The 41,684-nt window shown below is 45.1% G+C and carries 39 protein-coding genes; 22 read left to right on the plus strand and 17 right to left on the minus strand.

The window, feature by feature from the left end; translation table 11 throughout:
* The 7 genes from ACX0G9_RS27845 to ACX0G9_RS27875 form a co-directional block, all read left to right on the plus strand.
* Positions 1-503: type III pantothenate kinase (locus ACX0G9_RS27845; RefSeq protein WP_459068259.1), on the plus strand; the 503-nt coding region annotated here is incomplete at its 5' end.
* Positions 496-1,071 (plus strand): LPS export ABC transporter periplasmic protein LptC, encoded by a 576-nt coding sequence (gene lptC / locus ACX0G9_RS27850; protein WP_459068260.1) that lies wholly within the window; start codon positions 496-498, stop codon positions 1,069-1,071. The genes ACX0G9_RS27845 and lptC, both read left to right, overlap by 8 nt.
* Positions 1,072-1,178: 107 nt before the next feature.
* Positions 1,179-1,829 (plus strand): TetR/AcrR family transcriptional regulator, encoded by a 651-nt coding sequence (locus tag ACX0G9_RS27855; RefSeq protein ID WP_459068261.1) that lies wholly within the window; start codon positions 1,179-1,181, stop codon positions 1,827-1,829.
* 58 nt (positions 1,830-1,887) lie between these two features.
* Positions 1,888-3,261: a TolC family protein gene (locus ACX0G9_RS27860; RefSeq protein WP_459068262.1), complete on the plus strand. Its 1,374-nt coding sequence runs from the start codon at positions 1,888-1,890 to the stop codon at positions 3,259-3,261.
* Positions 3,262-3,299: 38 nt separating this feature from the next.
* Positions 3,300-4,343, plus strand: a complete 1,044-nt coding sequence (locus tag ACX0G9_RS27865; RefSeq protein WP_459068263.1) for an HlyD family secretion protein — start codon at positions 3,300-3,302, stop codon at positions 4,341-4,343.
* A 48-nt stretch (positions 4,344-4,391) separates the two neighbouring features.
* A complete protein-coding gene (locus tag ACX0G9_RS27870) occupies positions 4,392-5,942 on the plus strand; it encodes an MDR family MFS transporter (protein ID WP_459068264.1) in 1,551 nt (516 codons plus the stop codon).
* Between the two features lie 695 nt (positions 5,943-6,637).
* Positions 6,638-7,459 (plus strand): SDR family oxidoreductase, encoded by an 822-nt coding sequence (locus ACX0G9_RS27875; RefSeq protein WP_459068265.1) that lies wholly within the window; start codon positions 6,638-6,640, stop codon positions 7,457-7,459.
* A gap of 460 nt (positions 7,460-7,919) precedes the next feature.
* Here ACX0G9_RS27875 and ACX0G9_RS27880 read toward each other — a convergent pair whose 3' ends face one another.
* The 4 genes from ACX0G9_RS27880 to ACX0G9_RS27895 all read right to left on the minus strand — a co-directional run bounded on the left by ACX0G9_RS27880 (position 7,920) and on the right by ACX0G9_RS27895 (position 11,961).
* The gene (locus ACX0G9_RS27880; RefSeq protein ID WP_459068266.1) at positions 7,920-8,294 is read right to left on the minus strand and encodes a DoxX family protein; all 375 of its coding nucleotides are present in this window, start codon (positions 8,292-8,294) and stop codon (positions 7,920-7,922) included.
* Between the two features lie 168 nt (positions 8,295-8,462).
* Positions 8,463-10,004: a lysine--tRNA ligase gene (lysS, locus tag ACX0G9_RS27885; protein ID WP_459068267.1), complete on the minus strand. Its 1,542-nt coding sequence runs from the start codon at positions 10,002-10,004 to the stop codon at positions 8,463-8,465.
* Positions 10,005-10,066: 62 nt separating this feature from the next.
* Complete coding sequence (locus ACX0G9_RS27890) at positions 10,067-10,948, minus strand: flavin reductase family protein (RefSeq protein ID WP_459068268.1); 882 nt, start codon at positions 10,946-10,948, stop codon at positions 10,067-10,069.
* Complete coding sequence (locus ACX0G9_RS27895; RefSeq protein ID WP_459068269.1) at positions 10,945-11,961, minus strand: fumarylacetoacetate hydrolase family protein; 1,017 nt, start codon at positions 11,959-11,961, stop codon at positions 10,945-10,947. Before ACX0G9_RS27895 ends, ACX0G9_RS27890 begins: the two co-directional genes overlap by 4 nt.
* A 129-nt stretch (positions 11,962-12,090) precedes the next feature.
* On the opposite strand from ACX0G9_RS27895, the gene ACX0G9_RS27900 reads away from it, so the two are divergent.
* Positions 12,091-13,401 (plus strand): serine hydrolase, encoded by a 1,311-nt coding sequence (locus ACX0G9_RS27900; protein ID WP_459068270.1) that lies wholly within the window; start codon positions 12,091-12,093, stop codon positions 13,399-13,401.
* A gap of 54 nt (positions 13,402-13,455) precedes the next feature.
* A complete protein-coding gene (locus tag ACX0G9_RS27905) occupies positions 13,456-14,121 on the plus strand; it encodes a sterol desaturase family protein (protein ID WP_459068271.1) in 666 nt (221 codons plus the stop codon).
* Between the two features lie 26 nt (positions 14,122-14,147).
* Here the strand turns inward: ACX0G9_RS27905 and ACX0G9_RS27910 are convergent, their stop codons facing one another.
* The 3 genes from ACX0G9_RS27910 to ACX0G9_RS27920 form a co-directional block, all read right to left on the minus strand.
* Positions 14,148-14,498, minus strand: coding sequence for a hypothetical protein (locus ACX0G9_RS27910; protein WP_459068272.1), 351 nt, complete (start codon positions 14,496-14,498; stop codon positions 14,148-14,150).
* Positions 14,499-14,575: 77 nt separating this feature from the next.
* Positions 14,576-15,361, minus strand: coding sequence for a TIGR02757 family protein (locus ACX0G9_RS27915; protein WP_459068273.1), 786 nt, complete (start codon positions 15,359-15,361; stop codon positions 14,576-14,578).
* Between the two features lie 207 nt (positions 15,362-15,568).
* Positions 15,569-16,714 (minus strand): cystathionine gamma-synthase, encoded by a 1,146-nt coding sequence (locus tag ACX0G9_RS27920; protein ID WP_459068274.1) that lies wholly within the window; start codon positions 16,712-16,714, stop codon positions 15,569-15,571.
* A 356-nt stretch (positions 16,715-17,070) separates the two neighbouring features.
* Here ACX0G9_RS27920 and ACX0G9_RS27925 point away from each other — a divergent pair, with 356 nt between their 5' ends.
* Positions 17,071-17,535 (plus strand): hypothetical protein, encoded by a 465-nt coding sequence (locus ACX0G9_RS27925; protein ID WP_459068275.1) that lies wholly within the window; start codon positions 17,071-17,073, stop codon positions 17,533-17,535.
* A 37-nt stretch (positions 17,536-17,572) separates the two neighbouring features.
* Here ACX0G9_RS27925 and asnB read toward each other — a convergent pair whose 3' ends face one another.
* The 3 genes from asnB to ACX0G9_RS27940 form a co-directional block, all read right to left on the minus strand.
* Positions 17,573-19,420: an asparagine synthase (glutamine-hydrolyzing) gene (gene asnB / locus ACX0G9_RS27930; protein WP_459068276.1), complete on the minus strand. Its 1,848-nt coding sequence runs from the start codon at positions 19,418-19,420 to the stop codon at positions 17,573-17,575.
* An 86-nt stretch (positions 19,421-19,506) separates the two neighbouring features.
* The gene (locus ACX0G9_RS27935) at positions 19,507-20,067 is read right to left on the minus strand and encodes a DUF2911 domain-containing protein (RefSeq protein ID WP_459068277.1); all 561 of its coding nucleotides are present in this window, start codon (positions 20,065-20,067) and stop codon (positions 19,507-19,509) included.
* Between the two features lie 93 nt (positions 20,068-20,160).
* Positions 20,161-20,766, minus strand: a complete 606-nt coding sequence (locus ACX0G9_RS27940) for an acyl carrier protein phosphodiesterase (RefSeq protein WP_459068278.1) — start codon at positions 20,764-20,766, stop codon at positions 20,161-20,163.
* Positions 20,767-21,534: 768 nt separating this feature from the next.
* On the opposite strand from ACX0G9_RS27940, the gene ACX0G9_RS27945 reads away from it, so the two are divergent.
* Together ACX0G9_RS27945 and ACX0G9_RS27950 are read left to right on the plus strand one after the other, a co-directional pair.
* A complete protein-coding gene (locus ACX0G9_RS27945; RefSeq protein ID WP_459068279.1) occupies positions 21,535-21,987 on the plus strand; it encodes a hypothetical protein in 453 nt (150 codons plus the stop codon).
* Positions 21,988-22,133: 146 nt separating this feature from the next.
* Entirely contained in the window at positions 22,134-22,514 is a 381-nt protein-coding gene (locus ACX0G9_RS27950; protein ID WP_459068280.1) for a hypothetical protein, read from the plus strand.
* A gap of 24 nt (positions 22,515-22,538) precedes the next feature.
* Here ACX0G9_RS27950 and ACX0G9_RS27955 read toward each other — a convergent pair whose 3' ends face one another.
* Entirely contained in the window at positions 22,539-25,475 is a 2,937-nt protein-coding gene (locus ACX0G9_RS27955) for a NosD domain-containing protein (protein WP_459068281.1), read from the minus strand.
* A gap of 481 nt (positions 25,476-25,956) precedes the next feature.
* Between ACX0G9_RS27955 and ACX0G9_RS27960 the strand changes: the two genes are divergently transcribed.
* Complete coding sequence (locus tag ACX0G9_RS27960; RefSeq protein ID WP_459068282.1) at positions 25,957-26,931, plus strand: deoxyhypusine synthase family protein; 975 nt, start codon at positions 25,957-25,959, stop codon at positions 26,929-26,931.
* A 27-nt stretch (positions 26,932-26,958) separates the two neighbouring features.
* Positions 26,959-27,480, plus strand: a complete 522-nt coding sequence (locus tag ACX0G9_RS27965) for a tetratricopeptide repeat protein (protein ID WP_459068283.1) — start codon at positions 26,959-26,961, stop codon at positions 27,478-27,480.
* A gap of 151 nt (positions 27,481-27,631) precedes the next feature.
* Here the strand turns inward: ACX0G9_RS27965 and tatC are convergent, their stop codons facing one another.
* The 6 genes from tatC to ACX0G9_RS27995 all read right to left on the minus strand — a co-directional run bounded on the left by tatC (position 27,632) and on the right by ACX0G9_RS27995 (position 34,449).
* Positions 27,632-28,489, minus strand: coding sequence for a twin-arginine translocase subunit TatC (gene tatC, locus ACX0G9_RS27970; protein WP_459068284.1), 858 nt, complete (start codon positions 28,487-28,489; stop codon positions 27,632-27,634).
* Between the two features lie 448 nt (positions 28,490-28,937).
* On the minus strand, positions 28,938-30,215 hold the full coding sequence (locus ACX0G9_RS27975; protein WP_459068285.1) for a hemolysin family protein: 1,278 nt from the start codon (positions 30,213-30,215) through the stop codon (positions 28,938-28,940).
* Between the two features lie 38 nt (positions 30,216-30,253).
* Positions 30,254-30,838: a guanylate kinase gene (gmk, locus tag ACX0G9_RS27980; protein ID WP_459068286.1), complete on the minus strand. Its 585-nt coding sequence runs from the start codon at positions 30,836-30,838 to the stop codon at positions 30,254-30,256.
* 55 nt (positions 30,839-30,893) lie between these two features.
* Positions 30,894-32,198 (minus strand): UDP-N-acetylglucosamine 1-carboxyvinyltransferase, encoded by a 1,305-nt coding sequence (murA, locus tag ACX0G9_RS27985; protein ID WP_459068287.1) that lies wholly within the window; start codon positions 32,196-32,198, stop codon positions 30,894-30,896.
* An 89-nt stretch (positions 32,199-32,287) separates the two neighbouring features.
* A complete protein-coding gene (locus ACX0G9_RS27990; protein WP_459068288.1) occupies positions 32,288-33,001 on the minus strand; it encodes a DUF4290 domain-containing protein in 714 nt (237 codons plus the stop codon).
* A gap of 212 nt (positions 33,002-33,213) precedes the next feature.
* Complete coding sequence (locus ACX0G9_RS27995) at positions 33,214-34,449, minus strand: T9SS type A sorting domain-containing protein (RefSeq protein ID WP_459068289.1); 1,236 nt, start codon at positions 34,447-34,449, stop codon at positions 33,214-33,216.
* Between the two features lie 237 nt (positions 34,450-34,686).
* Between ACX0G9_RS27995 and ACX0G9_RS28000 the strand changes: the two genes are divergently transcribed.
* The 8 genes from ACX0G9_RS28000 (at position 34,687) to ACX0G9_RS28035 (ending at position 41,599) form a co-directional block, all read left to right on the plus strand.
* Positions 34,687-35,886: a glycosyltransferase gene (locus tag ACX0G9_RS28000; RefSeq protein WP_459068290.1), complete on the plus strand. Its 1,200-nt coding sequence runs from the start codon at positions 34,687-34,689 to the stop codon at positions 35,884-35,886.
* A gap of 109 nt (positions 35,887-35,995) precedes the next feature.
* Positions 35,996-36,343, plus strand: coding sequence for a gliding motility protein GldC (gene gldC, locus ACX0G9_RS28005; protein WP_459068291.1), 348 nt, complete (start codon positions 35,996-35,998; stop codon positions 36,341-36,343).
* 13 nt (positions 36,344-36,356) lie between these two features.
* A complete protein-coding gene (locus tag ACX0G9_RS28010) occupies positions 36,357-36,809 on the plus strand; it encodes a GatB/YqeY domain-containing protein (RefSeq protein WP_459068292.1) in 453 nt (150 codons plus the stop codon).
* Entirely contained in the window at positions 36,809-37,342 is a 534-nt protein-coding gene (locus ACX0G9_RS28015; protein WP_459068293.1) for a CvpA family protein, read from the plus strand. Before ACX0G9_RS28010 ends, ACX0G9_RS28015 begins: the two co-directional genes overlap by 1 nt.
* Before the next feature lie 249 nt (positions 37,343-37,591).
* Positions 37,592-38,368, plus strand: coding sequence for an alpha/beta fold hydrolase (locus ACX0G9_RS28020; RefSeq protein WP_459068294.1), 777 nt, complete (start codon positions 37,592-37,594; stop codon positions 38,366-38,368).
* Positions 38,369-38,438: 70 nt separating this feature from the next.
* Positions 38,439-39,101 (plus strand): CBS domain-containing protein, encoded by a 663-nt coding sequence (locus tag ACX0G9_RS28025; protein WP_459068295.1) that lies wholly within the window; start codon positions 38,439-38,441, stop codon positions 39,099-39,101.
* Between the two features lie 99 nt (positions 39,102-39,200).
* Positions 39,201-40,718 (plus strand): POTRA domain-containing protein, encoded by a 1,518-nt coding sequence (locus ACX0G9_RS28030; RefSeq protein WP_459068296.1) that lies wholly within the window; start codon positions 39,201-39,203, stop codon positions 40,716-40,718.
* 2 nt (positions 40,719-40,720) lie between these two features.
* Positions 40,721-41,599 carry an NAD kinase gene (locus ACX0G9_RS28035; protein WP_459068297.1) on the plus strand — a complete coding sequence of 293 codons (879 nt, stop codon included), beginning with the start codon at positions 40,721-40,723 and terminating at the stop codon, positions 41,597-41,599.
* Positions 41,600-41,684: the final 85 nt, after the last annotated feature.

Below are 41,684 nucleotides of genomic sequence, written 5' to 3' on the forward strand. Positions count from 1 at the left end.
TGGACCATTTATCGAAAATTCCTTTCACCACTCCTGTTGGGAAGCCGGAAACGATCGGAGCAGACAGGCTGGCCCTGGTAACGGCAGCCGTTGATCTTTTCCCGGGCAGGAACAACCTGGTCGTAGGGCTTGGCACTGCAATCACCTATAACTTTGTCAATAAATACAGCGAGTTTATCGGAGGGGGGATTTCTCCCGGTATGGAAATGCGGTTTAAATCCCTTCAGACCTTTACCGCTAAATTACCGCTGGTAAAGGCTGACTGGAATTTTCCCCTGGCAGGTTACGATACCCGGACGAATATACTCAGCGGGGTCATCCTGGGCATTGCCAAAGAAATTGATGGGATAATCGAAGCTTATGAGGAGAAGTATGCTAACTTTAACGTGCTTTTAAGCGGCGGCGACACATCCTATTTTACCCGTCTCCTTAAAAAGAAGATATTTGCAGACCCCTATCTAATTTATAAAGGGTTATATGCCATCAGCCAGTTCAATGCGTAAACAAAAATACTATCGTTTTTTTCTACTCCTTCCTTTACTGTCGGCGCTTACCTTTTTACAGGGGTGCGAGAATAAGCTAAAGGATCTTCCAGGTTCAGGCAAGAAATTGCAGATTCCGGAGGAAGGAATAGACATCGAGAGCTACATGAGCGAAGGCTCCAAAATAAAAGGTAAGCTGACTGCACCTTTTATGTTGCGTTATCAGCGGGCGGATACTCCTTATGCAGAGTTTCCCAGAAGCCTGCATGTTGATTTTTACAATGCCACCATGGCGGTGGAAAGCCAGTTGGACGCCTTATATGGAAAATATCTCCAGAACCAGAATAAGGTATTCCTCCGGGATAGCGTGATCGTAAAAAATATCCTGAAAGGAGATACCGTACACTGCCAGGAACTTTGGTGGGATAATCATACCGAAAAATTTTACACCGATAAACCTGTACGAATCTACACCAAGGATAAGATCCTTTTCGGTACCGGAATGGAAGCGGATCAAAACTTCCGCTGGTATACGATAAAAAAACTTACAGGATCCCTGCTCACTTCAGAAAAAGCAATGCCGAAGTAGAAGTTGTACTTGATTATCAATTAATTACAGGTAGATGAAAAATAACATCAATTAAACGTTTGTTTAATTCAAACGTTTGTTTAATTTTGTGTTTTCAATTCATCACCATGTCAGATAAAAGAGAACAAATCCTTCTGGTCGCCGAAGAACTCTTCGGAGAAAAGGGGTTCGAAGGTACCTCGGTTAGGGATATCGCGCAAAAAGCAGGAGTCAACCTGGCCATGATCTCTTATTATTTCGGCTCGAAAGAGAAATTGCTGGAATCCATGATCGAATTCCGGGCAGGTTATGCCTATGGCATCCTGGAAGAATTAAATAAAGATATGTATCTGAGTCCCTGGGATAAGATAGACCGGCTGGTCGAGTTTTATGTAGACAGGATCCTGGGCAATCTCCGCTTTCATAACATCATGTACCAGGAAACGACCAGTGTACGCTCCGAAGAAATAAAAAATCTGATCATCGGTATCAAGCTGCGCAATCTGGAACAGATAAAAAAGATCATTACGGACGGTCAGCAGAAGAAACTTTTCCGTCAGGTAGATATTTCCATGACGGTTGGTACGATCATGGGAACCATATCGTCCTATACCCAGTCAAAATTATACGGTTGCCATATACTCGCTATTGAAGCGGATACAGACGAAGACCGGTACCGCTCCAAACTTTCTCCCCGTCTGAAAGCTCATCTCAAACAAGTATTGAGAGCTCACCTGGATATTAAGAACGAAGACGATAACAGGGATATAGTTAAATAAAAGCACGATCTGAAAAAAGACCAGCATAAATAACAGAAGTAAAAATAAATACCAAGACATGAATCGCGAAGCATTTATTGAGGCAGGTTTTAATGGCCATAAGAAACGAAGTAAAAAAATAGCGGGGATCCTAAGCCTCTTCCTCTTCTTTGCATTTACCACATTTGCACAAAACAGGACCATCACGCTGGATGAAGCCTTGCAACTGGGTTTACAGAACAGCAAACAATTGAAGAGATCACAGTATAAGATAGACGAGGCGCTTGCCCGTGTGGCTCAGGCAAAAGACGGCCATCTGCCTACCGCCAAAGTAAATTTTCAATACATGCACGCGCTTATGCTGGCACGTACCGTAAATATTCCCGGGATTACAGAAGCAGGCAAGCCTCTTCAACTTCCTTTCGACCTTCCCGCTTATCTGGGGACACTGTCGGTTTCCGAGCCCATTTTTGCAGGCAATCAATTGAAATATGCCGACCAGTCCGCTAAACTGTTGGTAGAAATGAACCGCCTGGATGCTGACAAGGATAAGGACGATGTTACCTATATCGTTATCAATTCCTATATCAATTTCAACAAGATCCTGCAAAGTATGCTGATCGTGGCGCAGAATATGCAGGATGTCGAAACCAAGCTGACGGAGATCACTAAATACGAAGGACAGGGCCTCGCCACCAAAAACGATGTATTGCGTTTTCAGCTTCAACGCTCACAGCTTCAACTGACCCAGATCGAACTGGAGAACAACCGGAAAATCGCAAACTACAATATGAATATCGTGCTCGGACTGCCCGACTCGACGGAGCTCATCCTCCAGCCTGCCGATTTTAAGTTGGCAGAACAACCCGTCTTTGCCGATCTGCTACAGATTGCCGAAGCCAACCGCCGCGAATTGCAGGACAATTCCTATCAGAGCAAGATCGCTGATATCAATATAAAAAAGATAAAGGATCAGCGCCTGCCAACGGTAGCAGCCTCGCTCGGCGCTTATTATATCAATCCGACCGGCAAACCGATTCCTACCGGCAATACCGTGATCGCTCCCTTAACCCTTGGTGTAGGCGCTTCCTGGGATATCGGAAGTCTGTATACCAATAAAAACAAAGTGAAGGAAGCGGCCATCCAACGCCAGGAATTGAACACCGGCAGGGAACAGGCCATCGATGAAATCCGCAAAGAAGTTCACCAGGATTTTACGTTGTATCAGCAATCCCTGGAAAAGATCAAGGTTTTACAGGAAGCTGTTACCCAGGCCGTGGAAAATGAGCGGATCACCGAATCCAAATTCCGCAATAACCTGGTTAATACAACGGACCGAATTGAAGCTCAGACCCTGCTCTATGCTTCCCGGGTCAACCTGGAACTGGCAAAATCGGATGCTACGATTGCCTGGTATGATATGCTCAGATCGACCGGAAAAATACACCTCTAATAACATCATTAATATAAGTATTCAAAACTGCATTTTATATGGAACAGAATAACACAAAAAAGCCTCGCAAAAAACTCATCTTCCCAATCATTCTGGGGCTTGTCCTCATCGGCGCCGTAGGGTTCACCATTAAAGAATACCTGTTCCTTCAGGGGCATGAGCAGACGGATGACGCCCAGGTCGATGGGGATATCAGCCCGGTGATCGCGAGGGTCCAGGGTTACGTGACCGATATCCGTTTTAAGGATAATCAGTATGTACACGCTGGCGATACCCTTGTCATCCTGGACGACCGGGATTATAAGATAAAAGTGAACCAGGCAAAAGCCGTTCTGTTCGCTGCAGAGAAAAATGTTCAGGCCTCCAACGCAATGATTTCGGAGACCCAATCCAACTACGCCGTACAAAAAGCGAATATCGAAGAAGCTGATGTGAAGCTCTGGAAAGCGACCCAGGATTACGAACGTTTTAAGAACCTCTATGAGGATCACGCCATAACCAAAGCTCAGTTCGATCAGGCTGTTGCCGATAAAGGCGCTGCCCAGGCAAATCTGGACGCGGCTAAAAGCCAGGTGCCGGTATTGAACAGAAGGGTAAATACGAGTAAAGAACAGACGAGCGCCACCGCTTCCGTTATCGATAGCCGGAAGGCAGATGTTGATTTTGCTCAATTGCAATTGACCTATACCGTGATCACAGCTCCCGCCAGCGGGATCATTTCCAAACGGAATATCCAGATCGGCCAGCTCGTGCAGGCAGGATCTCCTCTTTTTTCCATCGTTCACGATGATCTGTATATCACCGCTAATTTTAAAGAAACACAGGTTGGCGATCTGCAGTTGAATCAGAAAGTAGATGTGGAAGTGGATGCGTTCTCCAAAGAACCGCTTCAGGGAACGATCGAGTCATTCTCCGGCGCAACGGGTGCTAAGTTCTCCCTGCTGCCTCCGGATAATGCTACCGGAAACTTCGTCAAAGTAGTTCAGCGGGTTCCGGTAAGGATCCATCTGTTGGCAGATAGCGTAGTGAAACAGCGTTTGCGTCCCGGTATGAGTGTAAAAGTGACGGTTCACACAAAATAAGCTGGTTGCTGAGTGTAAGTAGTGTTTAACATTTAATCGCCTTTTTTTATGGCAGAATATGGCTTTAGACGATGGATCATCACCTTTACGGTGATCACCGCAGCGCTGCTGGAATTGATCGATACTACGATCGTGAACGTAGCCCTGCCGGATATAATGGGTAATCTGGGAGCCACCCTTGAGGATGCCAACTGGATCGTGACCGGCTACGCAGTGGCCAATGTGATCATCCTGCCGATGTCAGGCTGGTTGGGCGATCGATTCGGAAGAAAAAATTACTTCCTGACTTCCATTATACTTTTTACGATCACTTCTTTCCTTTGCGGAAATGCTCATAGCCTGAATGAGTTGATCATTTACCGGCTATTGCAGGGATTGGCCGGCGGTGGTTTGATCTCTACCGGACAGGCTATCCTGCTCGAGACCTGGCCTCCCTCAGAAGTGGGTATGGCTACCGCATTATTCGGTCTGGGTGCAGTAGTCGGTCCGACCGTCGGACCGACGATCGGAGGATTTATAACCGATAATCTTTCCTGGCAATGGATCTTTTATGTGAACATACCGGTAGGCGCTATTGCCGCCTTTTGTGTATCCACTTTTGTGAAGGAATCGCCCAAATACGGAAAAGGTAAAAGGGTCGACTGGTGGGGGATTGCACTCCTTGCCCTGGGTGTCGGAGCCTTACAGGTGATCCTGGAAAAAGGGGAAGATAAAGACTGGTTCCAGACCTGGTGGATCTCCGGCCTCACCTTTGTAACCATTATATCGGCTATCTGTTTCATTTGGAGGGAAACCAGTATCGATTTCCCGGTCGTTAATTTTAAGATTCTACGGCACCGCAGTTTTTTGATCGGCATTTTTTCCTCTTTTGTAATGGGGGTGGCTTTATACGGATCGACATTTATTTTCCCGGTATTCTGTCAAAACCTGCTTGGCTTCACTGCCGAACAAACAGGGCTGATCCTCTTCCCGGGAGGGCTGGCAACGATCTTTATGATGCCTTTCGTGGGGAAAATGCTGAAGAGAGGAATACCTGCACAAATCTTATCTGCAGGTGGTTTTATCCTGTTCTTTGTATTCTGCTGGATGTTGTCGGGATCGAGTCTGGTATCAGGCACCGGAGACTTTTTCTGGCCGCTGATCGTACGGGGCATCGGGATGGCCATCCTTTTCGTTCCCCTTACCACCCTCGCTATCCAGGATCTTCGCGGTCCCGAGATCGGCCAGGGAACAGGGCTCAACAATATGATGCGTCAATTGGGGGGGTCTTTCGGGATCGCTATTATGACGACGATCATTCATATTAAAAGCGGGGTTAACCGGAATATATTATTGGAAAATATAAATCAATATAACCCTGCCTATACGGACCGGTATAATAATTCCCTGCAGGGTTTTATGGCCAAAGGGTTTCCCATGCAGCAAGCCCAGCAGATGGCCCACCAGGCTATGGAAGGGATCGTTTCCCGGCAGGTGATGCTGACGACCTATAATGGAATGTACCTGCTGATCGGCGTGTTCACCTTATTATGCGTACCCCTCATCTTCCTGCAGAAATTCAAGAAGAGCGCCGTGGCTATACCTGTGGACGCTCATTAGAGACGCTCATTAGAAAGAAGATTATTAATAATATGCTGAAAATGCCAAATATATTGGATACTCGTAAAGCAGGAATTGTCAAATAGAAAGGAAAAAGAAGAAAAGACGATAGTTAGAGTTCCATGTAAAAGAAAAGTCCTGAATCTCTTCAGGACTTTTCAATTTTTTTGTACGATACCTTACCAACAATTTCATGGCCATCAATAGGTACAAATTTTACGGTGGCTTGTTCTTAGGATTTGGACCTTGCTTGGATTTTTGGATTTTGGACTTTTACTTACTAAGTTCTGATTGATTAAGGATTCTGGTTTTTTTGGATTTTTGGATTCAAATTTGGATTTTCAGGATTTTTGGACTTGGACTTGGTTCTTCTTCGGACAATTGGATGGTTTTTCTTCGGACTTGGTCATTCATTCATTCTTTCAGTTGGTTTTTCTTCGGACAATTGGATTTGAATCGCTCATCAATCATACTTAACAATACAAACATACAATACTGTAAGAATCAGTGCAAGAGAATAAATGCTATATTTAAGGCCTGCAGTTTTTACCGTTCGTATCGTATAACTACGTGTGTTTGCCTGGTATAACCACCTTATTTTTTTGGCCACAACATAATTTGACCTATTTTGTAGTTCTTAAGTAACTGATCCTCTTAATGCAGCAGGACTTATCTATTCATCTATTTTTTTATCTATGAGTTTTGAAAACAAAACAGTACTGATCACCGGCGGTTCCCGTGGCATCGGTAAAGCGATCGCTCTCAGGCTTGCCAAAGAAGGGGCCAATATCGCTATTGCCGCAAAGACAACCGAACCCAACCCCAAACTGGAAGGGACTATCTATACGGCCGCCGAAGAGATTACGGCGGCAGGCGCCCCGAAGGTAATGCCCATTCAGGGTGATATCCGTTTCGAGGACAGTATACGGCATATCGTTGACGAAACGGTCCGTGTCTTCGGTGGTATCGATATCCTGATTAATAATGCCAGCGCAATTAATCTTTCCCCCACAGAACAAACCGAACCGAAAAGGTATGACCTGATGCATAGTATAAATGTCAGAGGAACCTTTTTTATGAGTCAGGCCTGTATCCCCCATCTTAAAAAAGCGCATAATCCCCATATATTAAATCTCTCTCCCCCCCTGAACCTGGATTCCCGGTGGTTTGCTCCTCACCTGGCCTATACGATGAGCAAATACGGAATGAGTATGGTTATCCTGGGGCTTGCCGAAGAGCTGAAACAATACCGGATCGCGGCCAATGCCTTATGGCCCAAAACGACCATAGCGACCGCGGCGGTGAAAAATATACTGGGTGGGGATTTTTTGATTCAACGAAGCAGGACCCCCGAAATAGTTGCGGACGCCGCCTTCTATATCTTACAAAAACCTTCTTTTGAAACGACAGGCAATTTTTTTATAGATGAAGACGTTCTACAAAAAGAAGGGATTTCGGATTTTGGCAAATATGCCATCAATCCCGAGCAGAAATTAATGAACGATCTGTTCTTATAATATTGGTCCTCTAATTCAAATTTTTTCATTTTAATCCTGGGTAAAAGGCAACATCATCCTCCCGTTCAAAGACGGGAGGTGCTTTTTTTGGCGTTGGCTTCTATATTAAATTTGTCGCCCGCGCCAAAAAAATCATATGCGTTGCGTCAAAGGGAGGATCCCTTTGAAATCTCCTTGCGAAGACCCGTCTTCTTCAAATTTGTCGCCCCGCGCCAAAAAAATCATATGCGTTGCGGTATAACTGGGCAATGCGAAAGCAACTGAGTTCCGTTCGAGGGAACGGGACGAAAGTTGCGGGCGTAGCCCTAAGGAGTTTTGAACTGTGTTCAAAACGAAGTTCTGAATCCCTTTGCAATCCCCTCGCGAAGACCTGCAGCCTTATAAAATCCATACATTTTAATAGGACCTGGCTTCTGAAGAAGAAATTTAATGCCTAATAGAACAGGAGGGTCTTTTCAGCTTAGCTTCTTTTACCGGCGATCATTAATGCTCCGGCGGCAATCCCGGTGTCTTTTACCAGATTGGTCAGGGGAAACCGGACTGAACTTTCGTCCGGCGCATGAATGACCGCCGGCAAATGAATGGTCAGTACGATAATCAGGAGAAATGCTGCGAGTAACAGCCCGGCCAAACGTGTTTGTTTGCCTGTCAGAAAGGAAATGGCTGCGGCTACCAGGGCCGCTCCGGTGAAATAAACCCAAAATACTCCCCCGGGAATAAAGGAAGGAACGGTATTTTGCATACCCGTTCCATTTAAGAAATGGTTGATGCCAAAAAATCCAACCACTAACGCATACAGGATTATTCCAACCCTGAAAATTGTTGTATTGTTCATATGGCTATCGTTTTGTTACACCTAATTTAAGCATAAATCGGGGATAAACCCGGCCATTCTTTGCACAGGTGTTCGAAACGGTAGCGGCTATGTATTCTCCTCTCCTTTCCCTTCCAACCATACCTCATGTCTCATTTATTCGGGTCTAAATGTCTTTTTCAACGGGGCTCATGAATGCGACGGGGGCTGATTATAGACTTCGGGTCGCATTTGCGGAAAGAACAATACATCCTGGATACTGGGCTGCCCGGTCATCAACATGCAGAGCCTGTCGATGCCAAAGCCGATACCGGCCGTAGGAGGCATTCCGTATTCCAATGCCCGAAGAAAATCATAGTCGATGAACATCGCCTCGTCATCCCCCCGTTCCATCAGTTTGACCTGCTCTTCAAACCGTTCCCGCTGATCCAGGGGATCATTGAGCTCGGTATATGCGTTTGCCATCTCTTTCCCATTTACCATCAGCTCAAACCGCTCTACCAGTCCTGGCCGGCTGCGGTGTTTTTTGGTAAGGGGACTCATTTCTATGGGGTAGTCGGTGATAAAGGTCGGCTGTATAAAATGATGCTCACATTTGTTGCTGAAGATCTCATCCACCAGTTTGCCAATACCCATGGTATAGTCGGCATGGATATTCAACCCGCGGCAGGCCTCCCGCAATTGTGCCTCGTCCATTCCGCTGATATCGATACCTGCATATTCTTTTATAGCATCGTACATGGTGACGCGCCTGTAAGGAGCTTTGAATTCAATCTCCTTTCCATCTACGGTGACTTTACTGGTGCCATTCGTGGCAATAGCGGCGTTCTCCAGTAATTGTTCGGTCGTTTCCATCATCCATATATAATCCTTATAGGCTACATAGAACTCCAGCACTGTAAATTCAGGATTGTGCGTTCGGTCCATCCCTTCATTACGGAAGTTCCGGCTGAATTCATAGACCCAGTCAAACCCGCCTACGATCAACCGCTTCAGGTACAATTCATTGGCTATACGCAGGTAAAAGGGTGCGTCCAGGGCATTATGATGCGTAATAAAAGGACGGGCGGCCGCTCCTCCGGGAATACTTTGCAATACAGGTGTATCTACTTCGAGCGCTCCTTTTTCATTCAGAAAGGTCCGGATGGCATTGATCATTTTTGTCCGCTTGATAAAGGTTTCTTTTACCTGCGGATTGACGATCAGGTCGGCATAACGCTGGCGGTAGCGGAATTCCGGATCTGTAACGGCGTCGAAGGTTTCGCCTTCTTTCTCCCTGACCACCGGTAAAGGCTTGAGGGATTTAGTCAGGATAGTCAGCTCTTTTACATGGATAGAAGTCTCTCCTGTCTTCGTTGTAAAAACATATCCCTTCACCCCGATTATATCACCCAGGTCAATCATGTATTTCCATACCCGGTCATACACTGTTTTATCTTCTCCGGGACAGATCTCATCCCTTTTTATATAAAGCTGGATCTTTCCGGTACTATCCTGTAAAACCGCAAAGGAGGCTTTGCCCATATCCCTTATGCTCATGAGACGGCCCGCCAAACAGACATCGGCAAAATCCGCTTTATTTTCTTCTCCTTTATAGTTTTCCTTTATTGGTACTGCGAAACTATTCACCGGATATAAAGGTGCCGGATAGGCGTCAATTCCCAATTTCTTTAATTCTGCCAGTTTTTCCCGGCGGATGATCTCCTGCTCAGATAAATGTAGTGTAATCATAAATTCAGAAACAATGTATTGGAACGATTGCAAAAAACAGGGCGAAGGTAAAGTAAATTCGTTTAATCGAGGGCCAGCAATACCTGCCACGCTTCTTTTACGCTCCCCCGCTCCAATAATTTTTTGGCATACCGGTGCAGCTCCTTTTCCATTTCCTCCGGGTTGATGGAATAATATTGGAAAATGTTTTTCAGGGTGTCGTCATGAAAAGAAGGATCGATCCTTGGTATTTCCTGCACATTCGAAAGCTGACCCAGATCATTTCCGCTAAGGATCCCGCTATGGCGGATAGGTTCGGGAAGACGGTCAACTCCTATTCCCAGCGCTGTAATCGGCTTTTCTACCAGGAAGAGGCTGTCGGGATCTACTTTGCAATACCAATCGCCTCCCAACCTGGCGATATGTTGCACCAGCCGTTGATCGATCATCCTGTTCTCATCCAGGATCGTTTCATCCAGGTGCATACGCAAGGCCTCACAAATGACCAGATTGCCGGCTCCCCCCTGATCCCCAAGTGGTTTAACCTCGATCACCTTACACTCAATTTTTATTTTACTTTCCCTGACCATCGGAGGCCGTATAAGGGTAGCGGGTTCTTCTGTAAAACCTGCTTTTAAAAATTCATTTGTTCCTTTCGGATATTCACAGCTGGCCAAACTTACCTGCTGTACCATCCCGTAATCGACCACATTGATCACCACCTCCGGCACTTCCAGCACATTTTGCAAACTGTGTTTGGTCGTATTGTCTCTCACCCTCCTGGAAGGGGAAAAGATCAGGATCGGCGGAGTAGAAGAGAACATATTAAAAAAGCTGAAAGGGCTGAGGTTCACGTTCCCGGCAGAATCGATCGTACTGGCAAAACAGACAGGGCGCGGGGCAATGGCATATTGAAGATAGGTGTGCCTGACTGCAGGACCGAGATCTTTCAGGTCAAGGATCATGAAGGAATATTTTTCTTTTTCTGTAACAAAGAGAAATCGCTTTCGTCACGCAGTATCTTATTGGTAAGGACTCCCAAACCTTCTACTTCCAGTTCAACCGTATCATTTTCCGCGAGCCATTGTTCTGAATAGTTAGGGTCATTTAATTTCCCCGTGCCGTTCAGTTCCAGGAAACAGCCGGTGCCGACCGTTCCGCTTCCGATCACATCTCCCGGATAGAGATCGACTCCATAGGAGGCCCTTTCAATGATCTCGGCAAAGGTCCAGTCCATATCAGCCAAATTACCATCACTGACCTGTATTCCATTTACCCGGCATTGCATACGCAGGTTCCAGTTCTTGCCGGTATGGCCTTCTTTACAGGGCACTTCGAAAGCAGACAACTCATCCGGGCTAACCAGCCAGGGACCGATAACCGTAGAGAAATCTTTTCCCTTTGCCGGCCCAAGATTCAATAACATTTCCTCCATCTGCAGGGTTCTGGCGCTCATGTCGTTCATGATCATCAACCCAGCGATATATTCATCCGCCTCTTCGGCCGGGATATTACGTCCTTGTTTGGCAATGACGATCGCTACTTCCAATTCGAAATCCAGTTTGAAAAAATGATCTGGCATACAGGTAATATCGCCAGGACCCTGTATGCTGTGGTGATTGGTAAAATAAAAAATGGGATACTGATCGAATTCCGGGATCATCGGCACTTTTCTGTTGCGTCTTGCCGCAGCTACATGCTGGCGGAAGGCATATCCGTCACGGCAGGAAGTGGGAAAAGGAACGGGGGCCAGTACCCTTACCGAAGACAGTAGTCTCGCTTTTCCCGAACTGATATGTCCTTCCCGGATAGCAAGGTCCCCGGCTTGTGCAATGGGCAGCAATTCGTCCCAATAAGTAAGGAACATGCTCATCGAATTAGGGATATCCGGATGGATCACCTCCATGTCATATAAAAGACCATCCACCAGGATGGCCAGTTGATCGCGTTCTTCCTTCAGATAAGATACCAGCTTCATCTTTACAATTAGTTTAAGGTTGACCTTTTGTTTGATTAATTAAAGGAAGGCTAATTTTAAGAATGGCCAAAGGTAAAGGATTATTTTTCTTAGTTTTAGGCGTTTTCCTTTATGCGTTTTTTACATTTTATGAGAAGTTTCCGGAATTCCTTTTACCATTTATCGGCAGCAGCGATATGCTTATCCGATGTTTTTTTATTCGGCCTGTTTTTAATTTGCCTGGCCCAGCCTGTCCTTGCCCAGAAAAAAACGGATGTCTTTCTTCAGAACCTTCTGCAGAAAAATGCCTCCCCCCAACTTAAAAAGATCCTCGCCAATCCGGATTCTTTCCGGTACCAGCTCATTTATACCCGTATCGACCGGGATAAACAGAACCTTCCCCATTTTCATGATTATTATTTCCGGGTTGACCCCGAAGAGTATTTTAATCCTGCCTCTACGGTGAAAATGCCCCTGGCCTTTCTTGCCCTGGAGAAAATGAAGAGCCTGAAAAGTTTTGGCATCGACAAATTCACCCCGATGCTGACCGATAGTGCTTTTAGCGGGCAGAGTTCCGTTCATACGGATTCGGGGTCCGCCTCGGGTCTGCCTTCCCTGGCCCAGTATATCAAGAAAATCTTTCTGGTCAGCGATAACGACGCCTATAACCGTCTGTACGAGTTTCTGGGACAGCAACCCATTAACGAAAGGCTGCATCAAATGGGGTATAAGGATGTCCGTATTACCCGGAGGTTTGTGCCGATGACACAAGAAGAGAACGGGCATACCAATCCAATCAGGTTCATTAAGGACGGACGGACACTGTATAATCAGGCTCCGGCTGTCAGCGCATTTTCTTTTACTTTCGGCAAACCGGTTTTCATTGGGGACGCACATTTTGACAGGTATGATTCCCTGATCCACAAACCCATGGATTTTACCCGGCATAATAATGTTCCTCTCGAGGACCTGCACCAAATGCTACGGTCCGTTTTATTTCCTGCCTCTGTACCTGATTCCCAAAGATTCCATCTGGACCCGGACGATTACCGTTTTCTTTACCGGTACATGTCCCAGTACCCTTCGCAGGAGGCTCATCCGGCATATGACACGACGGAGTATTTTGACAGCTATACCAAATTTTTCCTGTTTAAGGCTGGCCGGACCCAGATTCCCCCCTATATCCGGATCTTCAACAAACCGGGCTGGTCATACGGGTTTCTGACTGATATTGCCTATGTCGTTGATTTTAAACATAGTGTGGAGTTTATGCTAAGCGGGGTGATCTATGTTAATCGGGATGGTGTGCTGAACGATGACAAATATGAATACGAAGAGATGGGGTACCCCTTCTTTAAAGAGGTGGGAGACCTGATTTACCGTTATGAATTGGGCAGAAAGAGGCAAAATCCGCCCAATTTGAAGAATTTTGAACTTTCTTACCGGAAGGGCGTATTTTAGAAGGAAGCTATTTTCGCTTAGTTCTTCGTATTTTTGCCTTCCAATACCTGAATAATGAAGTTCGAAAAGATACATAATAAAGGCCAGGCACAGTTGTTTAAGAACCAATACCTGGAAATGCTCACCAAGACCCATCCTTTGGTGATTTGGGGCATGTACCTGCCTATTCAAGGCTATTTACTGTATCACAGTGCATCCAAGCTAGGATTTTCACTGACAGGGATCGTCCTCACCTTCCTGGGGGGTATGTTGTTCTGGACCTTTTTTGAATACCTGATGCACCGTTTTGCCTTTCATTGGGTAGCTGACAGTGAAAGGGCCAGAAAGATAGTTTATGTGATGCACGGTAATCACCATCATTTTCCCAGGGATAAGGAGCGTTTATTTATGCCCCCCGTTCCCAGTCTGATCATATCTTCCGTGATTTTCCTGCTCATGTACCTGGTTATCTGGAATTATACTTTTATGTTCTGGCCCGGGTTTATGCTGGGCTACCTGATGTATGGCAGTATGCATTATGCGATCCATGCCTGGAATCCTCCTTTTAAATGGATGAAACCTCTCTGGCGCAATCATCATCTGCATCATTATAAAGACGATCACCGCGGATTCGGGGTAAGCTGTACGATCTGGGACCATGTCTTCGGAACCATGTTCGATCTCAATAAAGAAAAAGAGACAAAAGAGGATAAGGAAAAAGTAAAGGAATTGATGTATTAACCCACAACCTAAAGGGGAGTCAGTTTTTACCACTTCTCCTCTTCCTCCTCCTTCAGGGGGCCGGGAGGTGTATATTTTTTTCGGGTCTGAATTTTCTGCCATTGTCTTTCAATGATCAAACGGGCCATAATCCTGCCGGCATCTTCTCCTGCATTTTCCGCTAACAACCCACGAAGACGGGACTCATTGATATCGATCCGGTACAAAAGCTGGACAAGGGTATTAAAGTCCTGACGGATCAGCATATTGAGTTTTTCAGCCAAAAGAGTTTCTAATTCTTCCGCGGTAAGATATTCTGCAAATTGTAACTCGTAAGACCGGTTCAGGTCCTGGATAAGCTCCACGCTATTCACTTCCTGTTTTTCCGGTTTGTCCATTGTATTTGGATATAGTATAAGGAATTGCTTTTAATTGTTTGCCTGGTTCATTTTCTATCTGTCGTTGTTATTTCTCCTTAGAATTTTTCCATCACGCCCAATCCGAACAGGGCAAAATCGTATTTCACGGGATCGTCCTTATCCAATAAAACGAGGTAATCGGTTAATTCCTGTGCTGCCTGCCAGTCCGATTGCGTCCGGGTCAGTAAGCCCAATCGTTTGGCAACACGGGCAACATGCACGTCCAGCGGGCAGATTAGGGCAGAAGGGGACATTCGCTCCCAGATCCCGAAATCCACTCCATTAGCATCTTTTCTTACCATCCACCTTAGGTACATATTCAGCCTTTTACAGCTTGAGTTTTTTTCCGGGCTTGCGATATGCTTACGAGTCCGGTGAGGGGCATCCTCCAGGGAGAAAAAATAAGTATAAAACCGGGTCAGGGCCTCCCCTGTTGTTCCGGATGCTGATCCCGGATCGTCCCGTCTTAAAAAAGCATCTTCCAGCGAATCGTATTTCGAATAATGGTGCTTGAAAAACTCGATAAAGTAATATAGATCAGTGGCATTAAAGGTCCTGTGTTTAAACTCCATCATTTTCTTCAAATGCCGGTCCTTGTGTTGCAGGATGAACTGGTGAGGGGCATTGTCCATCAGTTGCATCAGTTCTCCCGCCTTCTGTATGATGGTAGTCCGATTGCCCCAGGAGAATATAGCCGCGAAAAACCCGGCTATCTCGATATCCTGCTTTTTGCTGAACCTCCGGGGAATACTGACCGGGTCCTTAATAATGAAAGAAGGCTGGTTATATTCATTAACCTTTTTGTCCAGGAAATCTTTAATGTTTTTTTGATCCAATCGCATAAGTCATCCTTTTTTCCCTTCGGTTCTTTTGTGACACGGTCACAATAGCCGGAGGCTCATCATTAGAGGTTAACCGAAGGGTAGTTATATTTTCCAAGAACTACCCTTCGGTTAATTTGTGACACAGTCACAAACCGGGCTGTAAGCCCAGACATAAGCGGTTAAGGGCAGGGAAGTTATATTTTCCAAGAACTTCCCTGCCCTTAACTACGGCCTCCCGATTGCCTTTTCCAGGTCCTCGATCAGGTCGCCGGCATCTTCGATACCCACACTTAACCGGATCAGAGAATCGCTTAACCCGTTTTTTATCCGTTCTTCCCTGGGAATGGAAGCATGGGTCATGCTGGCAGGGTGATTAATCAGCGATTCGACGCCACCCAGGCTTTCCGCCAAAGCAAAAAGTTTGGTGGAAGACAATACTTTCGTCGCCCTTTCCAGGCTGTCGTCTTTTAAGGTAAAGCTCATCATACCACCAAAACCCCGCATTTGTTTTTTGGCGATCGCATAACCGGGATGATCCTCGAATCCACACCAATAGACCTTTCCGACTGCCGGGTGGTTACGCAGGAAATGGGCGACCTTTTCTCCGTTCTCACAATGCCTGTCCATACGAACATGTAAAGTTTTTATCCCCCTTAGCACCAAAAAACAATCCTGCGGCCCCGGAACGGCTCCGCAGCTTTTCTGGATAAAATATAGTTTTTCCCTCAGGTCCGGATCATTCATGACCAGGCATCCATGGATCACATCACTATGCCCACCCAGGTATTTGGTGGCGGAATGTAATACGATATCCGCTCCAAGATCCAGGGGATTTTGGAGATAGGGGGAGGCAAACGTATTGTCGACACAGAGGAGAACCTTATGTTCTTTGGCAATATCCGCCAAGGCCATGATGTCAATGATATTCATCAGGGGATTGGTTGGGGTCTCTGCCCAGATCAGCTTGGTTTTGGAGGTTATAAAGGATTTAATATTACCTGCCTCCTGCATATTCACAAAATGAAAACGAATACCCGCCCTCTCGAAGATCTTAGTGAACAGCCGGTAGGTTCCGCCATACATATCATTGGCAGCGATCACTTCATCGCCCGGTTCCAATAAACGAAGGACGGCATCGGTTGCGGCAACCCCGCTGCTGAAACACAAGCCGAATTTCCCATTCTCGATATGCGCTATTGCCGTTTCCAACGCTTTACGCGTTGGATTCTGGGAACGGGCATATTCATATCCCTTGTGCTGGCCCGGAGCGGACTGTACATAAGTGGAGGTTTGGTATATGGGTGTCATGATGGCGCCTGTACTGGGATCGGGCTCTACGCCGGCATGGATCATTTTGGTCGAAAGCTTCATATGCGTAACTGGTTAAAGTTTATTATTAATAGGACTAAAGGTACATTGGTTTGGAGTACCAGCAAGCCAACCGTTATGGTTAGCACCGGAAAATACCAGTTTGAAATTCCGTCATTGTAGTTTAACAAAAACTTAACCCCTCAGACATAACATTGGAAAATACAACTTCACGCCTCTTTTGATAGGTCTTAAAACTTTTTTTACCGCCTTTGGTCGGAAAGGATAATTTTTGACTCAGGCATGGTAAAAAATCTTTTATACCAGACATGTATATTGACTTGACTCCGGTTGTAAATGAGGATAGCTTTGCTTCTCTAATCTATCCATTTCATCAATTTATTTAAAAAAGTACAACCATGAAACCGATTAAAAATCTCAGGAAACAGCTGCTCACGCTAGCTATCCTGTTGTCTGTATCTGCAGGAGCCTTTGCCTTTGACGGCCTGGTGATCAGCGAAAAAGTATTGCAAACATTTAAGAACACCTTCCCGAACGCCCAGGAAGTTAAATGGCTGGAGACGGGAGAAAAATACACCGTGAATTTTAAGGAGAATGGCGTTCTGACCAAGATCGATTATGATATGGACGGAAATTTTATCAGTTCCCTGCGGTATTACTCGGAGAACAATCTTCCGATCAATATACTTCACAAAGTGCAAAAGAAATATGCTGATAAAAAGATTTTCGGCGTAACCGAAATGACCAGTGATTCCAATGTCGACTATTATATCAAGCTGGAAGACGATAAGAACTGGATCACCGTAAAATCAAACGCAAGCGGCAGTATGCAGGTTGTCGAAAAATATAAGAAAGCTCCCTGAGCAGACCCGGTCAGACACTAAAAAAGATATTATCTTTTTACAGCTTCAGGCAAGCTGCCGTAGCCAGATACCGCCAATCCTGATTTTCAGCCGCATGTGCCACTTGCGGCTGAATTTTTTTGTTCAATACGGCTGATTGTAAAATACCGGCATTTACAAGATTCCTCCTGGCCTCATGTATATATTCCTGTAATATGGGATGTTGCATCCATAATTGCTGAGGCGGTTCATATCCGGTCTTGTCTTTACGCCAGACGATCTCTTTGGGGAGCGTAGCTTCCATACTCATTCTAAGCAACCATTTTGTCCATCCCTCCCGAATCTTGAAATGAGAAGGGATCGAAAATAAAAACTCAACCAGCTCATGGTCCAGAAACGGAAGACGGACTTCCACACCATGGGCCATGGAATTGCGATCTGCATAACGGAGCAACTCTTCCATTCCATTCATAAATGTGTTGTAATAGAGAATACCACTCAACTTATCAAAATGGGGGATATCGTAATAAGAAACTCCGAAATGTTCAATGAAGTCTTTTGAAAGATCTTTGTTCCTCCGCTGTTGTGCTGTCCTTTTTTTCTTTAAAAATATTCCTGCATAGACGGGTAAGTTTGCTGCCAGCTTGTTCCGCCAGGTCCAGCGATCATTGACCCCGGATTCCCTGGATGCCTCCAGTTCAAGGGCGAAGGCTTTTTTATCATTCCTGTATAATTCCTGCCAATACCAATGATAATACTTATGATAACCGGCCAGCAGCTCGTCTGCCCCCTGGCCATCCATAAGGACTTTTATATTATGGCTGCCGGCCAGCCCGAATACTTTGTATTGAGCATAGATGCTGGAAGAAGCAAATGGTTCTTCCTGGTGGTAGATCAGTTTCTCAAAATCACGGATCAGACCATCTGCGTCCGGAGTAATGGAATGGTTCTCGATCGGAAAATGATCGGTCATGATCCGGATGAATGGGGATTCATCCTTTTCAAAACCAGGAAAGATTGCGGAAAAACTCTTTAGTTTTTTGGTAAAATCCGGTTGCGCCAAAATGGTCGCTACCACAGAAGAACTGTCCAAACCTCCGCTCAAACTGGTTCCCACCGCAACATCACTTCTAAGCCGTTTGTGTACAGAGGCTGAAAGCAGACCGTTAAATTGCCCGATCGCATTTTCTTCACTTAAAGAATTGGTGTTCTCAATTTCAATATCCCAGTATAGAGTGGTTTCCAGCTCATGCCTGGTCGAGTCGTATACCAGGTATGACCTCGCAGGAAGTTTGGAAATACCGGAAAAAAATGTTTCAAATCCATTGGCCGGATTTTGGGTATACCCTATCGTAATGAAATTAAAAAGCATTTTCCGGTTGCTTTCCTTTTTTATGCCGGCTGCCCAAAGAGCCTTCATTTCGCTGGCGAAAAGGAACTGCCTGGCATCCCGGTAGAAATAGAGCGGCTTTTCGCCAAAACGGTCCCTGGCAATAAATAATTTCTTCTCTTTTTCATCCCATATGGCAAAGGCAAACATACCATCAAAATATTGCAGACAAGTAGGGCCATAATGATCATATGCTGCCAAAATTACCTCCGTATCGGAGCGGGTATTGAAAGAATATCCCTTAGACTGCAAAAGCTTCTTTAATTCAAGATAATTATAGATCTCCCCGTTATGGCTGATGGTATAACGGTCCAGATAGTGCATGGGCTGAGCTGCTGCCGCGCTTAGATCGATAATAGATAATCTCCTGTGCCCCAGGCCAATGAGACCCGATCCGCTGATCCAGATCCCTTCCCCATCCGGGCCTCTGTGAGCGATGGCGTCTGTCATTTTTTGCAAACGCTCCCGGGTAATATTTCCCGGATCCGGAGATAGAATGCCTGCAATGCCGCACATATTAAATAGTATGGGCTAAATAGAGGATATAAGTAATCTTGCCCATCTGTAAACTTAACAAATTCAATGCACAAACACAAGCTGGATTACCAACTGATAGGTAGTTTTGCCTGAATATCGTCCCAATCGATCTCCAGGTCGGCCCCGCTCTTGTTCTTAATGAATGCTATGGAAAAGGTTTCCGTGATCTCGTTTTGTTTTTGTATGGGGACCTGGGTGCGCAGCACATCTTTTTTGGGATCATACCGGAAAGCACCCCAGGTATCGGTTTCCTTATTCAATATGAATGTCCATTTATCCGTATCTACCAGCGCATAAAGGGTATAACGCCCCTTTTTGACTTTTTTCCCATCCACCTTTACATCCTTGAAAAACTCAATCTCCGTAGCTTCATTAGCTCCCAACCTCCAAACTTGTCCATATCCTACCAGTTCACCGAAGAGTTTTCTACCTTTTTTTTGCGGACGGCTGTATACTACCCTGGCAATCAAAGGATCCGTCACTTTATCCTGTATCTTAAGGACGGGATAATCCGCCGGAAAATAACAGATATCCAAAGGAGAGCTATCCAGTGCCGCGCTTTTTGTCTGAGCATTTGCCAGGATCATGCCGGTCAATAAACCGGCTAACAAGACTATTTTTTTCATGCCGGGTCGATTATTCGTATGTAAATTAATAACAAGGCAAATTTAGTTCATTCCTACCGGGTTATAAAAAGGGCAGGAATTATATTTTGGTAACTATCCACTATTCCCGGAGTGCTGCAAGTTCTGTAACGTATTACTGGTGAAAGCCCTAAGGGACGGGAAAAATTCGTAATAACAGGCTTCCAATGCTGTATAATGCTCCTCAAAGATCTGGCAGGCCATTTCAGCACCGGGCATATAGGCGGCCCTCCTGGCAAGGCCGGCAAAGCTATTAAAGATCCCTTCTTTAAACTGATAATGGAATAACCAATTCTGAGAACGCATATAAGGGAACATCCGGGAAAATCGTTCCGGAAACACGTTTTGAAAGGGGCTTAGCTGCTGGTAAGTCTTTTCTGCGAACACCGCCAGCCCGCCCCCGGGAAATTCATTAGGGTCTCTGGCCAAAAAATGATCATAGACAACATCAGTTAAGGCTCCGGAGTATAATCTATAGGCCTTTTGGAAAAATTGTTTGGCCTGTCGGGTCGTTTCGTGAGAATCGGTAAACGTATCGATAGCCCGGTGTAGGGTAATGCCTTTCTGGATGCCTGGAGAATAGTCAAGCTTCTTTTTCCCTTTTACAAAATCACTGATCAGGTTCCCCACTAAAATCTCCGGTTCACCAAAAGAGAGGTACGCATGCGCTAAATAATTCATTTCTACAATTTACATGATTTTACGAGTTCCATTTCCGGGAATTTACTCCCGATATTCAAGGTTTGCTCACTCTCTCCGGGATAAGCGGTTTCCAGCAAGGATGAAAGCACGATTTATTAATAATGCTTAACAAGGGTCACCATTGGTCCCTATTGGCTTGCAGGATGAGTGTAACAAAAATAATTTTACCGCGTCTGATTAAGTGGGGCGGTTTTTTGGGAAAAGTAAACCGCCCCACTTAATCAATAATGTCGGCCCTTACGGGCTTAAAGGGCGGTGCCCTTTATAGAATACAGGTTAGAACGAAGCTCTTTACATAGATCACAGGCAGAAAGAAAAAAAGAAAAATAAATTTTCAAAAATCTGCAACATCGGAAAAAAGCTTGCGTCTGATTAAGTGGGGCAGTTTTTTTGGAAAAGTAAACCGCCCCACTTAATCAATAATGTCGGCCCTTACGGGCTTAAAGGGCGGTGCCCTTTTATAGAATACAGGTTAGAACGAAGCTCTTTACATAGATCACAAGCAGAAAGAATAAGTGGGGCGGTTTTTTTGGAAAAGTAAACCAGCCCCACTTATTCAACAATGTCGGCCCTAACGGGCATAAAAGGGCTAGTGCCCTTTTACATAAGAAAAATAAATTTTCAAAAATCTGCAACATCGGAAAAAAGCTTGCGTCTTATATGTGTAGGAATATGAAAAGGCTTCGGCCGGAGACTTAAATGAGAAAATTCGGAAACAACTATTTTAAATTATAAAAGAACAAAAAAATGAAAAAGATTATTTTATCCCTCGCCACAGTGCTTATGATGGGAATCAGCACTTTCGCTGCAAAAAATGATGATGTTATTACTTTACAGGCTCAGAAATCCTTCAACAAAGAATTTACCAGTGCCAAGAATGTTCAATGGGAACAAAGCCAAACTTATGTAAAGGCCACCTTTACCATGAACGACCAGGTCTTGTTCGCGTATTACAATAACGCTGGGGAACTGACCGCCGTCATTCGGAACATTACTTCATCACAGCTTCCTATCAATCTGCTGACCGAATTGAAGAACACCTACAGCGGATTCTGGATCTCTGATCTGTTCGAAACTGCATCCAATGATCAAACGACGTATTATGTTACACTTGAAAATGCAGACAAAAAGATCGTTTTGGAATCAAATGGCCCCAACGGCTGGAACGTATTTTCAAAAATGAAAAAAGACATACAATAACAAACACACAGCAATAGAGAACGATTTCTCAAGTTGGTTTTAGTTGGAACAAGGGTCCTGTTTTTACAGGACTTTTGACTTTTTGAAGAAGGCCGATTTACGATCACCTTAAGCAATATTGAAAATATATATAATGACAGGACCTATTGAATATCCAAAAATCGACCAATAGGAAAGGGGAGTTTCGGGGCGTAGTCGGCAGATCGGAGGATTGGAAGTCGTCTACCTCTTCCTATCTGGATATAGGATTTTTGTTAGATTTCGTTACGCCGGAGGAATTCTTTTACCAGGTCGGCATAATATATGGAATTAGCCGGGCCGAGATAGACAAAAAGCTCCTGGTTTTTCATTCCTTTTTCAATGAGGAAAATCTCGGAAAGAAGAAAAAGTATATCCGAGATTTTTCAAAAGGCAATAAACAAAAGATCGTCATCCTTGAAAAGGCCGGTCTAGTTTGTGACCTGCCCAATGTCGTAGGTTCACTGGCGGAATTCCAACTGTATTTTTCTATCGTGGATACTGAATAGACGGCTTAGCCGGGGGGGTATGGTTTATTGCTTTATGAATTTCCTATAGAGTATTTTTCCGGAATCCTGTATAATCAAGATGTATACATTCGCCGGCAGATCACTGATGTCCAGGATGGTCGCGTCATTACGGATCGAATGCAGGACTCCTTCCCTAACAATCCGACCGCTGCCGTCTGTCAATTTGAAATTAAACAAGCCCCCGGCCGATAGACGTATTTTTATTTCATTTGATGCAGGGTCGGGATACAGCGAAAGATTATTCAGGTATGGACCCTTCATGGCAGCGATTATTTTACTATAAGTAAATGCACTATCCAGGTCAACCATCCTTAGCCGATAATAGTTTACGCTCTGTAGAGGCTGTCGGTCGATAAAGCTGTAGCTCTGTGGCAATGCAGATCTGCCTGCTGCCGGCACCTGTCCCAGCTGATTAAATATCAATCCGTCTTCACTGCGCTGGACACTAAAATATCGTGTGTTCATTTCCCCGGAAGTATTCCAATTTAATGTCACTGTGCCTGTGTTCGCCGTTGCCGTGAAGGAGATCAGCTGGAGCGGCAGGACAATGGACTGGATGCATCCGCTGAACTCACTGGAGTTGCCGGTCGAATCGGTAGCTATAGAAGTGATAACGGAATTGCCGGAAATAGATGCACCTGTTATCGTGTCCGAAAAGGCAATATTCCCTGTTGCATCCGTAGTTAGCAGTTTAAATCCAAGGAAGGTCTCTCCGTCTCCGAATCCCGACGCATTGCAGGCCGTATTGGAAAAGAACTCCACCCGGAACAAGGCGTTCGCGGCACTGTTCAGGGTGCCTTTGATCATGAAATCCGGGCCTTTCATATTTGCACTCGTCAATACCGGGTGATTCTGAAAATTGTTTGGCCCGGGTATGGGGCCACCCACGTGGTTAGGAGTTACACCGTCGTTACCCAGATCGATTCCCAGGCCGGTGTTCCCGAAAATGGAGTTGCCGCTTATTGTTATGCCGGTGCCTGATCCTGCCAGGGCAATGCCTTGGCCATTACCTGTTATCGTATTGCTGCTGATGGAACCCGTAGCAGCATCGTTGATCAGAATGCCCACGGAATTGCTGGCAATAGTATTGCCGTCGATCCTCACATCGCTGATACCTTCCAATTCAATACCAGGGCCGCCATTATTGGTGATCGTACTATTGTCAATGCTGTGTCTTAGCTTCATGTTAAGCAGGTTGATCCCAGCGAGTATATTGTGATCGAAGATATCCTTTTCAATAAATACCTGGACCAGGTCCGCGTTCAATCCGTCACCGACTAATCTCAATCCCGCAAAACCGTTCAGAGAATATTTGTTTCCCGTGGAATTCAGGATTACACTCGCACCGCCACCTACCACGAAATTTAGCGAGCATCCATCTTTCCCATTGCCGGTACCTGTGATATCGGCCATGGTAATACTTAATTCTCCACCGGCATTGATTTTACCGCTTACCCCACCTTGAGTATTATTGGCGAATACCTCTGATGTCTGGATAAGTTTGGCTTGTACACCAGGGGCGATATTAGCCGCAAAAGCAAAGCCGACTCCGGCGTTACCTTCCCATCGGTTGGCTGTAAAATTCTTGTTGCCGGCTGCACTGAAGATAATATTAGCGCCTGCCTGTCCGGCGCGAATGGTATCACCGGCAACGATCCAGTTTATATTGCCGCTGACAGATTCCTGTACGTCGAAGGCAAGGCCATTATTTGTGTGAAAATTATTTTGGTAGGAAATATCTATTGTCCGTCCGGGCCCGAATCTGAATTTGCTGCCAACCTTCATGTCGCCGTCAAACCTATTCTTAAGAAGCCTATAATTGCCGCTTGCATCCAGGAACAGGTCTACACCGACACCGTCAATATTCGTCAGAATATTCCCTTCAACGGAAAGTTGTTTACCCCCCCGGGCAAAAATCCCTGCGGTAAACTTGGCTCCCGTCCCATCCAGTCCAATGAAATTTCCTTGTATTTTAATGCCTTCGGAAAAATTTCCGCTGACGGTCACGCCGTTTTTAGTCCCTCCTATTGTATTCCCATCATTCTGGCCGGAACCTCCGATGGAGTTGTTGGGTGCATCTTCCAGTATTACAGCATCCAGCCCGTTGGGCAATAGCTTCTGGGTTGAACGGTCCAGCCCGATGATATTGCCTTTCGCCAAATTGTTGGTTCCTCCATTAGCCTGTCCTGTTACCGACGAATCTTTGCCTGCAATATGGATCCCATAGCCTTTATTGGCTGATATGATATTCAGCCGTATTCCTTTTCCGCCGATGGTATTGCCTGGGGTATTATCGATGAAGATCCCGTCTCCGCCATTGCCCTTGTCTACTGAACCGGTGCTGTCAGTTCCGATATAATTCCCTTCCAGCTGATGCCCCCCATCCCCTGGCGGAGGCGTCCCTGCAATATAGATGCCGTGCGAAGAAAAGCTGTTAATGATAAAAAAGGAGATCACGCACTGTCCTCCCAAAAGCTGCAAGCCTATGGCGTTGCCCCCTGCCGCGCTGCCATCAATCTCGATATGGCGACTGGAGCCCCCCTGCCCCGGATCATTATTAAGGGCAGTTATGATTACCGAGCCAAGGATGGGGGGTAAAGGACCCAAGCCTGTGCTGCCTACCTTGATCACGATGCTGCCCGAACCAGGCGCATTCAGAATGGCAAAATTTATCTGATTCTGGGGAAGGTTACGGTTGGCATTATGGTTTTGAATGGCAGCCCTCAGCGTACATTGGTCGCCGGGCGTATTCGGATCGACGTCGCAATGACCATCACTAAAATTGTCTGCGTCCGGGTCTGCTTCATCTCCCATGACATTGACCACGAAAGTCATTGAACTGCCCTGCCCCCGGGATTTAGCAGGCATCAGCATCAAGACGGGGAAAGCGATTGCCCCGATCAGATAAAGTAAAAACCGGTTGTGTAGAGGGATTTTCATTGTCTTTGATTTAACGGTGAAGAATAGGAATGCTCGGCAGGATATGGAATGGATACCAATAGGATGAAGAAAAGACTTTTGCATTAAGTGCGATCCGGGAAACTTAAATGATTCAAAAGGGTGCTATTGGGACTTTGACTGGAGAAAATGTCCTTCTGCCTGTTACCTAATGGCTGGTGCCGCTCTTTTTGCGATTTGCCTGGAGAAATTTAATTGTATAAAATTACTTAAATATTAATAAAATGTAAAATATTTACAACGTGTGGGAAAAGGGCCTTAAAATTCGTAAAAACCGCAGATCAAACGCGGGACTCTTATTTTGTCAACGTTAAAATGGCTAACAAAAGTTATTAGCCCCTCCTCACAAGGTCAATATAAACTACCAAAGGGATTTTTATGAAAGTTTAAGAAATAACCCAATTCCCTAAAAAAATCTACTTTTGCGGCTTAATTCGAATCACGGATCAAAACAATCATTATTATGAACAAAGGACCAATCTCGCAATTCGTAGAACATCATTACCGGCATTTTAACTCCGCAGCCCTGGTGGACGCTGCCAAAGGATATGAAACTCATTTGCTGGAAGGCGGTAAAATGATGGTTACCATTGCCGGAGCAATGAGTACCGCAGAATTGGGGATTTCCCTGGCCGAAATGATCCGCCAGGACAAAATTCAGATTATTAGCTGCACGGGAGCCAACCTGGAAGAGGATGTGATGAATCTGGTTGCCCATAGTCACTATAAAAGAGTACCGAATTACCGTGATCTGACCCCCCAGGACGAATGGAACTTACTGGAAAATCATTATAACCGTGTTACGGATACCTGTATTCCGGAGGAAGAGGCCTTCCGCCGTTTGCAAAAACACCTGGTAAAGGCCTGGAAAGACGCCGAAGCCAGTGGTGAGCGCTATTTCCCCCATGAATTTTTATATAAAGTCGTTCTCAGCGGAGATCTGGAACAATATTATGAGATCGATCCGAAGGATAGCTGGATCATAGCTGCCGCAAAAAAGAATATTCCTATCGTTGTTCCAGGCTGGGAAGACAGCACGACCGCAAATATTTTTGCCAGTTATGTCATTAAGAATGAATTGAAAGCCAGTACCGTTAAGAGCGGTATTGAATATATGGCCTGGCTGGCCGGCTGGTACCGAGAGAACAGTGGCGGAAAAGGTGTTGGGTTCTTCCAGATCGGAGGTGGTATCGCCGGGGATTTCCCCATTTGCGTTGTACCGATGATGTACCAGGATCTGGAATGGCATGATGTGCCCTTCTGGAGCTATTTTTGCCAGATTTCGGACTCCACGACTTCATATGGATCTTATTCCGGGGCCGTTCCGAATGAAAAGATTACCTGGGGCAAACTGGATATCAACACCCCTAAATTTATTGTTGAAAGCGATGCCACCATTGTAGCCCCATTGATCTTTGCCTGGGTGCTCGGATGGTAAGCAGGAAAAAAATTATCCGAATAGAATATGAATACAAATTCAGAAGAACTTTATCTCGAGGCGGAAGCGGATATTAAGAATAATCATTACGCAGAAGCATTTAAAAAATACGAGAGCATCCTTTATGAAGAGCCGGACAGCGCTCCGGCCCACAATTCGATGGGATGGCTCTACAAGACACAATTTGACGATTATGGCAAGGCAGAAAACCATTTTCTGACGGCAATCCGCTGCGATCCTTCCTATCCGCATGCTTATTTTCACCTGGCTGCCCTTTACCAGGATATGGAAAGATATTCGGAATTGAATTACCACCTGGAAAAATGCCAGCGGATCCGGACAGTGGACAAATCATGGGTTTTTGGCCGTTACGCCCTGGCCGAGGAACTGAAGCTGGAATTCGACAAGGCTATCTTTTATTTTGAAAAAGCCATGCTCGTCAGTCAGCACGATGAGAAGATCAGGGACTTCAAACTGGATATCGAAAGATGTGAAATGAAGCGGGAGATCTGGAAAAAACACACAGAAAACGTGAAAACCGCGGAATAAAGGAATTTATTTAATAAAAAAAGGCAGGCGTAATTAAGGAAATCCTTCTTACGCCTGCCTTTTTCTTATATCTTATCTGAAGCTTTTATCCTCCCTTGCCAAACTTGCAGCTGAAGCTTGCAACTTGTAGCCTAAGCCTTGCAGCTACTCATTAGCTCCATTCTTCTTTATCTTTTTTGGCCATTTCCTTGCTGACCCGAATAGAGATGCGGATACTCAGTTCGTATAAAAGGATCAGGGGAAGGGCCACGATCGTCTGACTCATCCAGTCCGGCGAAGGGGTAATGATGGCTGCTACGAAAAGAATCGCCACATACGCATATTTTCGGTAGGTACGCAGGAAACTGGGCGTAATCAGTCCGATCCGTGTCAGTACATAACTGATCAGGGGTAACTGAAAGGCCAGCCCCGATCCTATAATGATATCTATCAGATTTTCTATATAATCATCCAGGGTAGGTACGGTCTGAATGGCACCCGGGGCTCCTACCGAATAATTCGCGAGAAAACTAAAGGTGAAAGGGGCCAGGAGAAAATAACCGAAGGAGACTCCTAATAAAAAGAAAAAGGTCACAAAAAAAATGGCGCCACGGCTGCTTTTCTTTTCCTTGGCGGAAAGGGCCGGTTTGACAAAGCGCCAGAATTCCCAGAATATATATGGGAAAGCCACGATAAACCCGCCTATAATGGCAATATTGATGCTCGATATGAATTGTGAACTGAACTGGGTGGTCTGCAGCCTCAGACCGCTGACGGACTGGAGACATAAGGCATCTCCCATATGTAATTTCCTTCCCAGGTTGCACAAACCGACATAACTGACAAAATCGCTCCGGATCGGACCACGGATGATCTTGTCAAAGATCCAGTTCATATTAATAAAAATAACTATAGCGACGGTCACGATAGCAAAGGCGGATCGTACGATATGCCAGCGCAATGCCTCCAGGTGGTCCACGAAAGACATTTCTTCCTGCTGAGAATTCCGGTTGAATAGATTTAATGCCATTTCTTAGCTACTGGCTTCAAGCTGCAAGCTTTCAGCGAGACATTTTTAGGTCTAAAAATACTTATAAATAGCCACTTGTAGCTTGAAGCTTGCAGCTTTAAGCTACTCTAAGCTTCGCGAAGTTAATTGAAAATGACAACCTTGGCATAGGTATATAAAAAAAACAAGCACTCCATGACAGAGTGCATTGTTTACTCCTAACTGACCTATGAAAGAAATACTCTCAAAACAAAGAGAGAAAATATTTTTTAAGGTAAGGTTGTCAGTCAGGTAAGTGCCTTTTTCGTGCTTTTGGCGTCTTCGTACCTTGATAGAACGAAATTCAATAAAAAGTACAGTATGAAAAAGAATTCGGGCCTGTTTAACCACGGCTTAACATTGGTTAAACTTTACAAGCGGCTTTTAACAATTCTTGGGAAATAGCATGGGTTATTTCAGCTTCCTCAGCTTATTTCAAGACCTTAAGCCTGACCATTTCAATGCGGGTATCGCTGACGTTCAGTATTTCGAACTCATAATCCCCGACAATGATACGGTCCTTGAGATGGGGAATGGTCTCATGTTGATTGATGATATAGCCGGAAAGGGTCTCTGATTCGCTTTCGGGCAATTCGAGGTCGTATTTTTTATTAAGATAGTCCAGCTCCAGCCTTCCGGAGAAAATAAATTCATCATTCGACAATTTCTTTTCTTCGAATTCCTCCGTATCATATTCGTCCCGGATCTCCCCAAAGATCTCTTCCAGCAAATCTTCCATGGTTACGATACCTGCGGTACCCCCGAACTCATCCACCACCCAGGCGATACTTTTCCTTTCCCGGCTGAATTTATTAATAAGATCCGTGGCGCTCATACTTTCCGGGACCGCAGGGATTGGCAATAATATGGATTTGATGAGGGGAGGCTTTTTGAACAGATCCAGCTGGTGGATATAACCGACGACATGGTCCAGGTTTCCGTCATAAATGACGAGTTTGCTTAATTTGGTCTCGACAAACTTTTTCCGGACCTCTTCAATGGGCATATTCAGGTCAACTCCTTCGATCTCTTTTCTGGGAACCAGGCATTCCCGTACTTTTACCTTGGGCAGGGAAAGAGCCGCTTCAAAAAGATTCTTGTTCAGATCGTTGGAATCTTCCATCGCATCGCTGGTCTGCTGGATGAAATGATCCAGATCGGTCCTTGAAAAGGGGCCCTTCCGGTCATCCATTCGCACATTAAACACATATTTGAGGATCCATTGCGCTATGGCAACAAAGAAGCTCGCTATCGGGTAAAAGAAACGGTTCAGAAACTCGGTGGTTCCGGCAAAAAAACCCAGCAAAGAATCACTTTTGGCCCGGAAAAGGGCTTTTGGGATAAACTCTCCGAATAAAAGAATAAAGCCCGAAGCTACCAGCGTTTCTACGAAAAGACGCATGGAATTCACATAACTGCTGGGAATATGGATTTTCGTAATCAGGAGGTTCCAAAGGGGTAAAAATGTTTCGCCCACCATCAAACCGAAGATCACGAGGAAAATATTGAAGCCTACCAGCGTGGTGCCGATAAACTGAGCAGGATGCTCCATAAATCTGGACAGGATGATACCGCTGTTGAGCCCTTGTTTTTTCTTTAATTCGATGGCCAGTTTGTTGGCACTTACAAAAGCTACTTCAATTCCCGCAAAAAAGGCGATCATCAGCCAGGCAACGACAATCCAGATAAGGGTATTGGTATTGATCATACGCCACTAAATTACTCGGAAAAATCGGAAAATCTAAATCAAAGGCCCAAAAAGTGCTTAATCGTCTCATCGGCGTCTTTACATGCCTTGTCCAGCTCGTCATTTACGATTATTTTATCAAAATGATGCTTAAAGGAAATCTCATAGGAAGCTTTGTTGACACGGGCCTGTAAACTGGCTTCTGTCTCGGTTCCCCTGATTTCCAGTCTTCTTTTGAGTTCATCTGTGGATGGTGGCTGAATAAAAAGAGAAAGACAGGAGCCGGCATATTGCTGCTGCACATGGATCGCCCCCTTCACATCGATATCCAGAACCGGGATCCGCCCCTGACCCCAGATGCGCTCCAGTTCATTTGTCAAAGTGCCGTAATACTTTCCTTCATAAACCATTTCCCATTCGGCAAAAGCATTTTGCCGGATCTTTTCTTGAAACTCCTCCAGGCTCATAAAATAATAGTCGACCCCATTTTTTTCCTGGCCTCTTGCTGAACGGGTAGCCGCAGATACAGAAAAGGCCAATTGAGGGTATTTTCCCAGTAAATAGCGGGTTATGGACGTTTTACCGGCACCGGAAGGGGCCGTGATAATGATGATTTTATGGTCCTTAGTCATATTTTCCTGCATATGATCCTGGGTTATATCCTTGGTTATACTTATTGCCTGTCTTATATTGCCTGTCTTAAATCCTGGTGATTTGAGCTCCCAATTTACACAGACGCTCATCTATCTGCTGGTATCCCCGGTCGATCTGTTCAATATTTTGAATAGTACTTTTCCCTTCTGCGCTAAGGGCGGCGATCAGCAGCGCTACCCCGGCCCGGATATCCGGGCTGCTCATCGTGATTCCCCTGAGTTTTTGTTCACGGGCCATACCGATCACAGCTGCGCGGTGCGGATCGCACAGGATAATATGCGCTCCCATATCGATCAGCTTGTCTACAAAGAACAACCGGCTTTCGAACATTTTTTGATGGATAAGTACCGAACCCCTGGCCTGAATGGCAGTGACAAGGACAATACTTAACAGGTCAGGAGTAAAACCAGGCCAGGGATGATCATAAATGGTCAGCACCGAGCCATCCATGAAACTCTGAATCTCATAAATTTCCTGTTCCGGAATATAAATATCATCTCCGCGGAATTCCAGCTGAATACCCAATTGACGGAATTTATCCGGGATGACACCCAGATTTTCGAGACTGGTATTTTTAATAGTGATCTCGCTTTGTGTCATTGCGGCTAACCCTATAAAGGAGCCAATTTCGATCATATCCGGCAACATACGGTGTTCCGTACCTGCCAGGTATTCCACTCCTTCGATAATAAGGAGGTTGCTGCCGATACCGGTGATCTTTGCCCCCATCCGATTCAGCATTTTGCATAACTGTTGTAAATAGGGTTCGCAGGCTGCATTGTAAATGGTAGTCGTCCCCTCTGCCATAACCGCAGCCATGACTATATTGGCCGTACCGGTTACAGAAGGCTCGTCCAGCATCAGATAGGTCCCCTTTAGCTGAGGGGCTACCAGGTGAAAAAGCCCTTCTTCTTCATGGTAGGTAAATTGAGCACCCAATTTTTCGAACCCGATAATATGTGTATCCAATCTGCGTCTTCCGATCTTATCGCCACCTGGTTTGGGAATAAATGCTTTGCGGAACCTTGCCAGCATTGGGCCGGCAACCATGACCGAACCTCTCAGTTTCCCGCTTTTGCTGCGGTAGGTATCACTCCGCAGGTATTCGATATCAACCGCATCCGCCTGAAATATACAGGTATCTCTGCTGGTCCGTTCAATTTTTACACCCATTTCTCCTAATAATTCAATCAGGAGATTTACATCCAATATATCCGGAATATTGGTGATCGTCATCTTTTCGGGTGTTAGTAATACGGCGTTTATTATTTGCAAGGCCTCATTTTTGGCGCCTTGCGGAATGATCTCCCCTTTTAGTTTTTTACCTCCGATGACTTCGAATGAATGCACAGTGCTGTTTTTTTAAATGAAAAAGGCGATATTAAGAAGGGGGTCAATTCCCTGTTAATATCGCCGTTAAATTATTACAAGCTGAATGATCAGAATCTTTTCTTTTTGAATTTACCACCACCGCCACCGCCGCCGCGATCGTTATTCCGGTCATTGCGGTCGTTCCGGCTGCTGCCTCCTCCACCTCTTGGCTGGAATTTCTGATTACGTTTGTTACGGTAATCGCCATACCCACCCCGGTCCCGGTCTCTGTTCTCAACAGGCCTGTAGCTTTTTACGAATGGTGTGTTCGTAAATTCCAACTGACCCCCGGTAAGATTGTTCAGCTCGCTCTGGATGGCATCATCGTGAACGGTTTCTTTATGCCAGTTGTTATAGGCCAGCTTCATATAATAAGCAACGGCATTGGCAAAACCATTGCGTTTGTCAGGATTTTCCTCGGCCAGTGCTTTATTGATAACGATTTCCAGATTTTTGCCCAGATGGGAGAATTTCGGATAACGTTTGGGATATTTAAGCGGTTTAGGTCTTGCCCTCAACGTTTCCCGGGTAGGGATCGGATAAGGCGAAGCGACTTCCAGTTTAAAATCGGAGATCAAAAAAAGATGATCCCATAATTTGTGCCGGAAATCCTCAACATTCTTCAGATGTGGATTAAGGAATCCCATCAATTCAATGACAGCATAGGCATTACGCTGACGTTTGTCTTTGTCCTCCAGGGTCAGCAGGTATTCGATCATTTTTTGGATATGCCTCCCATACTCACGCATAATCAGATGATTTCGCGTGGTATTGTACTCCATAGTATCCATTATATTTCCCATAATAAATAACCTAAGTTAGTTTACAAACCTACAATTAAATGGCGATTATACAAAGAAAAGCCGGTTGGCTCCGGACTAATGTGAAATAAGGATAAAAAAGAAAAGCCTCCATTAAGGAAGGCTTTTCGCAGGATGGATTTATTGGTCTTTCACAGGCTGATCTTTGCGTTGGTCTTCTGATTACCGGTCTTCTAATTTATTAAAACTTTACTGACATAATCCCGGTTTTGGGTCAGATCGCGGGTTCTCAGAAAATACAGGCCCTTGGCAGGCTGGGGGCTGAGATCCATTTTTATTTGATTGGTCCCGGCCAGGGTTACGGCTTTTTGTTGTATGGTCTGTCCGGCAGTATTGACCAGTTCCAGCAGATAACGGCCGGATTGATTGGAATTGAACTGAAAGGTCAGGGAGTTCGTAGCCGGATTAGGGTAGGTCTGATAACTTACCGGCCCACCGCCATGCCTGACATCAGGGGTGGCGATGATTACCGCCGAATAACTCACTTTCCCGGAAGCATCTGTCTCTTTGATCCGGAAATACAATTTGCCCACATCAGCCGGATTAAGGTGATATTGATATTGGTATTTTGCTGTAGAACCTGCTGAAGCAGGGTCTCCCTGTATTTCTCCGGTGGTGTTGAACTGGCTGCCGTCTCTGCTGATCTGGATTTCATAATTGGACTTTTTTTGTTCATTGTCTGTTAACCATTGAATTTGGATAGTGTTATTGCCCGGAAAGGCCGTTAAGTCTTTAATGGAACTGGCCAGCGGACGTGCCGGACACCAGTAATAGGTCATGCTGAAGGTTCCCCAGAGGGAGGTCTGGATTTTCTGGCTAAAATTAATACCGCCCTGAAGTGTATTTAATCCTCCGCTGAGTGAATAAGAAAGGAAGGCGGTTCCTGCTCCCATGTAAGCTCCGGAAGGAGCGACGGCGGTTGACCCCGAGAAATTGTTAATAATAGTAGTGGGCCCGTATGTTATGCTATCATCCGGCTGCCCGTAAGCACCCAACGAATCGGGGCCAAAATTCGTAAAAAACGGATCAACGGTGGAAATACCAGATCCGGAAATTGTTGCAGAAGTAACCAGCGAAAAACGATATTTTTTTCTTCCGGTCGGGCTGTATTCCGGATCAGTAGGTAACAACAAGGCCGTGGAAGGGGCCAGGTTCCGCGCCCCAATAATGCTGGATGCTGATATATTGTAGTCAAACTTCATACAACTTAAATCACCGAGGGCTGGATTGAATTGTGTAAAGCTTAAACTGGCGCTGGAAATAGCAGTCGGTGTTAGGGTGAAATTGGCGACCACGGGAGTTGCGGGATTACCGGTCCAGCAGGTGCATTGGGCCAGACTGACCCTTGGTAAGTGGATGACTGTCATGCATATACAGACAGTGAGCATCATGGAGTACACACGATTCATAGGCACTGATTTTAAAAGTGGTGTATCGGATTAAAGATACAAATACGGATTATTTTACAAATATATCTTACTGCAAGAATGAAGCCAAAGCATTTATCATTTATACTCAATTATCTGACATAGTAAAAACCACATGCATATGAATATAAGAGCAATGGAGGGCTCTCAGGGGAGCCCTTACGGCGGGGATTAGGGGAGTATTTTTGGAAAAGGGCACTGCAGGGTTACCTTTGCGGTATGGTCATTCTACTTGATTGCAGACCCTTCCAATACGATAATGCTAACGGAGAGGGCACTCATTTTATTATTTCATGTATCAACAACCTTTCCATTAAGCAGGATATAGAATGGATTTTTCTCGTAGACAACAACTATTGCGAAGGCTCATTACCCGGTCTTTCCGGAGGGCAGATTATAACCAGGAGGGCCTTCCCGGGCAAGGCTGGGTGGAAATTATGGTATGGCTGGCAGATTGAACGAGTAGCTAAAAAATATAAGGCAGACCTTGTCATGACAACAGGAGGGCGGCGGGCCGCGGGATTGTCCTTCCCTCAATGCCTGTGGATTCCGGTTGCAGCAGGACCGGAAACAGGTAGAAATATAGGGAAGCAGGGAACAGTCAACAACCGGAAAGGCAGTAGAATAGAAGGGGCTGGTGCGATCCTGGCTTTTTTCGAAAAAGATAAGGAGGCATTGACCGGATTTGATCCCGGTCGGGATCCTGGCCGGGACGAAAAAATGCTCAACGGGAAAGCTACTGGGACTAATGATGCCGGAAAGGTCTTTGTAATATCCTGTGCAGCGGATGAAGACTGCTTCCCGGCTTCTGCAGCGGAAAAGGAAACTATAAAGAATAGTCATTCCGGAGGAAAAGAATACTTTTTCAGCCTCGCCGGTCCGGGGGCGGAGGAAAAGGTCGGTCTTCTGAAATCTTTTTCCTTATTTAAAAAAAGGCAAAAGTCCAATATGCAATTAATATTGGCAGGGCCGGGTATCCCGCAGGATAAGAATTTCCTCAAAAAGCTGGAAACCTATAAATACAGGGAAGACGTTCATTTATATGATCAGCTGGTATCTGACCAGCTTTCCCGCGAAGAGGTGGCCCGCCTCCTTGGAGGGGCCTATGCCTTTATTTATCCCTTTATTCCTGCTAATTTGGGGATTCCCTTGCTTAATGCCTGGAAATCCGAGGTGCCGGTAATTACCCAATCCTTCGGCCGGGCACAGGAAACCGGCGGGGAAGCGGTCCTATACGCCCAGCCCGGCAATCCTTCCTCCCTGGCTGATCTGATGATGACCTTATATAAGGACGAAAACAGGCGAAATATGCTTATTGAAAAAGGGAAGGCCCGGTTGAAACTATTTAGTCTGGAACAGTCGGCAGATCAGGTATGGGAAGCCATACAGTTTGCCCGGCAGCAATTTTTGAATAAATAGCCCGGTACGGTCCCGGAGGAAATAATGGTTAAAGTAAGGGGTATTACCAGGGCAGGAGAGGCCCAAATCACGATAAAACCGCTAACTTGCGGGTTGCTAAATTTTTTTTATGCGAAAATCTTCGATAACTATTGATGTGGTATTGGACGAAGACAGGGTTCCGGAAGCGATTAACTGGAATGCTTCGGATACCACTGCCGATGCAGTACGTAAAGCAAAGGCCATGATGCTGGCCTTTTGGGATGGTGCAGATAAAACAGCCATGCGTATCGATCTCTGGACAAAGGATATGATGGTGGATGAAATGGCCGATTTCTATTACCAGACCTTTATGACGATGGCTGAAACTTTTCAAAGAGCCACACAGGACGAGATCCTGGTAAATGATATGAAAAAATTTGCTAAGGATTTTTATGGTAAATTCAGGGAACATCAGTTAAAAGCAAACAAAATATAAAATCCCCTTTGTCATGAGTTTAGAACAAAAAGTAATGGCTGATCTGAAAACAGCCATGCTGGCAAAAGATGAAGCGGCCTTAAGGGGGCTGCGGGCTATTAAAGCAGCGATCATTTTGGCGAAAACAGCAGAAGGGGCTGGCGGAGCCGTGAAAGAGGAAGATGAGATCAAATTGCTGCAAAAGCTCATCAAACAGCGGAAAGATTCCCTGGAAATCTATCAGCAACAGCAACGGCCGGATCTGGCCAAAAAAGAACAGGAAGAAATAGAAGTGATCGAAAAGTTCCTGCCCCGGCAATTGGATGGCGAAGCACTGAAAACGCTTATCGCAAAGATCATTGCCGATTCCGGAGCTACGGGCCCGGCAGATATGGGAAAAGTAATGGGGCTTGCATCCAAACAACTGGCAGGCCAGGCGGATGGTAAGACGATCAGCGGCGTAGTCAAAGAATTATTAGCAAAATAATGTTGATCGATGTCCTGTTCCTGATCATCATCGCCCTGGCTGTTTTTAAAGGATTCCGTCAGGGGTTGATCATTGCCGTATTTTCCGGGCTGGCCTTTATTATCGGACTGGCGGCTGCCATTAAATTATCTGCGGCTGTGGCAGGCTATTTGAAAGAGAATATGCATATGTCCACCCGCTGGTTGCCGGTTTTGGCCTTTTTGCTGGTTTTTATCGGAGTGATACTTGTGGTGCGATGGGGTGCAAAACTGGCTGAAACCGTCGTAGATCTGGCGATGATGGGCTGGCTCAATAAATTAGGAGGCATCGTGCTCTATATACTGGTATATGCAATTATATTGAGCGTTTTGCTTTTTTATGCTGTGCAGGTGCATTTTGTTTCCGATGCCACCCTCGCTTCATCAAGGGTCTACCCTTATATAAGACCCCTGGGCAAGGAAGCGATTGAAGGGTTTGGGAAAATTGTCCCCTTTTTTAAGGGAATGTTTACGGAATTGGAAAATTTTTTCGCTCATCTTACGGCTAGTCTATAATTTTGGTAGACTATTTTAAAAAAAATGTCCTCCGACCTCCCGGATAAAGGGCTGAATATTGGAAATTAAAGGGGCATTAAGGAGGTTATTAACGGGGATAGACGGCAGGGAGCTATTTAAAAAAATTTATCGGGCTCAGTTGTCGTAAATTTGCTTTGAATAAAAATTGTTCTTAGCTTATTAAGGTATTTTTTTGCATTAAATCGTTTATTTTAGCGCTTAATTACAGGCCGTAGAACTCAATAGCTGATGCAATACGAAATCAAACAAGTAGAAAAGTTCAAATTCATCGAAGAAGGGGAGGGGGAGCCGCTGGTGTTATTACACGGGCTGTTCGGTGCATTAAGTAACTTCATGGATCTGATCGAATACTTCCGCCAATATTATAAGGTGGTGGTACCGATTTTGCCTTTGTTTGAGCTGGATCTTTTACATACCACCGTAGGGGGTTTGGAAAAATTTGTCCACCGGTTCATCGAATACCGCGATTATAAGCAGGTCAATTTGCTGGGAAATTCTTTGGGTGGTCATGTTGCGCTTATGCACGTACTCAGGCATCCGGAAAGGATAAAATCCATTACCCTGACCGGCAGTTCGGGACTTTTTGAGAACGGCATGGGGGATACCTATCCAAAGAGAGGCGATTATGAGTATATCCGGAAAAAAACGGAATTAACCTTTTATGATCCTAAAGTAGCCACTAAGGAGCTTGTAGATGAAGTATATGAAATGGTTAATATCCGTTTAAAGGCCATTAAGATCATCTCACTGGCTAAAAGCGCTATTCGAAATAATTTAGGGGAAGAACTCAATCAAATCAAACAACCGACGTTATTGATCTGGGGGAATAATGATACCATCACTCCTCCTTTCGTCGGAAGGGAATTTCAACGGTTGATCCCGAACAGCGAATTGTATTTTATCGATAAATGCGGGCATGCCCCAATGATGGAAACTCCTGACGAGTTCAATAAGATTTTGCATAAATTTTTGACAAAATTGAACGAGCCGGCAGCGGTAGCCTGATTTATTACGTCTATAGTATGGAAGAGTCGCTTTCAAATTTAATAATAGCACCGCAAGGTGTTATATAAATGTGTTAAATAAAGAAGTCATATCCGCGACGATACCGTCCTTGCACCTGAACGATCCTGTTTCCCAGGCACTCGATCTGATGGCGGATTTCCACGTTACCCACTTACCCGTAGTCGTTGAAGACAAATTATCAGGATTGGTAAGTGAGGATGACCTGCTCAATATCGAGGATGATACAACCCGGCTGGATCAGTTACAGGCGGTTTTTTCAAAGATGTCCGTTCATGCCGACTCTTTCTTTTTTGAAGCGGTTCAGATGGTCAATGAGTTTGGTCTCACCGTTATACCTGTGGTTACTAAAGAAGCGGAATATGCCGGCTCTATTATCGCAACCGATCTGCTGAGACAATTAAGCAAAATTACGGGGGTGAATGATACCGGAGGGGTGATCGTCCTGGAAATGGAAAAAGTGAGCTTTTCTTTTTCCGAAATCAGCAAGCTGGTCGAAACCAATGATGCGCAACTCACACAGCTCAATACGTATACGGATGCCCATTCCGGTAATTTCTATATAACCTTACGGATCAATAAGCTGGAAATTTCTGATATTGTTGCAACATTTCAGCGCTACGATTACCAGGTAAAATATTATTTCGGGGAAGAGTTGTATGAAAATGAATTGCGCAGCAATTATGATCACCTGATGAATTACCTGAGTATCTGATCATCTGGTCCTTTTTAAGCTTATTTTTAAGTTTTCTGACATTTTTACCCTTATACCCTTATTTTTTGACATGTAAATACCTGACCGTTATACAGCTATATGGCAATAATGAAGGATTGGAAATATTTATTAGTAGTATCTGCTGTCCTGATGTTCCTTCCATCCAATGCCCAGATCCTGCCTGAAAAAACAAACCTTCCGGATACCGGCAGGATGCAGGTCCCATCTGCACGAATTCCTTCCGATTCCTCCAGCCCCTCCGACCTTACCGGCTCTGTTGTCTTACCCGTTCCAAAGACATCTTTTATCATCGGAAATATCATCGTTTCCGGCAATAAAAAGACAAAAAAATATATTATTGAGCGGGAATTGTCTTTTAAAACCGGCGATTCCGTCTTCCTTTCAGATCTCGTGACCTCCTTTCAGCTGGCCCATGACCGTCTTTTCAATACCCGCCTGTTCAATGAAGTGATCATTTATCTGAAAGGCTTCAGGGGTTATCAGGTAGACATAGAGATAGACGTGAAAGAGAGATGGTATATTTTTCCGCTCCCTTATTTTAAACCGGTCGACAGGAACCTGACCGCTTGGGCCCAAAAAAACTATAACCTGGACCGGGTAAATTATGGAGCCAAATTCACCCATCATAATTTCACGGGGCGGAATGATAACCTTACCGCCTGGCTGATCACGGGCTATGCCCGGCAACTCGAGCTTTATTATAACCAGCCTTACGCGGACAAGTCCCTGAAACATGGTTTTGGAATGGGGTTCTCCTTTGCGGAAGTAAAGGAACTGGATGCATTTACGGCAGGTAACCAGCAGGGTTTTATCAATGCGGATACGATCAGTTATGCCGGTAAATACCTTAGCCGCCAATTTTCCTTTTCCCTCCGTTATTTTTACCGCCCTGCCCTTCGCGTAAGGCATTTTGTGGGCTTAAAACTGGTGGATGTAAAAATCGACAGTGCTGTTCTGGTCTATAATCCCCATTATTTTAATAATGGACAGGTAAAGGTTTTTTATCCCGAGTTTACATATTCCTTCAATTATACAGACGTGGATTATGTTGCCTACCCGTTGAATGGGATTATTTTTGAGACCGGTCTGATTCGAAGGGGCATCAACAAGGACATGAATCTCTGGCAGGGGTATACCCGGTTCATCAGGAGCTGGCCGTTGGCCCATAAGCTTTGGTTCGGTGTCCAGAATTCGAACATTCTGAAATTACCGCTCAGGCATCCATTTTATAATCAGCAGCTTTTGGGCTACGGTGATCTGTACCTGCGGGGGCTGGACAGATATGTAGTTGATGGAACTGCAGGCATAGTGGTTAGAAATACCTTATACCGTGAGTTGTTTAATTTTTCCATACCACTGGTCAGGGGTTCTTCACATGATCACATACCTTTCCGGATCTTTGCCACCGCCTTTAACGATTACGGGTATGCCTATAACCAGGATTTCCGGAATAATTCACTGGTCAACCGGTTTTTATATACAGGTGGTTTGGGCATAGATATCGTAACCTTTTATGATCTGACCTTTAAGTTCGATTATAGCTTCAATCAATTAGGACAAAAGGGGTTATTTTTACACATCCGAAATGACTTCTGATTATGAAAGTAGCCATATATAGCCGCTTTATTGAATATGAACAGCAAAGCGAGGTCCAGCGATTATTCGATGAGTTGATACGTCAAAACCTGCAACCGGTTATTCATCAGCCTTTTCTGGAGAAAATAGGTTCTGCATTCGTTCTCCCTTCCGATGTTTCCAGCTTCAGGGATTCCGGCGACCTCGATGATTCCATAGAATTTCTTATTTCTTTGGGTGGGGACGGTACCTTGTTGGATACCGTATCTCTGGTCCGGGATAAAAATATTCCTATTCTGGGTATCAATTTTGGCCGGCTTGGATTTTTGGCCAGTATTGGAAAGGAAGAATTGGAAACGGCTGTCACTTCCCTGGTCAACCGCACTTTTGTGGTTGACAAACGCTCTCTGATCCATCTGGATGCTGACAAACCTTTATTCGGAGATGTTCCCTACGGCCTGAATGAATTTGCCATTCATAAGACCGACTCTTCTCCTATGATCAAGATACATACTTACCTGAATGGAGAGTTTTTGAATACTTATTGGGCCGATGGTCTGATCGTTTCAACCCCTACCGGGTCTACCGGCTATTCGCTGAGTTGCGGGGGGCCTGTCGTTTTTCCGGAGTCTGCGAGTTTTGTAATCACCCCTGTAGCGCCTCACAATTTGAATGTCCGCCCCATTGTGGTCCCGGATAATAATATAATTTCCTTTGAAGTGGAAGGCCGTACAGAGAACTTTCTCTGCGCCCTGGATTCCCGCAAAGAGATCGTTGATAAGCAGATACAGCTGGCCGTTCGGAGTGAATCCTTCACACTCAGTCTGATACGCCTGAACGAAAACAATTTCCTGCAAACGCTCAGGGGCAAACTTTCCTGGGGACTGGATACCCGAAATTAATTGGTATGCAAATTGGAACATAGTTCCAATATCCGAAGGATAATTATTAGAAATTTGTTGGCTCCGGGTACTTTTAATTTAACCT

The organism is Flavitalea flava (assembly GCF_054461575.1).

Bases quoted from the DNA above. Each gene is read 5' to 3' on its own strand.
- ACX0G9_RS27900 (WP_459068270.1), top strand. From the start codon at position 12,091: ATGAGAAGTTTCCGGAATTCCTTTTACCATTTATCGGCAGCAGCGATA.
- ACX0G9_RS27990 (WP_459068288.1), bottom strand. From the start codon at position 33,001: ATGGAGTACAATACCACGCGAAATCATCTGATTATGCGTGAGTATGGG.
- ACX0G9_RS27955 (WP_459068281.1), bottom strand. From the start codon at position 25,475: ATGAAAATCCCTCTACACAACCGGTTTTTACTTTATCTGATCGGGGCA.
- ACX0G9_RS27920 (WP_459068274.1), bottom strand. From the start codon at position 16,714: ATGAAGCTTTCGACCAAAATGATCCATGCCGGCGTAGAGCCCGATCCC.
- ACX0G9_RS27860 (WP_459068262.1), top strand. From the start codon at position 1,888: ATGAATCGCGAAGCATTTATTGAGGCAGGTTTTAATGGCCATAAGAAA.
- ACX0G9_RS28010 (WP_459068292.1), top strand. From the start codon at position 36,357: ATGAGTTTAGAACAAAAAGTAATGGCTGATCTGAAAACAGCCATGCTG.
- ACX0G9_RS28000 (WP_459068290.1), top strand. From the start codon at position 34,687: ATGGTCATTCTACTTGATTGCAGACCCTTCCAATACGATAATGCTAAC.
- tatC (WP_459068284.1), bottom strand. From the start codon at position 28,489: ATGGCATTAAATCTATTCAACCGGAATTCTCAGCAGGAAGAAATGTCT.
- ACX0G9_RS27855 (WP_459068261.1), top strand. From the start codon at position 1,179: ATGTCAGATAAAAGAGAACAAATCCTTCTGGTCGCCGAAGAACTCTTC.
- ACX0G9_RS27925 (WP_459068275.1), top strand. From the start codon at position 17,071: ATGAAACCGATTAAAAATCTCAGGAAACAGCTGCTCACGCTAGCTATC.
- ACX0G9_RS27965 (WP_459068283.1), top strand. From the start codon at position 26,959: ATGAATACAAATTCAGAAGAACTTTATCTCGAGGCGGAAGCGGATATT.
- lysS (WP_459068267.1), bottom strand. From the start codon at position 10,004: ATGATTACACTACATTTATCTGAGCAGGAGATCATCCGCCGGGAAAAA.
- ACX0G9_RS27975 (WP_459068285.1), bottom strand. From the start codon at position 30,215: ATGATCAATACCAATACCCTTATCTGGATTGTCGTTGCCTGGCTGATG.
- ACX0G9_RS27895 (WP_459068269.1), bottom strand. From the start codon at position 11,961: ATGAAGCTGGTATCTTATCTGAAGGAAGAACGCGATCAACTGGCCATC.
- ACX0G9_RS28020 (WP_459068294.1), top strand. From the start codon at position 37,592: ATGCAATACGAAATCAAACAAGTAGAAAAGTTCAAATTCATCGAAGAA.
- ACX0G9_RS27935 (WP_459068277.1), bottom strand. From the start codon at position 20,067: ATGAAAAAAATAGTCTTGTTAGCCGGTTTATTGACCGGCATGATCCTG.
- ACX0G9_RS28030 (WP_459068296.1), top strand. From the start codon at position 39,201: ATGGCAATAATGAAGGATTGGAAATATTTATTAGTAGTATCTGCTGTC.
- ACX0G9_RS27945 (WP_459068279.1), top strand. From the start codon at position 21,535: ATGAAAAAGATTATTTTATCCCTCGCCACAGTGCTTATGATGGGAATC.
- ACX0G9_RS27865 (WP_459068263.1), top strand. From the start codon at position 3,300: ATGGAACAGAATAACACAAAAAAGCCTCGCAAAAAACTCATCTTCCCA.
- ACX0G9_RS27875 (WP_459068265.1), top strand. From the start codon at position 6,638: ATGAGTTTTGAAAACAAAACAGTACTGATCACCGGCGGTTCCCGTGGC.
- ACX0G9_RS28035 (WP_459068297.1), top strand. From the start codon at position 40,721: ATGAAAGTAGCCATATATAGCCGCTTTATTGAATATGAACAGCAAAGC.
- ACX0G9_RS27905 (WP_459068271.1), top strand. From the start codon at position 13,456: ATGAAGTTCGAAAAGATACATAATAAAGGCCAGGCACAGTTGTTTAAG.
- ACX0G9_RS27940 (WP_459068278.1), bottom strand. From the start codon at position 20,766: ATGAATTATTTAGCGCATGCGTACCTCTCTTTTGGTGAACCGGAGATT.
- gmk (WP_459068286.1), bottom strand. From the start codon at position 30,838: ATGCAGGAAAATATGACTAAGGACCATAAAATCATCATTATCACGGCC.
- ACX0G9_RS27915 (WP_459068273.1), bottom strand. From the start codon at position 15,361: ATGCGATTGGATCAAAAAAACATTAAAGATTTCCTGGACAAAAAGGTT.
- ACX0G9_RS28015 (WP_459068293.1), top strand. From the start codon at position 36,809: ATGTTGATCGATGTCCTGTTCCTGATCATCATCGCCCTGGCTGTTTTT.
- ACX0G9_RS27960 (WP_459068282.1), top strand. From the start codon at position 25,957: ATGAACAAAGGACCAATCTCGCAATTCGTAGAACATCATTACCGGCAT.
- ACX0G9_RS27870 (WP_459068264.1), top strand. From the start codon at position 4,392: ATGGCAGAATATGGCTTTAGACGATGGATCATCACCTTTACGGTGATC.
- ACX0G9_RS27910 (WP_459068272.1), bottom strand. From the start codon at position 14,498: ATGGACAAACCGGAAAAACAGGAAGTGAATAGCGTGGAGCTTATCCAG.
- asnB (WP_459068276.1), bottom strand. From the start codon at position 19,420: ATGTGCGGCATTGCAGGCATTCTATCTCCGGATCCGGGAAATATTACC.
- ACX0G9_RS27995 (WP_459068289.1), bottom strand. From the start codon at position 34,449: ATGAATCGTGTGTACTCCATGATGCTCACTGTCTGTATATGCATGACA.
- ACX0G9_RS27880 (WP_459068266.1), bottom strand. From the start codon at position 8,294: ATGAACAATACAACAATTTTCAGGGTTGGAATAATCCTGTATGCGTTA.
- gldC (WP_459068291.1), top strand. From the start codon at position 35,996: ATGCGAAAATCTTCGATAACTATTGATGTGGTATTGGACGAAGACAGG.
- ACX0G9_RS27890 (WP_459068268.1), bottom strand. From the start codon at position 10,948: ATGATCCTTGACCTGAAAGATCTCGGTCCTGCAGTCAGGCACACCTAT.
- lptC (WP_459068260.1), top strand. From the start codon at position 496: ATGCGTAAACAAAAATACTATCGTTTTTTTCTACTCCTTCCTTTACTG.